Raw genomic sequence first — 54,784 nt, forward strand, 5'->3', positions numbered from 1 at the left:
CACCGTCAACCTGAAAGCTCAAGGTGCCCCACTGGCTCTCGTCGTGTTCCAGGATGATGGAGCCCACCTGGATTTCCGCACTGCTGTTGGCCTGAGCTTCGGAAATGGTAAGCTCTCCGTTCTGGGTCGTATAGCCCTCACAGCTGACCGTGTAGGTGTAGCTGCCGGCGGCCAGGGAGGCGGTTCGCCTCTCCCCCTGGTTGGAGGAATACACGACGGTGTCACCACTGCGGATGGTCAGCTCCGCCGCGGACGGTGCAATGGTAAACACAGTGGAAGCGGTAGAGATCTGCCAGGACAGAACCGGATACTCCCCGGCCTTGACCCGGAAGCCCTCGCCCAACGCGGCGGCAAAATCCGCACCCTTCATCTCCTCCGATATTTTAGCGGCAGCCGTCTGGTTGTTGCCGTTGGTACCGGTGGTGCAGCTGGAGTCCAGATAATAGCAGTTTTCCGCTGTGGAATTGTACATCCATCCGGCAATAGCACCAAAATTGGTGGCCTTTTCCTGCACAGTAATGGCGCCGGTGCTATAACAGTTGTTCAGGCTGCTGCCGCGACCGTAATCATCTCCTGCGTAGCCGACGATACCGCCCAGGTTTGCACCGGAACGGTTCCGTTGACTGGAAATCTCACCCTGGTTATAGCAGTTGGTAATGGCAGTGGCCTTGGTTTGACCGGCAATGCCGCCAGCGTACTGGTCAGTTCCGCTGAGCGCCACACTTCCGGTATTGCCGCAGCCGGTGATACTGCCGCCGGTACACTGTCCTGCGATGCCGCCCGCATACTTGCTGCCGGCGGTGATGGACGCCGTATTCAAACAGTTTTCAATCGTACCGGAGCTGAGGCCCGCGATGCCGCCCACCTGACTGGTACCGCTGACCGAACCGTCAGTGATGATATTGCGGACGGTCGCGCCGGAGGACAGCTCGGAAAAGAGCCCCAGCTTGCTGTCGCCGGAAATGGTGAGGGTTACCTTGTGCCCTCCACCGTCAAAGCTGCCGCTGAAAGGCTGCCCGTAGGGGGAAGACACTGTAATATCATCTGTCAAAACGTAGTTTCCATCCGGCTCCATGGCGGCAAACTCACCGACGCTGGACACCGGCTGTGCCGTTTCTGCGGCCAGTGCCGCCGACGGCAGAAGTCCGAGGGTCAGGCACAGCACCAGAAAAAACGAAAGAATCCTTTTTTTCACAAAGCTCCACTCCTTCAAACCATTTTTATAAAAACTGTTTTCAAAAAACAGGGCTTTTGGAACGGGGCCGTACCTGACAAAAAAGGAGCGGACAATTCTGTCCGCTCCTGTGTCGTCACTGCGTGAAAGCGACAGCACAAACGTGCTGCCGCATAAGGCATTTTTTGTCAGAGCAGCCCCGGAGATCCGGGGGTAAGCTCTTAGTAGGTCTTCTGACTGATGTGTCCAGGCGGAGCTATGCCCGCCAACGCAAATCCGCCGCCTTCCCAGCTAAGCCATTACAGCCGCCAGTGACCTGCTTTCGCAGAAAACGGATTTGCTCCACAATCACAGCTATAGAATCGCCCCTTTGCCGCCGTTTTCACGGACGGGTCACGGACGAAACATGTCCAGGATTCTCACCTGATTCCCTTGTTCAGAAACAAGGATGCGTGTCCAGCTCATAGGAGCCGGGTCGCGCATTTGCCACAAAAGCCGGATTTCATATTTAATTTTCCTTGTTGCTTTTGCATTATAGCACAAGCCGTATCAAAATGCTATTCTGTTTTTGCTATTTTTTAAATTTCTTCAGAAAGGAGCCCTTGGAGCCCTGTTTCTAAACAAATTAAAGAGCATTTGACAACCTGCACAAGGCGTGCTATGCTATATTTAAATCCATTCTTGGTTCCAGGCCCGGCGTTTGCCGCCGGTTTGAAAATTTCATATCACTGTATCTATTGCATGGTGTGGCTGTTTGCTGTAACGATCCTGCCGACAAGGATCAGGCAGCAGCTAAAACGAATGGGATATCCAAGTCCCGCGCGACCGGCACTGTGTACGTGAGGCCATTCCGAAGCGGCGTATGCCGTCTGGACGAAAGTCCGCCATTGCGGGGGAAGACCCTGTGAGAAGGTAGGAAATGGACGCAGAGAGCCAAGCTCTCATAACGTAAGTCAGGAGACTTGCACCATGGCAGGATGCAGGGGGAAACAGCGGGCGTGTCCTCCGTTGTGTACGTTGCTTTGCTCGCTGGCCTTCTTGTTAGGGCCAGCGTGTTTTTGTCAGAAGGAGGTGCCGCCCGGGCACCTCCTTTTTCTGTTTCACCGCCGGTCAGTATATCATGAGTGATGTATCAGTCAGTAAAATGAAAGGAGAAGCGGTATGGAATCATCGACGTCCGAAAAGCACTTTCAGTTCTTTTCCAACAGCAAATGCGAATACTTCCCCTGCCATTCCACCAATGACCCGGAAAACTTTAACTGCCTGTTCTGCTACTGCCCGCTGTATGCACTGGGAGATAAATGCGGCGGAAACTTCACCTATATTGCTGGGGGGATTAAGGATTGCAGCGGCTGCTTGATTCCCCATCGCAGGGAGGGCTATGACTATATCATCGGCAAGTATGGCGAGATCAAAAAACTGGCGCAAAAAACCAACTGACAGGAGGCAAGCGTTATGATAAGTCGAACCTGGTTTGAAAATCCGGATCATGTGGTATACGCCGTAAAGGATGAGGTAATCCCCCGGCTCTCCCGGGAGCTGGGAATCAGCGATCTGGCCCAGCGGATTGAGGATTTCAGCAAGGCTCCCACTCAGGAGGGGGAAAACATCAAGGGTCTCAAACGCACCACTCTGAAGCTGATGGTTCCTAACCTGGTTTTCGGGGAGCCCATCGAAATGGGAGAAAATGTATGGATCTATATGGGCGAGCTCTGTCCGGCCTATTGTCTGTACACGCCCTGGGAAAAATAGAAAAAGCACATGGCCTGTACCCGACGCAGGGACAGGCCATGTGCTTTTCTGCATGTCCGAATACCGTTAAGATACCTGCTCCCAACGCTTGAGGGAGGCCATCATATATGAGGCTACGTCCATATCATAAACTTCATGGAGAAACTCTCTTGTTAGAAGCATATTGGCAGGCCCCATCCCTGCCACAGAACCATTTTTCAAAAACAAAAGCTGCTCGGAGAGCATCAGGGAGAGGTTGATGTCGTGGAGTACGCCGATGACAGTCCGTCCTTTTTCCTGAGACCAGTTTTTAAGATAGCTCACCAGCTCTGTCTGGTGCTTCAGATCCAGGTGGTTGGTGGGCTCGTCCAGTAAAATGATCTCCGGTTCCTGGGCCAGCGTCCGGGCCAAAAATACCCGCTGAAGCTGGCCGCCCGACAGCTCGGAGATCTGACACTCCCGCAGCGGCTCCAACCCGGTGGCCCGCAGATACTGCTCCACACACTGCTTGTCCTCTCTGGACGGGGATGCAAAAAGTCCCCGGCGCAGCTTCTGATACCGGCCCATCATCACTGTTTCAAAGACCGAAAAAGAAAAATAGACGGTGCTCATTTGGCTCATCATGGCCATGTGAGACGCAATCTCCGGCCGGCGCATGGCGGCCACCGGCTTCCCATCCAGGGTCAGTTCCCCACGGCAGTCCAGAAGACCGGAGATGGTACGCAGCAATGTGCTTTTCCCGCAGCCATTAGGCCCCAGAATGCACAGATTTTGTCCCAGAGGCAGATCAAAGGTAATATCGTGCAGAATATCTCCGTTTCCATATCCGGCACAAATATTTTTCAGATGCAGCATACAAACTCCACCTCATTTCAGCTTTCTGCCGCGGAAGAACACCAGTGCGAAGAAGGGAGCGCCTACCAGTGCTGTCACCGCTCCTACAGGAATAATCGTGGGCGCCATCACCGTGCGGGAAACCAACTCCGCCAACATCAGAAATGTGCCGCCGAACAAGGCGGACAAGGGCAGCACCAGACGGTGGGAGGAACCGAAGATCCGCCGCACAACATGAGGCGCGATTAGATCCACAAAGCCAATAACACCCACCAGCGACACTGCCGTGCCGGTCAGCAGGGCGGCAATGCCGATCAAAAGGAGCTTGATCCGCTTGAGATCCACGCCGATGGACATGGCCTGCTCCTCTCCAAAGCTCATGATATCCATCTCCGGAGTAAAGCGCTGCAATACCAGCATGGAGAGGACCAGAACCGGGAACATCACTGCCACATGGGACCAGTTCCGGCCGGTGAAGCCGCCCATCTGCCAGAAGACCATCTGCTGCAGGTGCTCCCGGGACAGGGCGGTGATCAGCGTCAGAATGGCGTTGACAAAGAGAGAGAACACCATACCCACCAGGATGACCGTCTGATTCTCCATCTTGCCGTCCAACCGGGCGGCAAAGGCCAGGGCCAGAAACACCGTGGCCAGCCCCCCGGCAAAACCCGCTGCCGGCAGGGTGAACAGGCTTCCCAGAAGCGGGAACGTAACGCCGGTGACCATCACCAGAGCTGCGCAGAGGCTGGCGCCGGAGGAAACGCCCAGGGTATAGGAGGACGCAAGCGGATTTTTCAAAATGGACTGCATGACTGTACCGCTGGCGGACAGAGCCGCGCCGGTCAGAAAGGCCAGCACCGCCCTCGGAAAGCGCATCTCCCATACGATGGCGCTCAGATTTGGGTCAACGGTTCCGGAGCCGCCGGACAGCTTGGCCATCAAAATCTCTGCCACCTGTCCGGGAGAGAGATTCACAGAGCCGACGGCGATACTGCCCACCAGAATGAGCAGGGCCGCGGCAACGGCAAGGAGTATCTTGACGATCCGCTTCATGCCGCAGCTTCCCCGGCAAAGGGATCTTCGATCCCTGCGTATGCGTCGGGATAGATCATCTTGGCCATCTGCTTCATGCCGTCGATCACATGGAGATTGGGAAGAGATACCGCATTCGTGTTGACCAGATACACGTCCCCGTTGGCCACGGCGGTAACATGCTCCCAGCCGGTTCGCCCCAGGATTTCTGCTACGGGATCTTCCACGTAGTCCACCATGGTCAGAATAACGTCCGGATTCAGGGTGATCACCGATTCCTCTGTCACGGCGACGAACCCTTCCTGATCGGCAAAAATATTCTCCGCGCCGATGACCGTAAGCATCTCCTGCATGAAGGTGCCGCTGCCAGCGGTGTAGATGTCGGGCGCGCATGCGATTTCCACCACTACACGCTTACTGTCCTGGATGCCTGCTCCGATGTCAGACAGCTGATCCAGTTCCTCCTGGAACTGCGCAATCAGGCTCTCGCATGTTTCCTGAGCACCCACGCAGGCAGCAATAAACCGGGTGTCCTCCAGCATGGTTTCGATGCTGGAGGCGGAGGGGATATCCGCTACGCAGACGCCGATATCCCGCAGAGGTTTGAAGGGATCGGCGCCGGAGGAGGCGCTCATACCGGTGGTGAAGATCAGATCTGCACCAAGGACAGCCATTTGCTCCGTGTCCGGCTCCATCATGTCAAAGGTGGGCAGATTCTCCAGGCCAAAGTACATGGCGGAATAGGTATCCACGGCGATGAGCTTGTCCTTCATGCCGAGGTCCAGAAGCGTCTGGGTAGCAGAGGGGGCCATGGAGATGATGCTGTCCACCTGATCCGGCAGAGTAATGGGATTGCCGCTGCGATCGGTGTCCGGACGGTCGGTCGATGCGCTTTGTGTTTGCTGCGGTGTGGTGTTCGCATCCGTGTTTTCCGCCGGGGTACACCCGGCCAGGGCCGCCAGAAGCAGTACAGCCAGCGCGAACGGGAGCACATTTCGCATTTTCATTTCCAACAGTTCCTTTCGCCTTTTCCTACTTATTGTTATCTGTTATAATTTACTCAGAACATCTCGGAGAATCCCGGAGGATGATGTATGGAACGTATTTTTGAGCTGTGCAACGGCGACCGCCTGACCTGCACAGAACAGGCTGCTGTCTTTCGGTTTTCCGGCCCCCGCATGGTGCTGTCCACGGGGGCCAACGGCGGCGGCATGCGGGACGATCTGACCGCCGCTTTCAACTACTGTGATTGCGGCATGGCCGGTGTCTGTCAGCCTATGCAGGGAAATAATCTGCGGGAACACCAGCGCACGGTGGCCAGACGTCTGGGATTGGATCCGGATCACACCACCGGCCTGGATACGGCGGCAAATCTGGACAACATGGTGGTCATCACCAAACGCTGGGAGGATCTGCAAATTACGGCCGCAGTATCCGGCGGTGCCGACGTCAACGCGCTCTGCGCCGGTGATCCGGCATTTCTGACAGAGGCAGACGGCGCGCTCACCTCTGTGCCGCCCGGAACCATCAATATCTTTCTGATCACGGATCGGCCTCTTGCTCCCGGCGCCATGGCGGAGCTGATACTCACAGCCACCGAGGCCAAGACCGCTGTGCTTCGGGATCTGATGCAGGGGAGCAGCATATCACGAGAGCTTGCCACCGGAACCGGGACAGACGGCATGGTCATCATTTGCGGAACCGGACAGGAAGGAATGCTGCTGAACGCAGGCAAACATTTTAAATTTGGAGAACTGGCGGCGCAGGCCGTCCGGGAGGCCGTCACGGAGGCGCTGTTCAGACAAACCGGCTTTTGTGCGCAGGAGCAGCATACCGTACTCAGGAGGTTGCATCGCTTTGGGATCACTGCGGACACGCTGTCCGCTTATTGCCTGGCCCGGCGACCGGGGCAGGATGCCGCAATTGCCCGAACCATAAAAAAACTGGATCAGGACGCATTCCTGGTTGGGGCTGTGGTGCTCTATGTGCATTTGGAAGATCAGCGCCGTGCTGGAATGCTGACTGAACTGGAGGCCGGAGATTGGGGCGAGCATCTGCTGCGCCAGGTTCAACAGCACTATCGCTGTGATTTACCTCTGCTTCAGGAAGCTGCACTCATGGATAAACTGGAGCATTTCCTCTGTCAGCTGCTCATGTCCAACTTGCTGGAGCAAGAGCGCCTGTATCCCAATCAGCCTCCCATTTGATACAAAAATAAAAAGCGGCAGCAAATGCTACCGCTTTTCCAGACAGAACAGGTGTTGTTTCGCAAAGAAATAACACCCGTTATTTTGTAGGTCTTCTGACTCGCATATCCCGATGCGGACAACCGCATCCGCGCATCTGGTTCGCCTTCCCAGTCAGGCCATTACAGCCTGCCAGTGACCTGCTTTCGCAGAAAAAACAGACACTCTATGCTCACAGCTACAGAATCCGAGACTACATCCGGTTCCCGGAAACGTGTTTGGGAGTTTCACCCAATTCCCTTGTTCAGCGGAACATCCCGGCGTGTCTTCCAAAAAAGAACGCGCCGGTGCCACAAAAGTCGGAGCACTATATTCGTTTGGTTACCATTATAAAGAATATTTGCAGTAAGTCAATTGAAAATAGATGATTTAAACTCTCGGCGCATTAGGGCTGCGCTGTCCGCCGCTACCTTACATTGAATAGCTGAATTTTTTATCATGCTGTTAACAAAGATGTTCTGTACACATGACCTCCAGCACCATCTGTCTGGCCCGGCGGAGCTCCCAGGCAAAGCTATTCCGGTACCGATCCCGAAGACGTTTCAGTGCCTGATCCCTGGCTTTTTCCACGCCGGACTCCTTCATGCGGTTTCGCATGGCGATTTCCCGCAGATCTGACTTAGGGAAACCGTACACACCGAAACACCGTCCCAAAATCTCCTGATCCCTTTTGGAAAGCTGCATAAACTCTTCCCGCAGGCATGGTCATTGCGCAGATCACAGCATCCTCTGCAGAACCTGAAAGGCGGTTCGTGGTAAGCCGCTCGTAAATATCGCCGTCATCATCCGGGCCTTGTAGATCATAGACAGAGAAGAAATGTGTGGAGTAGGCAACTGCCCTGGCAGCCGCACGGAAAGAGATTCCAAGGGACATACAGATCTCGCTAAGTTCTTTCCCTTCCTGATGATAAAGACGCTGGGCCTTTCTCACCAATCCCATGCTGTCCCGGTCCAGGGCAAGTGTCCCCATACTGCACTCCAGATGCCGCCGCATGGCTCCGTCCAGAAACGGGGTGATGTAAGTGGTAAACCGGCCCTTCTCCGTGTCATAACTGCCGGTGCGTATACACTCTATCAATGCCAGCTTTCCCACGCTCTCCAGTCCCGAGAGCGTTTCTTTTGCGTAATCGCTCAAACCACCGTATTGAGTTTGACGCAGGCAGTGATACTGGCGGGCAATCAACCGGGCACGCTCCTTAACCAATCCTATATTCATCAGACACAGCGTGGTCAGAGCCGCCTCATCGCCGTTGGCCATCTGCTCCAACAATTTCTCGTTGGTCATGCGTCGTCACCGTCCTCCACCTTGCGGGGACGTCCCCGAGGCTTGGCCTGGCGGGCTATGCCGTAAAGTGGGTAAAGGCGCTCGGAGGAGATTGATTGCTTGAAGTCCTCATTGGAGATATCGGGGCTGCTCAGTGCGTCAAACAACTCGTCCCGCACAGCGTCCTTCAGGCGGCGCATCTCTTCCTCTGTAATGGCTCCCCGCTGATAGTCTTTTCGGATGCGGTTAAAAGCGGTAATCTTGGCCTTGATTTTCGGCACGTCCCGTGCCAGTTCCTTCTGGATCTCATAGCTGCCGTACTGCCTGCAGGTGAAGCGCTCATCCAACGGGCAGCGTCCCTCACAGTAGAGGACATGGACACCGCTGCGAACCAGGAAGTATTTCTTGCAGACAATACAGCGGCGGATGTTATGTCCGGCGTTCAGCGCTGTCATGAAGTCGGCCTTCAGCAGCATCTGCAAACTGTCCGTTGTGTGCTCCTGGGCGATGGCGAAGGTTCCGTCCGGGAATTCTCTGGGCAGATAGCTTACCACACAGTGATCGTACTTCTGATAGAAGGGTCGATCCGGGCCGGTAGGGTTCGCAATCAGCTTCTCCACCAGGCGCTCGTCATTGTAAAGCTGATACAGGGCGGCGGCGTACGCCTCCGGGGAGTTTCGTTTCAATTTGGAGAGAAGAAAGTTGATAAAGTTATGGATCGTAGGATTGAACACGATAACATCATCGATGTATCGCTGATAGCGGGCCATCTGCAGTTTGTAGTACCGCCACTTGTCCTCCCTACCACCATTCACAATGAGGAGAAATGGTGGTGTCCGTTGTTCCTCTTCCTCCTTCTGGTACAGATCAAGACATCGTTCCACAGTGCAGTCCTGCTCATCCATCTCCTCGTCAGTGAACAAAGAATAGCGCTCTGTGTACTGCTGGGTCTCGTTGAGAAACCGGTCATCCTCCTTCAGTAAAATCTGAAATACCCGATACCGCATCAACTGACTGCGCAGCTCGATAAACTGATTGTTCAGTTCCCACCATACGCCGCGCTCTAATGTGTCCTCGTACTGCCTGGCCAACTCCTTCATGCGGTTCAAAAGGCGCTGGATGGGCCGGTAGTCCTCGGGAGCAAAGTTCAATATGTCCGCGGTCAGTTCACCGGCCGCAAAAATTTCTCCGCCGTACTCTATGGTGCTGCCGTGGGTATAGAAGACAATATCTCCATACATGTGAACATGCCCCCTCTCAAAATTGTCCCACTTGAAAAATAAATTGTCTCACTTTTTTCCAAGTCTATCAAAATCTCCGACACAATACAAGCAGAAGGACATCAGCACCGCCGCTGATGTCCTTACTTTTTTATAAAGGAGAATTTGAAATGAAAGAATCTGTCTACAAAACCTACGATGACCTGCCGCTGTTTCTCAATGCGAATCTGGTAGCGCAGGTGCTGGGCGTGTCGCCATCCAGCGGATACGAACTCATGCACGAACCAGGCTTCCCGGTACTGCGTGTGGGCAGCCGCATGGTGGTGCCCAAGGAACAATTCATCCGATGGGTCACGGAGCACACGGAAGGAGGTGATCGCGGATGAACCGGTGTCGTTTCTCAATTCCCAATGACATCTGGAAGTGGAATCTCAAACCGCAGGGATTTGCTGTCCTTGTTTATCTCTGCTATCTCCATGTGCATTGCAAAAATTATATTGCTCCAAGTGCAGAGGAGATTGCATTCCGTTTGCACATGAGCAAAGACATGGCTGCGGAACAGATCTCTGCACTGAACTATCGTGGGCTTCTAAATCAAAACAGGATACCGGTACTCAAGAGCACCGGCAAGGACTTTTTCTCTCTTCCAAATGAACTGTTCTTCCTGAACATCGGTCATGGTGCTATTACTGTCTACGCTTACCTGCTCTACTGTGAAGATCGTCGGACACATCAGTGTCATCCCAGCTACCGCACGATCTCGGATGCGGTGCATCTTGCCGTGTCCACTGTGATGAAGCACATTACGAAGTTGGCGGACAGGCAGTTCATCACGGTGGAGAGCACCAGCTATATTGACAAATGTGGTATGAAGTGGAATGGGAATAACCTCTACACCATCCTGCCGATACAGATGGCGGTGGATTATTGTTATCAACAGCAGCTGCTTCGCCTGGAAGCGTAAAACGCCCGTGTACCCCGTTGTGAGGCGCTGTGTGCCCTGCTTCTGGGCAGAGTAGAGTCCCTACCCCACCTGGGGCTTTGGGAGCGGATTAGGCCGCTTTCGAGGGACGAAATAAGAAGCGGGATAAAGGCAAGGCGTCAACATCGACGCCTTTGCCCATCACTTCTACCCGCGGTGCGGGCAGTTTCAGGCGTTTCTGTAAGTGCTAAAAATGGGGTCAAAAGCAGAGAGAACAGGAAATTATGCGGTCGTTATCCCGCTGCGCTTACTCCCACAAGAAAAAATAGGGGTCAAGCCCCGGAAAGGAGGCCATGATGAGCAAAAAAGAGAAATTCCCCCTTTACCTGTCGCCGGAGAAAAAGGCGGCCCTGGAGCGGAGATATACGGAAGACGGTAGCCGGAGTATCACCGGATTCATCGAAAACGCCATCGACTTTTATCTGGACTATCTCAGCGCCAACAACTCCGGATTGTTCCTGCCATCCGCCGTCCAGTCTTATCTGGACGGCCGGCTGGATCGGATGGAAAACCGTATGGCGTCGCTGCTCTTCAAACAGGCGGTGGAGTTGGACATGGGACTGAGTATGCTGTTCAAATGTGTCAACGTGAGCGAGGAAGAACTGCGCCGTCAGCGGGCAGAGAGTGTGGCTAACGTGAAAAAGACCAGCGGCAAGGTGTCGCTGGTACAGAAGCTGCGGGAGCTGGAGGATGATCCATGGCAAGACTGATTGTTAAGAGCCCCTACATCAAATGCGGCGGTGACCAGGGTGCAGGCGGCTACATGAAGTACATCGCCACACGGGAGCGGGTGGAGATCATTCCGGATGACCGCCCGCCCACTCGCAAGCAGGAGCAGCTCATCACAAAGCTGGTGAAAGATTTTCCTGACACGAAAAATCTGCTGGAGTATGAGGACTACGCACAACACCCCACCAAGGCCAACGCCTCGTCCCTTATTACTCTGGCGCTGGAGAAGAACTGGTCTCAGGTACAATCCTCGGAGGGCTACGCCAGGTACATCGCCACCCGTCCACGTGCGGAGCGTCTGGGTGACCATGGGCTGTTCAGTGATGAGGACGGTGTGGATCTGGACAAGGCCATATTGGAGCTGGAGCACTACACCGGAAATGTGTGGACACACATCATCTCCCTCCACCGGGAGGACGCCGCACGTCTAGGCTATGATAACGCCCAGGCGTGGCGTGCGCTTCTGCGTACACACCGCAACGATATCGCCGCCGCCATGAATATCAAGCCCCAGGACTTCCGATGGTACGCTGCCTTCCACGATGAAGGGGAGCATCCGCATGTGCACATGATGGCGTGGTCGGTGAAACCTGGACAGGCCTACCTATCCAGGGATGGCATCCGGCAGATCAAATCCACGCTGACCAATCAGATCTTCAAACAGGAAATGCTCCACCTCTATGAGCAGAAGTCTGAAAGCAGAGATGAACTGGTGCGGGAGACCCGGAAGGCCATGCTGGAATTGTCCCGGCAGATGAGTGAGTCGGTCTGTGAGTATCCTGAAGCAGAGCGGATGATCTTAAATCTGGCCCAGAGCCTCGAAGATGTGAAGGGTAAGAAGTCCTATGGCTATCTTCCAAAGCAGATAAAGCAGCAGGTCGATAAGATCGTAAACCAGCTGGAGCACCTGCCTGTTGTGGACAGGTGCTACCAGAAGTGGTGGGAGCTGCAATGTAAAGTGAATGACTTCTACGCCGAGAGAGCGCGGCAGCGCCCGCCGCTCTCTGAACAGAAAGAGTTCCGCGCCATCAAAAATGCGGTGATTCAGGAGGCTGAGCACGTCCGGCTGAACCATATCTCTTTCGAGGACAGAGATATGGAGGACAGCGGTGACTGGGTGGATGAGCGGACGCCCACCTGGACATGCCGGGAGCTGCGGAGAATCATTGAAAATGAGGCGTTCCCGTTGGAAGAACGGGACGAGGCCGCCGAAAGGCTGGAGCTGCTGGCGGAGATGGGTGATCCCTATGCCCAAACCTTCCTGGGCCAGCTGTACCGGGACGGCGGGCTGCTGATCCCTGACGCGGAGAAGGCCAGACACTGGCTAGAGCAGGCGGCGAAGCGTGAATTACCCCAGGTTCAATATGTGATTGGCAAACTGCTTCTCTCTGACGATCCCAATGTACACGATCCGGGTGAGGGCATCCGGTGGCTTAACGCGGCGGCGCAAAACGGGAACGATTATGCTGCCTACGCGATGGGCAAGGAGTATCTGAGGGGTGAGCACGTACTTAAAAATGCGGATAGGGCGGCGGAGTATTTTCGGCAGGCTGCAGAGGCACAGAACCCCTGGGCACAGTATCTGTTGGGCAAGCTGTACCTGATGGGGGAAGGGGTGGAGCAAGACGAGAGCATTGCCTATGGCTGGTTCCGGGCTGCGGCAATGCAGGGGCACACCTATGCACAGTTTTTCAAGGAGCGCATGGGGCAGGGCCCGCCCGGACCGCCCAGCCTGATGCTCTCTGCCACGCAACTCCTCCACCACATGGGCAACATCTTCCGGGCCAATGTGCCGGAGGATTCCACAAGCACGGGGCTGCACATTGACCATAAGCGGCTACAGGCACTCCAGGAAAAGCGGATTGCCCTGGGCCACAAACCAGATGACCATGTGGAGACACAAAATATGGGTGGCATGACCATGGGATAAAAATACCGGGCAGTCAAAAACCGCCCGGTAAACGTGCAAATCATGAAAGGTTGAATCCTATATCCATACGTGGGATCTGAATTGCATCTTCAAAGAAATCAATTAGCTGATCCATAACCCCTTGCGCCGCATAAATCGTAGCAATCATAAATGTGTCTGGATCCACATCTGCTAACGTGAATTCATAGCCAAGATGCTGAATCCACTGCGCAAAGAAAAGCCGCTGAGTGCGGCCATTTCCCTCACGAAAAGGGTGCAGCATGTTGACGGTATGGTAAAAGTCCGCTACTTCTTCCGCTAACTGCCGATGGGACAATCCGTCTGGATGAAAGGTGCTCAATCGCTTAAAGTAAGCGTCTGCACAGGATTCAATCTCGTCTGGGGAAACAAATGCCGTCCCCTTTTTTGAAATATTGATAGAGCGCACTTGACCTGCCCAATCATAGAGATCACAAAATAGGAAATGGTGGATACGCTTGTAGTGGTCAAAGTCAAACTCGCCCTGGATCGGCTGTTGATCCAGCAGGCTTGCCTTGCCTAAAACGACAGCGGCTTCCGTTTCAGCCAATACAGACTCATCTTGTATCCCCAGTTTGTTGATGAGACAAGTTGTTCCGGGATAACAGCCGTCGGTTATCGCGTCAATACTGTAAGCCATACTAGTCCTTCTTCCTGTCAGGCATAACATGGGCCAGATATTGCTCCAGCGTAATTTCGCCGGAAAGCAGCTTGCGGCAAAGATCTTTGCAGATAGGCGATACCGAAAAGCCTTCCATTTGCAAAGACAGCTCGGCGGATCGAATGGATCGGTCAATGGAGTTGGACATTTGTAAAACCTCCATTACAGAAGTTGGTTGATGTATGCATTGTAACATAAGAGCTCATCTGTTGCAAACCGAACATAATGGGCGATTTTAGTACAGTGTATAACAAAGAAAGCTCCCTTGCAAATGATAACAATTTGATAACTGTGGTCAAACCCGCTGGCTATTCTTCTGAGATTAGGGTATTGTGTGTTGCTGATAAGGAGGCGGCACACATGGGCTACTACATGAACGAGCTATACCGGCGCTACTTCCGGGCACCGGACTTCGGGGAACTGAAAGAAGAAATCGAACAAACCCGGCAGGAGGTGCGGGACTGGCTGGACCAGACGCAGCGGCGGGAGCTGATGCGTCTGGTGGATACACAAGACCAACTGAAAGCGAACCTTGCCCAAGCCAGCTTCGAGGCCGGGTTCCGGCTGGCCATGGGGCTGCTCCGGGAGCTGGAGGTGGAGCGTATCCGGCGGGAACTGGAAGAGGAGGGTTGAACAAGATGACAACCCAACTTCCCATTCAGCGGTGCCAGTATTGCGGGAGCGAGGATATCGGCCTGGGCTGGCAGCACGGCGAGGCACTGATTACCTTTAAGAAGCACGGCCTGCTGGGTAATCGGCTTCAATATCTGATCTGCCGCCACTGCGGAGCCGTGCTCTACCAGTGCATAGCCGAGTCTCACAGATTCCCCGCCGCAAAATAAAAATATGATCTTGGAGGTGAAGTAAAATGGCAAAGAGACGGCCATCCGGGGACGGCATGGTGCGCAAGCGGGAAGACGGGCGTTGGGAGGGCCGCATTGTCATCGGACATAAGGAAAACGGCGACTCCATCTTCCGCTACATCTATGCTGACACCCAGAAGGAACTGACCGCCAAGCTCCGGCAGAATATCAACGCCTATCAGGGCGTGGATCTGACCGAAGAGAGCAAAATGACCTTGTCCCAGTGGCTGGACAAGTGGCTGGATACGTACATGACAGGAACGGTTCGGGAGAGCACCCTGAATGGGTACCGGAGCGATCTGAACAACCATGTCAAGCCTTACCTGGGAGAAAAGTCACTGCTCAAAATTACTCCGGCGGATTTGAGTGGTCTCTATCAAATACTCCTGGAGCGCGGACGAATGGTGAGGAAGAAAGTCTCAGGTTCTGGGCTGAGCTCGACAACTGTCCATGGGATTCATACCACCTTGCATCATGCCCTGAGAACGGCCACAGAGGAAGGACTGCTTCCAGCCAACCCTGCCGATGGAGTGACGCCGCCTAAGGTGGTCAACAGGGAAAAGGGGATTCTCAATAACGCTCAGTTGGACACATTCAAAGCAGTGATCCAAAAGGATTGGATCTGGCGGGACTTCTTCCTTACGGAACTGACCACCGGTCTGCGGCGAGGGGAACTGTGCGGCCTCAAGTGGTCAGACTTTGATGAAGCTGCCGGAACATTAAAAGTATGCCGTACCATCCATGCCAGGAAGGGCGGTGGAGTGGAGGCGGGGAGTACAAAGACCTATGCAGGAATCCGGACAATTCTGCTTCCGTCCAGCACGGCCCGGCTTCTGCGGGAGCGAAAAAAGTCCGCCCTGACGGAGTGGATTTTTCCGAATCCTCTCTGCCCGGAGCAGCCGGTCGGTCCGGGCAGCGCCTACCGGCGGCTGAAAGGCCTATTGGAGGAGGCTGGACTGCCTGACCTTCGGTTTCACGATCTGCGCCATACCTTTGCCACCCATGCCCTGGCCAGCGGAGTGGATGCCAAGACCCTGTCCGGTATCCTGGGGCATACAAAGGCCAGCTTCACCCTGGACACCTATACCCATGTGACCGGAGATATGCACCGTAATGCCGCCGAGATCGTAGGGGGCTTCATGACAGAACTGTTGGGAGAGGAGATGGAACCATGGCAAAACAACGGAAACGGGGCGACGGCAGTCTCCACCTGAGAAAGGATGGCCGCTGGGAGGGGCGGTATGTGGTGGGCCATGATGAAAAGGGCCGTCCAAAGACGAAAAATGTGCTGGCCAAGACCAAGGGGGAGTGTGCGGCCAAGCTGAAGGCACTGAAAGAGAGCCTCAAAGGTGCTGTGGCGAAACGCCCCAAGGGGGACATGACCTTCGGGGCCTGGCTGGATCGCTGGTATCAGACAGATTGCAAACCAGCCATCAAGCCCAAGACCCGGGTGGACTATGAAAACCGGATCTATCAACACATCATCCCGGAGTTGGGATACATACCCCTTTCCCAACTGACCCAAAGTGATCTCCAGCAGTTTTATCACCGTCTGAAACAGGGAGGACGGCTCCTGAGGGTGGAGCAGTACGGTCCGGGGCTGTCCGACCGCATGGTAAAAAGCTGTCATGTGACCTGCCGCATGGCGCTGGACAAGGCGGTGGCGGATGGGTTGATTCTAAAAAATCCAGCCGCAAACTGCAAAGCGCCAGCCACCCATCCCAGAGAGATGGCCGTGCTGACGGGGGAGGAGATCCAACGCCTGCTCATTCAGGCAAAAGAGGACGGGTGCTATGAGCTTCTTCTGCTGGAGTTGTCCACCGGACTGCGCCGGGGCGAGATCCTGGCCCTGCAGTGGGATGACCTGGACTTCCGAACAGGGGCGCTGCGGATAGAGCGGCAGATACAGCGGATCAAGGGAGAGTTGGTAGTCTCACAGCCCAAAACCAAGACCTCCAGCCGGAGCGTGATTCTGCCGGGGCCTATCCTGAAAGTTCTGGAGCGGTACCGTAAAAGCTGCTCCTCCCGCTGGATGTTCCCCTCGCCAAAGAAAACGGATTCTCCCCTGGACCCGGCAGCGGTGCGGAAAAAACTGACCTCTGTGCTGAAACGGGCGGGGTGTAAGCATCTGCGGTTTCACGACCTGCGTCACACCTTTGCCACCAACGCCCTGGAGCATGGCATGGACATCAAGACCTTGTCTGCCATCATCGGCCATGTGTCCAGCGCCACCACCCTGAATGTCTATGCCCATGTGACCGATGAGATGAGGCAGAAGGCCGCCGACCGGATCGACCGGGGAATCGCCGGTGTGGAGCCGCCCTCAAAACCTACATGGAAAAAGGAATCGACACCCACGCCCTTCCGGGCGGTAAAAGGAAAGTACCGCAAGCCTGGAACCGGGTGTATGACCCAAATCAACGACCACCTCTGGGAGGGGCGGTACTCCCCAAAGGTCAACGGCAAGCGCATTGCCCGAAATGTCTATGCCTCCACGGAGGAGGAGTGTGAACGGAGACTGGCGAAGCTGATTGCGGAGATGAAAAGAGAGCTGGAACCACTTCGGGCCAAGAAGAAAGCAGGCTGAGAACAGAAAACCGCCCTCCGGAAAAGCACTTCCGGAGGGCGGCGATTTTTCCTGTCTGTGGCTGTTATGTGGTCAAAAACAATTTGGCAAAATAGCGCGAGGAAGAAAACAGATAAAAAAGTAACAAAAAACCGCTGTTTTCAAGAAAAAACAGCGGTTTTCCTGGTGGACGATACAGGACTTGAACCTGTGACCTCCCGCACGTCAAGCGGATGCTCTACCAGCTGAGCTAATCGTCCAGACAGCGTAGATCATTATACCCGGAAAAAACGCAGATGTCAATACTTTTTTATTTTCTCTTTTCAAAGAATTGTGAGGCTGGTATACTCAAAAGCAGAACAGTATATTTAGGGGGACAAAATGGGGTATTTTAAGGTAGGAGCGGAAGAACTTCACCCAGCACTGACCGGTAGTGGGGCGGAGCTGGAGGTATATTGCCGCAGCCGCACCGGACTGCTGGCCGACGACGGTGAGCGGTGGGGCGTGCTCATCCTCCCCGGTGGTGGATATGAGCGTATCGCTCCGGCGGAAAGCGAGCCGGTAGCTTTGGCTTTTGCAGCGGCGGGGGTACAGGCCTTTGTACTCTCCTACAGTCTGCTGCCGCAGGGCTGGCCCCAGCAGTTTTTGGAGGTGGCGGCAGCGCTGGCATGGATCCGGGCCCACGCTGAGGAATTTGGTATCCGGCCTGACCGGGTGGCGGTGTGCGGCTTTTCCGCCGGCGGACATCTGGCGGCCTGTCTGTCCTGTCTGTGGGACCACCCTATATTAAAGGAAAAGCTGGAGCTGACTTCGGAACAGGTGCGACCCAACGCCGCTGTTTTGGGCTACCCGGTGATCAACGAGCTGCGCTATATTTCCCCTCTGGGCGGGGAAGAGGAGCTGCGGCTGGACCGACGGGTGAGGGAAGACCACCCGCCCGCTTTCCTGTGGGTCACTGGGGAGGACGCCACGGTGCCGGTGGAGAATACCCTGGATTACGCTTTGGCGCTGAGAAAAGCAGGGGTGCCGGTGGAGCTGCATCTGTTTGCCCGCGGGCCCCACGCCATGGGGCTGGCCGACCGGGAGAGTGCCCGGGACGAGGCCCACTACAATGCCCACGCTGCGACCTGGCACGGCCTGTGCGTGGACTGGCTGAAAGGAGTATGAGAGATGGCCCAGCGTGTAGTCCTGATTACCGGCGGCAGCCGGGGCATCGGCGCGGCAGCGGCCCGGCGGTTTGCCGCAGGGGGAGACCGGGTGATCATCAATTACTGCCGGTCACAGGAGCGGGCGGAGGCTCTGGCGGCGGAGACAGGCGGCTGGGCGGTGCAGGCCGACGTGTCCGACCCGGAGCAGGTTCGGAAAATGGTTGACAATGTGTTGGATAAATTTTGTCAACTTGACATTCTGATATGTAACGCCGGCATTGCTCAGCAAAAATTATTTGGCGATTTGACCGACGAGGACTGGCGGCGGATGTTTGCCGTGAATGTGGATGGGATGTTTTACACGATCCGGGCGGCGCTGCCCCATTTTATCCACCGGAAGGAGGGGCGGATTTTGACCGTGTCCTCCATGTGGGGACAGGTGGGAGGCTCCTGTGAGGTGGCCTATTCCGCCGCGAAAGCCGCTGTTATTGGCATGACAAAGGCTCTGGCCAAGGAACTTGGGCCCTCCGGCATCACGGTAAACTGTGTTTCTCCTGGGGTCATCAACACGGAGATGAACGCCAACCTGGGTCCGGAAGATCTGGCGGTTTTGGCGGAAGAGACACCGATGGGGACCATCGGGGAACCGGAGGATGTGGCGGAAGCCCTGTGGTACCTGGCTTCTCCCGGCGCAAAGTTTGTGACAGGCCAGGTTTTGGCCCCAAACGGCGGGCTAATCGTGTAGAAACGGGAAACAGCATTCACAATTTGTTCATATTTCCAACAATGGCCGCCCCTCTGGGGCGGCCATTGTGCAGTTTTTAGGTTGACAATTTCCGACGTTGCGCATATAATTGTCAACAACTTCTAAGAAGGAGGAGTTCACAATGAAAAAGCTTCGCATCCTGTCTCTTGCGCTGGCGGGTGCTCTGTGCGTTTCCATGCTGGCCGGCTGCGGCAACGGCGATCAGGGCTCTGCCAACACTCCTGGCGCTGGCGAGACCACTCCTGCCGGCACCGAGACCAACTCTACCGGCAACACCGACGGCGCCATCAAGATCGGCGGCATCGGCCCCCTGACCGGCTCCGCCGCTGTGTACGGCATGGCTACCAAGCAGGGCGCTGAGATCGCCATTGAGGAGATCAACGCTCTGGGCGGCCTGCAGTTTGTTCTGGATTCCCAGGACGACGAGGGCGACACCGAGAAGGCCGTCAACGCCTACAACAAGCTGATCGGCGACGGCGCTCAGATCATCTACGGCTGCACCACCACCAACCCCTGCGTGGCCGTGGCTGCTGAGACCAATGCCGCCCGCTACTTCCAGATCACCCCTTCCGCCTCTTCCACCGATGTGACCAACGGTAAGGACAATGTGTTCCAGGTGTGCTTCACCGACCCCAACCAGGGTATTACCGCTGCCAACTACATCAAGGATAACAACCTGGGTACCAAGGTGGCCGTGATCTACAACAACGGCGACGCTTACTCCACCGGCATCTACAATGCCTTCCAGGCTACCGCCGAGGAGATCGGCCTGGAGGTCGTCACTGTTCAGACCTTCCCCGATGACAGCAACACCGACTTCAACGTGCAGCTGGGCGAGGCTCAGAAGGCCGGCGCTGACCTGGTGTTCATGCCCATCTACTACACCCCCGCTTCCCTGATCCTGTCTCAGGCCAAGGCTATGGGCTATGAGCCCACCTTCTTCGGCTGCGACGGCATGGACGGCATCCTGGATATGGAGGGCTTTGACGTGAGCCTGGCCGAGGGCCTGATGCTCATGACTCCCTTCAACGCCTGGGGCGAGGACGAGCGCACCAAGACCTTCGTCAGCGAGTACGAGGCTGCTTACGGCGGCATCCCCAACCAGTTCGCTGCTGACGGCTATGACTGCATGTATGCCATCTACGAGGCCTGCACCGCCGCTGGCGTCACCGCCGACATGAGCGCTCAGGAGATCTGCGAGGCTCTGATTGCCCAGTTCACCTCCGCCGACTTCAGCGTGGATGGCCTGACCGGTACCGGCATGACCTGGTCCACCAACGGTGAGGTCTCCAAGGCTCCCGTGGTCGTCAAGGTCGAGGGCGGCGTGTACGTCACTCAGTAAGTGTATCAGCATCCGCTGACATAGGAATGAAAGCGGGTTGCCGGCGCGCCCGGCAGCCCGCTTTTCCCCATGTTATCCGTTTGTATGGCGGACACATCCGCAGCCCGTCCGGGCCGCTGATGTTTCTGCCATACAGAGTGTTTGAGAGTATATAGAGAGAGGTGAATGGTTTGAGCTTCCTCAATAATCTGATCACTGGCATCAGTCTGGGCAGCGTCTACGCCATCATCGCCCTGGGCTACACCATGGTGTACGGCATCGCCAAGATGCTGAACTTTGCCCACGGCGACATTATTATGGTAGGTGCCTATGTGATTTTCTTTGCCACCGGCAGCTTTGGCCTGAATCCCATCATTGGTATTCTGCTGGCCGTGGTGGTGTGTACCATCCTGGGCGTGGTCATTGAAGGTCTGGCCTACAAGCCCCTGCGGCAGGCGTCCTCCCTGGCGGTACTGATCACCGCCATCGGCGTCAGCTACTTTTTGCAGAACGCCGCTCTGCTGCTGTGGAGCGCCAACCCCAAGGTGTTTACCTCCGTCATTCCTGAGGGCTCCCTGTCCATCGGCGGTGTGAACATCACCTACGTGTCCCTGGTCACGGTGCTGGCCTGTATCGTCATCATGCTGGCCCTCACCTGGTTCACCAGCAAGACCAAGATGGGCAAGGCCATGCGGGCCTGCTCGGAGGATAAGGCGGCGGCTCAGCTCATGGGCATCAATGTCAACCGCACCATCTCCATGACCTTCGCCATCGGCTCCGCTCTGGCTGCTATCGCCAGCGCCCTGCTCTTCTCCAGCTACAAGAACCTGATCCCCACCAGCGGCTCCCTGCCCGGCATCAAGGCCTTTACCGCCGCCGTGTTCGGCGGCATCGGCTCCATCCCCGGCGCTATGCTGGGCGGCATCCTGCTGGGCATCATCGAGACCTTTGCCAAGGTGATCAACACCAACATCTCCGACGCGGTGGTGTTCGCCGTGCTCATCATCGTGCTGCTGGTCAAGCCCGCCGGTCTGCTGGGCAAGACCATCCGCGAGAAAGTGTGAGGTGGCGGATATGAAAAAGCTTTCTCCCGGCCGCAAGCGGCTGGTCAATAACTGTATTACTTACGGCATCGTTATCGCCGCCTTCATCATCCTCCAGATCTGCAACGCCGGCGGCCTGCTGTCTCCCTCCATCCAGGGCCAGCTGGTGCCCATCTGCGCCTATGTGGTCATGGCCATCGCTCTGAACCTGGTGGTAGGCATCTCCGGTGAGCTGAGTCTGGGCCACGCGGGCTTTATGAGCGTGGGCGCCTTCTCCGGCGTGGTGGCCGCGGCTTCCCTGCAGGAGGCCATTCCCAATGCCGCCCTGCGCCTGACTGTGGCCATGATCATCGGCGCGGTGCTGGCCGGTGTGGCTGGTGTCATCGTGGGCGTACCCGTGCTGCGTCTGCGGGGCGACTACCTGGCCATCGTCACCCTGGCTTTCGGCGAGATCATCCGCAACATCTTCAACGTGCTCTATGTGGGCGTGGACGAGAACGGTCTCCACTTCTCCCTCCAGAACGAGATGGCCCTGGGCCTGGCCGAGGGCGGCAAGTCCATCCTGAAGGGCCCCATGGGCTTTACCAGCAACGTGAAGCTGGCCACCTTCACCGCCGGCTTCATCCTGATCCTCATTACCCTTACCATCGCCCTGAACCTGATCAACAGCCGCTCCGGCCGGGCCATCATGGCCCTGCGGGACAACCGCATCGCCGCTGAGAGCGTGGGCATCGGCGCCACCAAGTACAAGCTGATGGCCTTCGTCACCTCCGCCGTGCTGGCGGGCGCCGCCGGCGTGCTGTACGCCATGAACTACTCCTCCATGGCACCCAAGAAGTTCGACTTCAACACCTCCATCCTGATCCTGGTGTTCGTGGTGCTGGGCGGCATCGGCAACATCCGCGGCTCCATCATCGCCGCAGCCTTCCTGACCTACCTGCCCGAGCTGCTGCGTAACTTCAACCTGGATGAGTACCGGATGCTGGTGTACGCCATCGTCCTGATCCTGGTGATGCTGGTCACCAACAACCCCATGCTGAAAAGCGTATTTACCTTCGCCGGCCGGAAGGCCAGGAAGGAAGAAGCCGAGAAGGGAGGCGCGGTACAGTGAACGAGCGGCTCAAGAACAAGCAGCCCACCAAAATGGTGCCTGTGCCCAGCCATTCCATCGTCCCCGAGCGAGACGTGGATAAGCCCCCCATCCTGGAGTGCCAGCACCTGGGCATCGACTTCGGCGGCCTGACCGCCGTCAACGAGTTCAACCTCACCGTGGGCCGCACCGAGATCGCCGGCCTCATCGGCCCCAACGGCGCGGGCAAGACCACGGTGTTCAACCTGCTGACCAAGGTGTACCAGCCCACCCGGGGCACCATCCTGCTGGACGGCAAGGATACCCACGGCATGAATACCGTGCAGGTGAATAAGGCGGGCATCGCCCGTACCTTCCAGAACATCCGTCTGTTTGACAAGCTGACCGTGGAGGACAACGTGAAGATCGGCCTCCACAATCAGATCCGCTATCCCATGTGGAGCGGCGTGCTCCGCCTGCCCGGCTACTGGAAGAAGGAAAAGCTGGCCCACGACAGCGCTATGGAGCTGCTGAGCATCTTCGACATGCAGGACCTGGCCAATCACCAGGCTGGCTCTCTGCCCTACGGAGCCCAGCGCCGGCTGGAGATCATCCGCGCCCTGGCCACCAACCCCTCTCTGCTGCTGCTGGACGAGCCGGCGGCGGGCATGAACCCCTCCGAGACCGCAGACCTGATGGAAAATATCCTGAAGATCCGGGACACCTTCCAGATTGCCATCATGCTCATCGAGCACGATATGAACCTGGTCATGGGCATCTGCGAGGGCATCTGCGTGCTCAACTTCGGTCAGATCATCGCCAAGGGTACCCCCGCTGAGATCCAGGCCAACCCCAAGGTGGTGGAGGCCTACCTGGGCAGCCAGAAGAAGGAGGGCTGACGCCATGCTGAAGGTCAATAACATCAACGTCTACTACGGCGCCATCCACGCCATCAAGGACGTGTCCTTTGAGGTCAACGACGGTGAGATCGTCACCCTCATCGGCGCCAACGGCGCCGGCAAGTCCACCACCCTGCAGACCATTTCCGGCCTGCTCCGCTCCCGCACCGGCTCCATCGAGTTTATGGGCAAGGATATCGGCAGCGTGCCTCCCGACAAGCTGGTGGCCCACGGCCTGGCCCAGGTGCCGGAAGGCCGGCGGGTGTTCCTCCAGATGACGGTGGAGGAGAACCTGGAGATGGGCGCCTTTACCCAGCCCAACTCCACCATTGCCCCCAATATGGAGAAGGTGTACGCCCAGTTCCCCCGTCTGAAGGAGCGCCGGAAGCAGGTGGCGGGCACCCTATCCGGCGGCGAGCAGCAGATGCTGGCCATGGGACGTGCCCTCATGTCCAACCCCAAGCTGCTGATGCTGGATGAGCCCTCCATGGGCCTGGCTCCCATCCTGGTGGAGCAGATCTTCGATATCATCAAGCAGCTGCACCAGGCGGGCACCACCATCCTGCTGGTGGAGCAGAACGCTCAGATGGCCCTCAGCGTGGCCGACCGCGGCTACGTGCTGGAGACCGGACGGGTCACCCTCTCCGGCCCCGGCAAGGAGCTGTTGGCCGACGAGGCCGTGAAGAAAGCTTACCTGGGTGGCTGAGCAAAAGTTATATGGATACACGCAAAAGGAGCACCGCGATTTCGCGGTGCTCCTTTTGCATAGATAAGAGAGAAGTGAAAGAAAGCGAATCAAAGAACGGGGCGCTGGTCGTACACATCGTTGTAATGCTTCAGCTTGGTGCTCCAGCCGCCCAGAACACGCAGGACAGGCAGGGCGGCCAATCCCTGCACCACATGGTACTGCGTGGGCATATCCTCCCATGAGGGGATCTGCCAGGAGAGAGAGCCGGTACACCAGTGGCGCTCCGGCGGAGGGAGGGGCGGCAGACCCTCGGGCGGCACGAAGCCGCTGGGGGAGAGGGTCACGTAAGCCGTGTCCGCGGCGGAAAAGCCGTCACCGGTGTGGGGAATGTATTTATAGTGGAGCAGCCCCTGATCCTCTGGATCGGAGACAAAGGGAAGAAGGGCATCTTCCCCGGCAGGAGGCTGCTGCCTGCGGAAGCGCAGCTCCAGGAAGGGGAAGCCCCAGGAGGAGAGCTGAGCGCTGGACCACTCACGGAAGGTGTGGAGATCTTCGATCTCTGCGTATAGCTTGGAGTAGCCCAGCTGCTCCCGGCCGCAGAGGATGGGATCGGCGTGGTTTTCCCAGATAGCCAGCTGGTAGCGCCCCGTTATGGTCTCCTTCTGCCCGCGATAGGTGACGGGGGTGTTGAAGGTGACCACATTATAGCCCCGTCCTGCCAGCCAGGGCAGATCGCGGTGCATTTTGTGGGTGACGATGACGTGAGGGCTCCTGAGAGAGAAGCCTTCCGGAAGATAGTTCTCCAGAAGCTGAGGAGAGGTCTCATAGACCAGGGAATGCTGGATGCTGGTCTGAGGCCCATCGGCAAAAAAGCGCTCGCCCAGGGGACCGCTCCTGGGCCCGCAGCAGGGTCCGAAATGGACCGGCATCTGGTAGGTGCGCCCGGGCTGAAAGCGGAACATTTATTCCACCTCCATCTCCAGCAGGGCGGAGCTCAGGGCCTTTCCGTGCTTGTCCATAGCCAGGCTCCGGAGCACGCCGCCGCCCAGCGCCTGCTCCATGACGAAATTCAGGGCGCAGATGCCGTCCACCTCATAGCGGGTTACAGTTCCTTTGCAGATGTCGGAGAAATATTCCTTGACCCGCTGGGCGGTCACCTTTTCCTTCAGCATGGGATAGTCCGCTTCATTCCAGGGGATCAGGGAGATGTTGGAGATATCCCCCTTGTCTCCGGTGCGGGAGTGGCAGATCTCTTTCAGCTTCATATCAAATCACCTCGTATGTGACCTGGGGCTTTACCTTGTCCCGGGGCAGGAAGAAGGAGAACACAGAAATGATCTCCGAAATATGCATGGTGGCGCCGCCGCCGCCGGCAGGCCCGTTGGTGTAGATGGAGTCCCCTTCGTTGGAGACTTTGACAGCGTTTGCGCGGTCGTCCGTCCGAACCGCCACATGGAGCCGGACCTCTCCCGGCGGCGCGCTGCAGAGCAGAGCGCCGATCTTATCCCGGTACAGGGAGTTGTAGCCGATGTAATCCACCCGGGTCTCGCTGTATTGGACGCCCAGACGATCCAGCCGCTTCAGGAACACATCTCCGGCCAGCCGGGCCCGCTCCAGGGCGTTGCTGCCGCCGTAGCTGATCTCGCAGTCGGTGATGAAGCTGTCCCGGTAGCAAACGTTGACCTTCAGCGTCTGGGGTACGCCGTGGCTGGTGGCGCCCCAGGCGGATACCCGGTCCTTACCATCGGAGGTAAAGCGCACCTGGGAGAAGTCCGCGATGGCGTCGGGGGTAAAGTAAGCTGTGGGGTCATGGATCTCATAGAGCATCTGCTCCTTGCAGGTATCCACGCACACCAGACCGCCGGTGCCCTCCACCTTGGTCAGTACAAAGTGGCCGGTCTCGTCAAACTCCACCAGGGGGAAGCCCAGATTGTCCAGATCAGGGACATCCTTATAGCCCGGATCGGCGTAATATCCGCCGGTGACCTGCCCGCCGCATTCCAGAAGATGACCGGCCAGAATGCACTGGCCCAGCTCCCGCTGGTTCTCGGCCGTCCAGCCGTATTCAAAGCAGAGGGGCGCCAGGGTCAGCGTGGGGTCGGATACCCGGCCGGTGATTACCACGTCGGCGCCGTTGCGCAGCGCCTCGATGATCCCCTCCGCGCCCATATAGGCGTTGGCGGAGACGATGCGCTCCTTCCAGTCTCCCACACGGCCGGGGAACTCCAGAATAGGCTGGCTGTCATACTCGTCCAGCGTCTCATAGACGCTGTCCCCGGTGACAGCTGCAAATTTCAGGCCGGTGATGCCCTGCGCTTTGGCAATCTCCATCGCCTTGGCCACAGCGGCCTGAGGATTGACCGCGCCCATATTGGTGATAATCTTCACCCCGTGCTCTTTTGCGGGCTTCAGAACCTGGGACAGCCGGTATTCCAGCAGGCGACTGTAACCCTTGGTGGGGTCCTGCAGCATTTCCTGCCGGGCCAGGCCGATGGTGCGCTCGGCCAGACACTCGAAGATGATGTAGTCCAGCTTGCCCTGGCGGATCAGCGTGACCGCAGGGTCCACACGGTCGCCTGCAAAGCCGGCGCCGCCGCCGATGCGAATTTTCTTCATGTCAAACAGATCCTTTCTTGGTGATACGCGGCCTCTGTCAGATGATCAGCCCGAACAGGGTCAGGAAGATCAGCAGTACGATAGAGAGGGGCCAGACAAACTTGATGGTAAACTTCTGATGCTCGCCCAGATCCAGGTCGCACATGCCGCTGAGCAGCAGAGTGGCCGGAGTAAGGGGGGTGATGGCCCAGCCCAGAGTGAGCTGACCCACCAGTGCGGCGTAGCAGATTCCCTCGCCGGAAAGTCCCATAGCGGAAGCGCTCTGGGTAAGTACGGGCAGGATGCCGTAATAGAAGGTGTCCGCGTCGAAGACCAGAGACAGCGGAACGGCGAAGATGCCCACCAGGAAGGGGACGAAGCGAGCCAGAGCGTCGGGAATCAGACTGACCAGGGTGTTAGCCATGGCGGTGGCCATGCCGGACTCGGTCAGTACACCCATGAGGACGCCGGCGCCGTAGAGGGCGCTGACCACGAATACCACATTGGCGCCGTGGAGACGGATGATCTTTTGCTGGTCGGACAGCTTGCGGTAGTTGATGATCCAGGCTACCGCGGTTCCGGTGAGGAAGGCGGCGCCGGGGGTGAGGATGCCGGAGATCATGAGGGCAACGACCAGCACGATGAGGATGAGGTTGGGTACCACCAGCTTGGGCCGCAGCAGGGAGCGCTCCTCCTCGCTGAGCTCGGCCTCCTGGTGCTGGGTTACCACAGAGCTGTAGTCAAAGCCCTCCGCCTTCAGCCGCTTGACCTCGGACAGGCCCAGCAGCACCACGGGGATAATGCCCACGGCGATGGTGAGCAGGATGGGTACCAGCATGGGCTGGAAGAACTGGGTCAGGTCGGCCTCCATGACCACGGAAGCCCGCAGCGTGGGGCCGCCCCAGGGGGAGATGTTCATCAGGCCGGAGCCCATAGCCAGGATGCAGGCCAGATTCCGCAGCCGCATGTGCATCTGCTTGTAAATGGGGACCATGGCGCCGCACACCAGCAGCACCGTAGTGGTTGCCGAGCCGTCCAGGTGGCCCACGATGGAGAGTGCATAGGTGCCGATGCACACATACAAGGGATTGCCGCGGCAGCAGCGGATGATAAAACGTACGATGGGGTCAAAGGCGCCGGCGGTCATCATGGTGCCGAAGAACAAAATGGCGAATACGAACATCACGCCATTGACAGCCACGGTGGAGATGCCGGCCGACAAAAAGTCGGGAATGCTGGAGAATTCGCCCACCAGGACCGCACCGATCAGGGGAATGACGGAAAGGGCCACCATAGTGGACAGTTTTTTGCTCATGATGGATACAATGATCCCGATTACGACGAGAAAGCCAACGATACTCAACCAAAGTTCCATACTTGATTCCTCCCTGCTTTCTTTTTCTGTTACATACCTGTGCAAACAGCGTTTGCTGTGGCCTGTGCCTCCTTTCTCCGGTTCGGAACTGCACAGAAGAAGAGCAAATGCTGTGCCAAATTGAAAAGAGAGGGAGGTGGGCGGGAAAAGCCTTGAGAAATGGGACGTTTTGTGATAGGATGCTTGGGAAAGAGTGAAGCAAAAATGATACAATGTATCAATTTTGCTTCAAAATTTGTAGCCTATTTGATATAAGGGGGCGGGATGGGTGACCATTCAGGAGCTGATTGAACGATACCCCAAGGAATTTGCCGCCTATGCCGAGCGGGTGCTGGACAGCTATTTCGGAAATATTTTTGTGACCTACCGCAATCATAAGATCCTATACGTCAATGAGAAGATGGCGGCTTCCATCCACATGACGAAGGAGGAGCTGACGGGCATGACGCTGGAGGAGCTGCGGGAGCAGAAGCTGTGGCTGCGCTCCGTTTCTCAGGAGCTCTACCAGAAAAAGCAGCCCTTTAACGCCTACAACGTCAGCCGCTGGGGGGACGAGCTGTTTACCCACATCGAGCCCATTTTTGATGAACAAGGCGAGGTGGTCATGAGTGCGCAGTTTTCCATTCCCAAGCGCATGCTGACTGCCTTTTCTCAGTACGTGGATACAGAGCGGACCAGCTTTCAGAACTATAAAGACATTGCCGAGTATCTGGATGCCCGGCAGGGAGCGGCAGAGGGTCTTGTGTTTGATTCTCCTGCCGCCAAAGCGGCGTTTGGAGATGCGCTGTATCTGGCCAGAATGGACAGCACGGTGCTGATCTGCGGTGAGACAGGCACAGGAAAGGATGTGCTGGCCAACTATATTTATCATAACAGCAAGCGCACCAACCAGCCTTTTGTCCCTGTAAACTGCTCAGCCATTCCAGCGGAGCTGGTGGAGTCGGAGTTTTTTGGCTATGAGCGGGGGGCCTTTACCGGCGCCAGGAATTCCGGCAAGCCGGGCCTGTTTGAAATGGCGGATCAGGGCACGCTGTTTCTGGACGAGGTGGGTGAGCTGTCCCTGTCCATGCAGGCCAAGCTGCTGCGGGTGCTGGAGACCGGCGAGGTGATGCGGGTGGGCGGCACGAAAATGATCCGCACGGACGTGCGGGTGATCGCTGCCACCAACCGGGATCTGAAGCGGATGGTGGCGGAGCACAAATTCAGAGAAGATCTCTACTATCGCCTGAATGTAATGCCGCTGTTCCTGCCGCCGCTGCGGGAGCGCAGGGAGGATATCCTGCCTCTGGCCCGACTGTTTTTGTCCAGGAACAACCGGAAATATGATCTGGAGCGGGTGCTTACTCCGGAGATGGAGCGCGGGCTCCTGGAATATCCCTGGCCCGGCAATATCCGTGAGCTGCGCAATGTGATAGAGCGGTACGCCATCTCAGGGCGGATGGATATTGCCCCTCCCGCGATGGAGGCGGTGGCCGAAAGCTCGGAGACGGCAGAGGAGCCCCGGGAGGGACTGCCCCTGCACCAGGCGTGCGCCGAGTTTGAGCAGGCCTATATCCGCCAGGCCATGGAGGACTGCGGCGGCTCCGTGTCCAAAGCCGCGGAGCGTTTGGGGATCCACCGCACCCTGCTGTACAAGAAGCTGAAGAAAATGGAAGGGACAGAGAAGCCGGTCTGAAGCAGATTCTGGTTCCAATTTTATAGCAGGCATGATATAATATAAACGTTGGGATTGTTTTTCTGGATACATAAGAAGGAGCGAGCGCCAATTATGCCGAATTACTACGCCCATCTGAAATTTGGAGACAGAGTGCTGGCAGATCTGCCGCCGAAGCTGGCCCGCGCCATTGAGGAGGAGCGGGAGGCTTTTGATCTGGGCTGTCTGGGCCCGGACCCCCTGTTTTTCTACCAGCCCATCCGCCCCAACGCCGTCCGGCGGGAGGGGGTGCGGATGCACCGCAAGTCTGCCCTTCCGGCGGTAGAGCGGCTGCGCCAGGCTATTGAAGAGGATGTGCCCATGTCGGTGGGCTACGGGGCCGGTTTCCTGTGCCACCTGGCCCTGGACAATGCCTGCCACGGCTATGTGAACCAGCGGGCCGTGGATGGCCCCATCTCCCATATGGCCATGGAGGGTGAGTACGACCGGATGCTCATTGAGAACGACGGGCTGGACGGTTTTGAGCGGGCATATCTGCCCCGGATCCCCGGGCGTAACTCCCAGGTGTGGGACGCCGCATCCCGGGCCTATTACCATGCCTCTCCCCGTCAGATGCACTGGGCCTGCCGCTCCATGCACCTGTATCTGAACATTTTTGCCCGCTCCAATGGCCGGGCTGCCGGCAAGGTCATCGGTGCGGTGAGCCATGCGCTGCCCATCCGCTCCGCCAAGGGCGTGGCATTGAAGCGCAAACCCCACCCCTCAGCCAAGGAGAGCAACGCCCATCTGGACCGGCTGATGGAGGGCGCCGTCTCTGAGACGGCGGAGCAGATCACTGCCTTTTTCCGTGCCATTGAGGCGGAGCGTCCCGTGCCCCGCTGGTTTGACCGGGACTTTAAGGGCGAGCCTGTCACCATGCCGATGCAGACCTATTTCCGGGCGCCTACGGGCTACTATCTCATTACTTAATATTCAGCGATAAAGCCCCGCTCCGCGCTTAGCGCAGAGCGGGGCTTTTCTTTATGAGGGTAATCCCGTTTGCTCCGTTTGAAATTCGGTCATGGTATTCCAGTAACGCTTGGGCATGTGGGTCATACGGCACTTGGGATTGTACCGTCCTTCAATGGAGATGGTGTTGTAAAACCGCCGCCACAGCCGCCGATAGTCCAGCTCCTCCTGCCCGGGCAGATCCAGATGGAACTCCGCCAAGGGGACAATAGCCCACTGACCCGGCTGGTAAAACAGGGCCTCCTTGTGGGTGCGATCGTAGAGGACAAAGGATTCCCGGCTGTATCGGGTGCAGAAATGAGACCGCAGCAGGGGAAGTACCCGATTCTTGGGCTCGATCTCCCCGATGAGCAGCCCCTCCTGCTCGGAAAAACGGGTAAATCCCTTGAACTGGTGGGCCTCTCCGGTGAGGTGCTGGACGGCTTTGGAGAGGATGTTCACCCGGTCGTCAGTGAGGTCCCGCACTACCCCCGGGCCGCGTTCATAGCCAAGCCGCAAAAACTCCCACAGAACCAGCTCCTTTTCCGGCAGGCAGGTGAGGAAGCCGTGGACCACCAGATGCCGCCCCTGTACGCCGATCTTTTTGTCCAGGGACTGATAGACTCGTCTGGCGTGGGCCTGGTCGGTGGTCACCTGCCGCTCCGGCCACAGGGAGAACCGCCCGTCCTCCGGCCCCAGGAAGCAGGCGGGAGCCTCTTTGTGGAGGTAGGCCTCAAACACACAGCACAAAAATCCGGCAAAGCTGCCGTCATAGTGGTAACTGACCTGAGTCCAGCCCATGTGATCCTCCTTATCCCGTCTGTTCGAACAGGGACAGCTGCTCCGGCGCCCCCTGGGCCAGCATAGGCCGCTCCTGGGCCACCAGATGGCGGAGCACCCCGTCAGGATTGACCCGTAGGCCCTCCAGCATCTTTCCCGAGCAGGTGAGGAAGTACTGGGCCCGCTTCAGCACCACCCCCAGCTTCTTCAGCCCCTCAAAGGTGAGGGGCCCGCACCGCCGGGCGGTGAGGATGCGTTTGGCTGACACCACACCAATACCGGGCACCCGCAGCAGAGCCTCATAGTCCGCCCGGTTGACCTCCACCGGGAAAAACTCCATATGTCCCAAGGCCCAGGAGCACTTGGGGTCCACCAGAGGATTGAAGTTGGGATGGGCCTCGTCCAGCAGCTCCTCCGCCCGGAAGTGGTAGAACCGCAGCAGCCAGTCGGCCTGGTACAGCCGGTGCTCCCGCAGGAGGGGCGGCTTGAAGTCCTGCCGGGCGGGAAGAAGGGAACTGTCCGACACCGGCATATAGGCCGAGTAAAACACCCGCTTCAGCTTGTACTTGTCGTACAGCGCTTGGGTGAGGGTGAGGATGTGTTTGTCGCTCTCCGGGGTGGCTCCGATGATCATCTGGGTGGACTGACCCGCCGGAGCAAACCGGGGAGCGTGTTTGTACTTGACCAGCTCCCCCTTGGACACCTGGATGCCATCCCGGATCTGAGCCATGGGCGCCAGAATGGCTCCCTTCTGTTTGTCGGGACACAGCCTGTGGAGGCTGTCCTCGCTGGGCAGCTCGATGTTGACGCTCAAACGGTCGGCCAGCAGCCCCAGCTGCCGGGTGAGCCCCGGGTCAGCCCCTGGGATGGCCTTAGCGTGGATGTAGCCGTGAAAGCCGTACTCCTGCCGCAACAGCCGCAGAGCCTGGATCATGGCCTCGGTGGTACGGTCCGGGCTGCCCCATACGGCGGAGGAGAGAAAGAGCCCCTCAATGTAGTTGCGCCGGTAAAAGCCGATGGTGAGCTCCGCCAGCTCCCGGGGAGTGAAGGCGGTGCGGGGCAGGTCGTTGGACCGGCGGTTGACGCAGTACTGGCAGTCGTAGATGCACCGGTTGGTCATCAGTACCTTTAATAAGGAGATGCACCGGCCGTCGGCGGAAAAGGAGTGGCAGCACCCGGCGGCCATGGTGCTGCCCAGCCCGCCCCGGCCGCCGCCCCGGTCCACCCCGCTGGAGGTGCAGGCGGCGTCGTATTTGGCGGCGTCAGCCAGAGTCGTCAGCTTGTCCAGCAGCTCCACGGTGCTCTCCTCCTTTTTCGAACTGGTGTACGAACATTATATATCGAACAAACGTACCAGTCAAGAGGAGATAGCTGGAAACAAAAAAGCCCCGGAACGGGATAGACCCATTCCGGGGACTTTGCTCAAAGCTCTTCCGGAGGCGGCACCCGGCGGTGCTCCACCGGACCCCAGGCGGGGAGGGGCAGCCCCTGCATGGCGCCGAACACCCGACTTTTCAGGCCGGGATACTGCTTGTCCAGGGTTTTGATCAGTTCCTTGACCTCCTGCCGCTTGGTGTAGCCGTCGGCGGGGCAGGGGTTGAATACCACCGGCAGGTTGTTGCGCTCGGCGGCGTTGCGGATGAGGCCTTCCCCGCAGTAGAGCAGGGGGCGGATCTGGCTGATGCACATCCGGTCCAGCCAGGTCACCGGCTGGAAGCAGGACAGCCGCCCCTCGTAGAACAGGGAGAGGAAGAAGGTCTCCACCGCGTCGTCAAAGTGGTGGCCCAGGGCGATCTTGGAGATGCCGTGCTCCTTCAGGGCGTTATGCAGTGCCCCCCGGCGCATCTTGGCGCACATGGAGCAGGGGTTCTTCTCCTTCCGCAGGTCGAAGATGATGTGGTGGATCTCGGAGGGGAGGAGAGTGAAGGGCACGTCGATCTGCTTGCAGTACTCCGCCACCGGGGCAAAGTCCATCCCCACGCCTCCATCCACGTGGCCCATATCTAAGGTATAGGCCTCCACGGTGAAGGGCTTGGGGTAAAACTCCCGCAGCCGGGCCAGAGCGGTGAGGAGCACCAGGGAGTCCTTGCCGCCGGAAACTCCAACCGCCACCCGGTCTCCGGCCTGGATCATGTCGTAGTCCTCCACACAGCGGCGGACATAGCTCAGGATCTTGTTCATAAGCACCTCGAAAAAATCAAAAAATGAAATTGAGAAAACAAGAGATCAAGAGAGTATAAGCGAGAAAACAAGAGAAAAGCAAATCGTAATTTAAAAAAATCAGAAAACGTGTTGACACTTTGGAACTACGGTATTATAATACAAAACGCTCCAATCGTAAAGATTGGGGCCTGTATTCTGTTTAGACATATTTTTTTAGATATCAAAATTGGAGGTTTCACCATGTCCACTTTTATGGCCAACAAGGGGAACATCGTCCGCAAGTGGTATATCCTCGATGCGGCTGGTAAGCCCCTGGGCAAGACTGCCGCCACCGCCGCCACCCTGCTGCGGGGCAAGCACAAGCCCGAGTACACTCCCCATGCCGACTGCGGCGACTACGTCGTGATCGTCAACGCTGAGAAGGCCGTTCTGACCGGCAAGAAGCTGGAGCAGAAGTATTACCGCACCCACTCCGGCTGGGTGGGCGGCCTGAAGGAGACTCCCTACCGCCTGCTGATGCAGCAGAAGCCCGAGCTGGCCATGCGTGTGGCCGTCCGCGGCATGATGCCCCGCAACATCATCACCAAGGATTCTCTGTCCCGCCTGCACATCTACCGCGGCGCTGAGCATCCTCACACCGCCCAGAAGCCCGAAGCCTGGGCCGCGAACTAAGCAGGAGGTACAAGAGAATGTATAAGAGCAAGAAGCCTTATCTGTATGGCACTGGCCGCCGCAAGTCCTCCGTGGCCCGTGTGCATCTGTTCCCCAATGGTACCGGCGCTATCACCATCAACGGCCGGGACATTGACGATTACTTTGGCCTGGAGACCCTGAAGCTGATCGTGCGTCAGCCTCTGGCCACCACCGAGACCCTGGGCAAGGTTGACATCGAGGCTACCGTCGTGGGCGGCGGCGTGACCGGCCAGGCCGGCGCCATCCGTCACGGCATTGCCCGTGCCCTGCTGCAGGTCAACCCCGAGTACCGTGCCGCCCTGAAGGCTGCCGGCTTCCTGACCCGCGATCCTCGCATGAAGGAGCGCAAGAAGTACGGTCTGAAGGCCGCCCGCCGCGCTCCCCAGTTCTCCAAGCGCTAAACTTTATCAAAAGTGGTCAAAAACCCCGGAACTACGCAGTTTCCGGGGTTTTTCCTTTTTAAAAGGTTTGACGCAATTTGACACAACGAAGCCTCTTTTAACCCGTTTTCTATGGGTTAAATGGTGGACAACCACCCCAAAAAGAGGGCTTATGGGTTAAAAAATAGGACAACTGAGATGCGATTTTGGGCTGCCAAGGGGATGTTTATTTATACATCTCCAAGAGACCTTTTTCGTGAAAACGGTTTGTCTGAATTTGACCTAATTTGAACAAAAGAGAATAAATCTAATCGCCAAGCGCTCAGTATTTTTTACTGGGCGCTTTTTGCGTTTCCGAGGAATTTCATTCCGGGATAAGAAAAGCCCGTCACTTTCAATTTTTGAAGTGGCGGCTTTTTCTATTTCCAGAAGCCATAGAACAATTCAGAAATGAGGTGAAGTCATTGAACACGCAAATCATCGCCATCGCCAACCAGAAAGGCGGCGTTGGCAAGACAACCACCTGCGCGAACCTGGGGATCGGGCTGGCCCAGGCCGGAAAGAAAGTGCTGCTGATCGACGGAGACCCGCAAGGCAGCCTGACCATCAGCTTGGGCCACCCCCAGCCGGACAAGCTGCCCTTTACACTGTCCGACGCTATGGGCCGTATTCTGATGGACGAGCCGCTGCGCCCTGGCGAGGGTATCTTGCACCACCCGGAGGGGGTTGACCTGATGCCCGCCGACATCCAGCTCTCCGGTATGGAGGTCTCCCTGGTGAATGCCATGAGCCGTGAGACCATCCTGCGGCAGTATCTGGACACGCTCAAGGGACAGTATTCCCATATCCTGATTGACTGTCAGCCATCCCTGGGTATGCTCACGGTCAACGCCCTGGCCGCCGCCAACAGGGTCATAATCCCCGTTCAGGCGGAGTATCTGCCCGCCAAGGGCCTGGAACAGCTGCTCCAGACCGTAAATAAGGTGAAGCGGCAAATCAACCCCAAGCTCCAGATCGACGGCATATTGCTGACGATGGTGGACAACCGCACCAACTTTGCCAAGGAGATCGCTGCCCTGCTGCGGGAGACCTATGGCAGCAAAATCAAGGTGTTCGGCACCGAGATTCCCCATTCTGTCCGGGCAAAGGAGATCAGCGCCGAGGGCAAAAGCATTTTTGCCCATGACCCTAATGGCAAGGTGGCCGAGGGCTACAAGAATCTGACCAAGGAGGTGATAAAACTTGAAAAGCAGCGCGAAAAAAGTAGAACTGGCTCCATACGATGACTTGTTTTCCACCGAAGAAAGCCGCCAGGATGCCAAGCTGGAAAAAGTACGGGAAATCCCGCTGTCTGAGCTGCATCCTTTCAAGAACCATCCCTTCAAAGTCAAGGATGACGAGGCCATGATGGAGACCGCCGACAGTGTTCGGCAGTATGGTGTTCTGGTTCCGGCGATTGCCCGCCCGGACCCGGAAGGCGGCTATGAGCTGGTTGCCGGTCACAGGCGGCACCGGGCCAGTGAGCTGGCCGAGAAAGAAACCATGCCTGTCATTGTCCGAGACCTGGACGATGATGCCGCCACCATCATCATGGTGGACAGCAACTTGCAACGGGAAAGCCTGCTCCCCAGTGAAAGAGCATTTGCATACCGCATGAAGCTGGAGGCCATCAAACATCAAGGGGAACGCTCTGACTTAACTTCTCGCCAAGTTGGCGAGAAGTCGCAGACTTCTATTCAGCTTGTTGCAAGCCAAGCCGGTGAAAGCCAGAGGCAGGTGCAACGCTATATCCGCCTGACGGAGCTTATCCCCGAACTGCTGGATATGGTAGATGAAAAGAAAATCGCCCTCAACCCGGCTTATGAGCTGTCTTTCCTCAAAAAAGAGGAACAGCGGGACTTGCTGGACGCGATGGACAGCGAACAGGCTACCCCCTCTCTCTCCCAGGCGCAGCGGCTCAAGAAATACAGCCAGGAGGGACATCTGACCCTCGATATGATGCGTGTCATCATGGGTGAGGAAAAGAAAAGTGATCTCGACAAAGTGACTTTCACCTCCGACACCCTGCGGAAGTATTTCCCCAAAAGCTATACGCCCCAGCGGATGCAGGAAACTATCATCAAGCTGCTGGAGGCATGGCAGAAAAAGCGCCAGAGAGACCAGGAACGATGAAAGGAGCCGCCTATGAGGGATATTTCAGCCCGTGAGCTGAAAGGACACAACATTCTCGCCGTGGAGCGTTTCCAGGACAGCACCCGATGGATGATCGAGTTTTCCGTCCTGCGTCCCTGCTCCTACGGTAGTCCCGGTGATGAAATGCGGCTGTTTCTCACGGAGGACGGGTATCAGGCCGCCCTCGTAAGCCAGAAGCGCCGGGAAATCAAAATCAAGCGGTATGCCCGTGTGATCGAGGGCCATGTCCTCGACTTCAAGCCGGACAAGCGCCGCCGCCACCCGTAAACCCATCATCACTACGAAAGGAAAGGAATGAATATGTGTACTGTCCAGAGCATCAAGGATGCCATCCGGGAAAACTGCCAGTCCCAATATGACATGGAATCCACCGACATTGACCGGGTTTTGCAGACCCTCCCGTTTTCTCAGGAACCGGGACCATTTTCTAAGCCGAAATCGCAAAGGCCGCTGTATTGGTTCCACGCAAGAAAATATGAAAAAGTGTAACTGCCACAATTCTTTTTACAGGATTGTGGCTTTTTTCATGCCCTGAGAACAGAAAGGAGTGAAGTCAATGGCGGTCTTTCGGATTGAAAGAACCCGCGACTATACGGTAATGAGCAATCATCACCTGCGGAACCATGAATTGTCCCTGAAGGCCAAGGGGCTGCTTTCCATGATGCTGTCCCTGCCGGATGACTGGAACTATACCACCCGTGGCCTTGCGAAAATCTGCAAGGAGGGCGTGGACGCCATCGGTAATGCGCTGCGGGAGCTGGAAACCGCCGGTTACATCGTGCGCCACCAGCTGAGGGACCGGCAGGGCCGGATCAGCGATACCGAGTATGTCATTTATGAGCAGCCCCAGCCCCGGCAGCCGGAAACGCCTGGGCCGGATACGGCTGAACCGGATACGGCTTCACCAGATACGGAAAACCCGTATATGGATAAACCGGATACGGAAAAGCCCGCAGAATTAAATATAGAGAAATCAAATACCCAAAAATCAATTACTCAGGGAGCAAGTACCGATTCCATTCCCTTCCGGGAGCCAGCGGCAGCACAGCTGCCGGAACGGAAAGGAAGGGATGCGATGTCGCTCACAGAGATGGAAAGTTATCGGGATTTGATTCTGGAGAACATCGAGTATGACCACCTGTGCCGGGAGTTTACCACCTACCGGGAGGACCTGGACGAGATCGTGGAGCTGATGGTGGAGACCGTCTGCGCCAAGCGGAAAACCACCCGGATCGCTGGCAGCGACTTCCCCCATGAGGTGGTCCGCTCCCGTTTTTTGAAGCTGGATTGCTCCCACATCGAGTTTGTCATGGAATGCCTGCGGAACAATACCACCGAAATCCGCAACATGAAGCAGTATCTGCTTGCGGTGCTGTTTAATGCGCCGACCACGATCAGCAACCACTACACCGCACAAGTCAACCACGATATGTACGCAGGCGGCTGGTAAACAGCCGCTTTTCTGCTGCCCGGACACACCGGGAGAAAGGATTTTGCCATGAAACGACCCCTTGCTTACATTACGGCTCCCTGGAGCAACAGCCAGTATGAGAACGCTGAGAACGCTGCGGCCTACTGCCGTCAGGTGTACGACGCCGGGTATTCGCCCATCTGCCCGGTGCTGTTCCTGCCTACCTTCCTCAAGGACGAGATTCCCCAGGAACACAAGGACGGGCTGGATATGGCGCGGGACTACCTGCGCCGGTCCCATGTGCTGGTGGTCTGCGGCCACGGTATCGACGAGACCGTGAAGAATGACATTGCCACCGCCGAGCGCCTGCGGATCACCGCCACCACCCTGGACGGTATCCTGACCGTGAAGGGCCAGGGACGCGGGAAAGGAGGCGCACGCCATGCCTGAGCGTAAGACCGTGGGCCAGCTGATGGAGGAAATGCGCCTCAAAGCCGGGGCGCAGAACTACCACGGCCATGAGTACATGGATTTGGAGCGGTTTGCCGAGGACACCCGGCACATGATTATCTTCGATGTGTTGACCCACGATTCGCCGGTGGGCTGGAAAGGCGAACGGACCCGCCTGTTTCTGACGGAGGCCGGATACCAGAAAAGCCTGGAGAACCAGGAAAAGGGCCATATCAAGATTCTCAGCCATGCCAAAGTGCGCCAGGGCCATCTGTACTATGACCGCTCCGACCAGCTGCGCTGAAAGGAGCCTGCCATGCTGAAATACCTGCTGCGGCGGCTGGTGGTCCCGCCTTAGTATCAAGCGCCACCCCTGCAAAATCCGTGGAAAGGAGGCGATGACCTATGCAGGAGGAAGTGGAAAACAGGACTTTGACGCTGGTAGTCAGCGGAACAAAGTTTACCGGGCGGCTGTTTAAGGCTGCCATCACCAAGTACCTTGCCCACCGCAAGGAAAAGAAGCTGCAAAAGCAGAAAAGCCGGGATACCCCCGTGATTCCCCACGGCAAGCAGACGGTGAAGCAGCTGATCGGCCAGAACCAGGGCGTTTCCAACATCGAGATTACCGACCCCTCCATCAAGGAGTTTGAAAAGATCGCCCGGAAATACGGCGTGGACTATGCGGTGAAGAAGGACCGGAGCAGCTCCCCGCCCAAGTACCTGATCTTTTTCAAAGGCCGCGATGCGGATGCCCTGACCGCTGCCTTTACCGAGTACACCGGCAAGAAGGTCAGAAAGGCGCAGAAAACAGAGCGTCCGTCCGTGCTGGCAAAGCTGAGCCAGTTCAAAGAGCTGGTAAAACACGCCGTCGTGGACCGGAACAAGCGGAAGGAGCTGGAACGATGAAAAAGCAACTTGACATCAAAAAGCTCCTTTTGCTGAATATGCCGTATATCCTGATGGGGCTGTTCGCAACCAACTTCGGTGAAGGATGGCGGATGGCCGTGGGTGCGGACGCTTCGGCAAAAATGCTCTCGTTCTTCTCCACACTGCCGGTGGCGCTGGTCAGCTGGTGGCCCAGCTTTCACCCGCTGGACCTGCTGGTGGGCCTGTGCTGCGGCGCTGGCTTGCGATTGGCCGTGTATCTCAAAAGCAAGAACGCCAAGAAGTACCGGCACGGTATGGAGTATGGCAGCGCCCGCTGGAGTGCATAATTTTAAGTGTAAAGGAAGCCTATATGGACGCACAGGAGGTTATGCACATGACTGATTATAGTAAAATTACAGCCCTTTACTCCCGCCTTTCCGTGGGCGACGAGGACAGGGACGGCGGTGAGAGTAACTCGATACAGAACCAAAAAATCTTTTTGGAGAACTACGCCAGAGGGCAGCACTTAACCAATATCCGGCACTACATTGACGATGACGAAAGCGGCAGATTTTTTGACCGTTCTGCCTACTCCCGCATGATGGACGATGTAGAGAACGGGAAAATCGGTGTCTGCATTATGAAAGACCTGACACGCTGGGGGCGTGACTATCTCCAAGTCGGCAATGCGATGGAGATATTCAGACGGAACAATGTGCGCTTTATCGCAGTCAACAACGGGATAGACAGCGAAAAGCCCGATACATTGGAGTTTGCGCCCTTTATCAACATCATGTCGGAGTGGTACGCAAAGGACATCAGCAAGAAAGTAAAGACCGGCATTAAGACGAAGGGCATGAGTGGAAAGCCGATTGCCACCGAAGCCCCCTATGGCTATGTCAAATCCCCGGACAACAAGGATTTTTGGATTATCGACGAGGAAGCCGCCGGAGTTGTTCGTTTGATTTTTCGCCTGTTTCTGGACGGAAAAAACCGAAACCAAATTGCCGTATATCTCACGCAGGCGCAAATCCCAACGCCCACATTCTACATGAAAGAGCGCGGGCGGGGAACCTGTAAAAACAGGGCGCTCAATGAGGCCAACCGCTATAAGTGGAACAAAGCCACCCTGACCCATATCCTCACACGGCAGGAGTATTGCGGTGATGTTGTCAACTTCAAGACCACAAAGCACTTCCGCGACAAGCGGAACCACTATGTAGACCGGAGCCAATGGCAGATAACCGAAAATGTGCATGAGCCGATTATTGACCGCACCGACTTTGAAACCGTACAGCGGATTTTGGAAAATGCGCCCGTCAAACGCCCCAACGGGGACGGGGAAATCCACCCTTTGTCGGGCTTGCTTTTCTGTAAGGATTGCGGTGCGAAAATGCACATTCGCATAGATTATCGGAATGGCGGCAAGCGTCATGTTGCCTATTGCAGCGAGTACCACAAGGGAAAAGCCAAAAACCCCAAATGCAATTCCCCGCACATCATTGACGCGGATTTGCTCATGCAGACCATCGCGGAAGTGCTGAAGAAAATCGAGGACTATTCTATCAGCAACTGGGCGGAATTTGAAGCCTTAGTGAAAAAGAACCTTGCCATGCAGCAGACCGACAAGACCAAGAAACAGCAGAAGCGTATCCCGCAAATCACGACGCGCCTTGAACAGATTGACAAGGTGCTGAACAAGCTCTATGAGGACAACGCCCTCGGCACGATCCCGCAAGACCGCTATGAGCAAATGTCGCAGAAGTATTCAGAAGAATACTATGCGCTGAAAGCGGAGCTTGCCGAGCTGCAAGAGCAGCTATCCGCTTTTGAGAACGCGGGCGGACGGGCGCAGAAGTTTTTGAAGCTGACGGAACGCTACGCTGCCTTTACCGACCTGACCCCCGCCATTCTCAACGAGTTTATCAGCCGGATTGAAGTGCATGAGCGCGACAAGAAAAGGGCAAAACAAGCCATTCAGCACATCGGGATATATTTCAACTATATCGGCAAATTTGAGAACGAAGTGACACAGCTTACAGAGCCAACGGAGCAGGAAATCCGGCAAATGCGGGAGAAAATCGAGGAAGCCCAAAAGGAAAAGAGCCGCGCCTACCACCGGCAGTATTCAAGGGAGTACCGGGCGCGTAACCTTGAAAAGCGACGGGAGTATGACCGCATGAAAGCACGGGAATACCGGGCAAAGAAAAAGGCACAGGAAGCCGCCGCAGCACCCGCACAGTAAAACCGAATACTGACAACCAAGAGGGATTTTCCGGGCTACGGGAAATCCCTCTTTTGCACCCAGAGAAAGGAGCCGCCTATGGCAGAACAGAACGGGACACCTCAATCCCCCGACAGTGTTATCACGACACAGAGGAACGGACAGACCATCGTTGCGGAGTTGTTTTTCAACCACAGCGGCACAGAAACATTCCGCGACAAGCTGCTCAAAGTGATACTTGCCGACAGCTTGCAGGACGGTCAAGAGCCGGAAAAAACGAAAATCACGCGATAGGAACCGCCCGGACGAAGAATGGTTCGCCGGGGCGGTTTCTATTTGAAAATCCCCATTTTCCCCAAGTCAAGAGCCGGGAAAATTCCCTCAAAAATGCCCCTCTCTCCAAACGAGGGCGCAGAAAGGAGAGTTTATGCGAACAGGGCTTCCCAAGCAAAAAAAGATCACAGACATCTGGTTTGATGAGAAAGACCCGTTGATCCATATCCGTACCCACAACACCGACTTGAAGAAGCGGCTTGCCGCCTATGCCGAGCAGCACCCCGATGTGTGCCGCCAGACCGACGCAGACCCGGAAACGGGCTGCATGGAGTTTGACATTGAGAAAGGCCGCTTCTCTTTCCGTCTGACCGCCCCATACAGCGAGGAACGGCGGGAAGCGGCGCGGCGGTATGCCAGAGAGAGCAACGTCGCCGACAGGCTGAAATAGAGTTGAAATGTTCATAGTTTTGTGCTATACTTTTTCTAAAAGCAGAGTAATACTGCGGAATTGATTGGAGGACAACACAATGGTTACATTTATGAGATTAAGATAAAACCGCGAGTTATGTTGCGGTTATCCGTATTGCATAACTCGCTTATTGAAGCAGAGATGTAATTACGGAGGAAAAACAAATGAATAATAATTTATCACGCTTTGCAGACAGCAAGGTTTATTTTCAATGCCCAATTTGCACAAAATCAATGGATATACAAGGCAATAGCCTAATTTGTAGACATGGACATTGCTTTGATATTTCAAGATATGGGTATGTAAATTTGTTGTTAAAATCATCGCCCAAAACCAACTACAGCAAGCGGTCTTTTGACAACCGGCACCAAATTTTGGAGTATGGCATGTATGATGTTGTGTTGGAGAAAATCATACAGTTTATTTCTGATACGCCATCTATAAGAAACATTTTAGATGTTGGTTGCGGCGAGGGTTTCTATGCAAGGCAGATACAGCAAAGAACAGAACGAAACATCTTTGCCTTTGACTTGTCAAGGGAGGCAATACAGATTGCATCAAAAAAAGACAAGCGCAAAGCAGTGAAGTGGTTTGTTACTGACTTATCAAAAATCCCTTTGAAAGACGGAAGTATGGATTGTATTTTAGACATATTTTCGCCTGCACACTACAAAGAATTTCAGCGATTGCTATCTCCTAACGGATATGTTGTGAAAGTAATTCCTACGAAAAATCATTTGAGGGAAATCAGGACTAAAGTGCAAGCACACTTGAAAAATCCAGATTATTCAAATGAGTCTGTCGTTGAATATTTTGAGAAATATCTTAAAACCATTTCAAGAGAAACGGTTTCAGCCACCGTACAGTTGTCATCAGAACAAAGAATGTCGTTTATTGAAATGACGCCGCTTCTCTTTTGCGTTGAAAAAGATTGCGTTGATTGGCGTACTCTCACACATTTGACAATCGAAGCTGATGTTTTAATAGGAATGTATTAAAGGGCGTATTGATATTTAATATTCCCATTTATTGAGCAGAACGGAGTAAACCAAACACCCTAATCAAAAGGACAGCCGAGGAAATCGACTGTCCTTTTTCTATGCCGACAGGTAGAAAGGAGTGACCACCCATGACGAAACCGAGAGAAAAAAAACGCGAGGAATTGCAAGCCGAGATTGAGGACGGGAAGAAGAAAATCCGGCAGCTTGAAAATCGGGAAAAGGTGTTGCGGCAAAAGTTATCCCAAGAGGAACGCAGGACGCGCAGCCATCGGCTGATCGTCCGGGGTGCGGTCTTTGAGAGCATTGTGCCAGAAGCAAAGACCATGACCGACGAAGAAGCCGCCGCCTTTCTCCGGCTTGCCCTGACGAGCGAGGAAGCGCGGGGCTATCTGAAAAAACGCACCGAGGGCGGGAAAAGCGAATAATCCCTTTGGTACAAAGGGCGCACTTATACACCCTTACGGGTGCGTGCGCTCTGCCGAGGGCTTGTCGGCACAGAGAGAAAGCCGCTTGCTTCCCTCTCTGACCGACATTGGCGGCTTTGCCGCAACAAGGGGCTGCACCCCTTGCGCCGCTTACGCGGCTATCCCTGCACACCCACAAAAACAGTATACCAGCCTTTGGCGTCTGTACCATTTTTGCGGGTTTTCATTTTATCCGGGAGGTGATACCCATAGCCATCTATCATTGTAATATCAGCATTGTCAGCCGGGGCAAGGGCAAATCAGCCGTTGCCGCAGCCGCCTACCGAAGCGGCGAAAAGCTGACAAATGAGTGGGACGGAATGACACACGACTACACCCGCAAAGGCGGTGTTGTCCATACGGAAATTATGCTGCCACCCCACGCCCCGCCCTCTTTCTCTGACCGTTCAACCTTGTGGAACAGCGTGGAGCTTTACGAGAAAGCCGGGAACGCCCAGCTTGCCAGAGAGATTGACGCGGCGCTCCCCATAGAGTTATCCAGAGAGGAACAAATCCGGCTTGTCCGGGAATACTGTTCCTCTCAATTTGTTTCCAGAGGAATGTGCGTTGATTATGCCATTCACGACACCGGCAAGGGCAATCCCCATTGTCACATCATGCTTACCATGCGCCCCCTTGACGAGCGCGGCGCATGGGCGGCAAAGTCCCAAAAGGAATATGACCTTGATGAAAACGGCGAGCGTATCCGCTTGCCAAGCGGCAGATACAAGACGCACAAAGTTGACCTGACCGGCTGGAACGACAAGGGCAACGCCCTCTTGTGGCGTAAGGCATGGGCGGATATTTCAAACGCCTACCTTGAACGAGCCGGAAGCCCGGAGCGTATCGACCACCGCAGCAACGCCGAGCGCGGCATTGGCGAGATACCCACCGTCCACATGGGCGTGGCGGCTTGCCAGATGGAGAAGAAAGGTATTGCCACCGAGAAAGGCGAACTGAACCGGAATATCCAAAAGGCAAACCGCCTTATACGGGAAATCCGAGCGCAGATTGGAAAGCTCAAAGAATGGATTGCCGACCTGTTCAAAGCGTGGGAAACCGCCCCGGAACAGCCGCAACAATCCCCCGGCCTTGCAAATCTGCTGATGAAGTATTTGAGCGTTCAGAGAGAAAAGAGCCGGAAGTATTCGCAGCGTTGGCAACAACAGCACACAGCCGATGAACTGAAAACCATAGCGGCAGCGGTCAACTATCTGACCGAGCATGGTATCTCTACCCTTGATGAGCTGGACGCAGCCCTTTCCTCTGTCAGCGAACAGGCCGACACTATCCGGGCAGGAATGAAAACCGCCGAGGAACGCATGAAGAAGCTGCAAAAGCTGATTGAATACGGGAAGAACTACACCGAGTACAAGCCCGTTCACGATGAGCTGAAAAAGCTGCAAAACGGCTGGACAAACAAGCGCGACAAGTACGAGGAAGCCCACCGCGCCGAGTTGACCCTATGGAACGCAGCAAGCCGCTATCTCCATGCAAATCTGCCGAAAGGAACAAAGACCTTGCCTATTGCGGAATGGGAACAGGAATATGCCGACCTCAAAACACAGAGGGACAGCGATTATGCCAAACTGAAAGATACCCGCGCCGATGTTTCCGAACTTCAAAAAATCCGCAAATGCGTGGATATTGCACTCCGCGCCGACCAGCCGGAGCAGACACAGACCCGCACAAAGCGGCACGACATAGACCGATGAAAGGAGTGAGTTTTTTGTACTACACCCAAGAACAGATAGACCGGGCGAACCAAGCCGACCTTGTTTTGTTCCTGCAATCGCAGGGGGAACCGCTGGAACGCGCCGGACAGGAATACCGATGGAAACGGCACGACAGCTTGACCGTCCGGGGCAACAAGTGGTATCGCCACAGCCAGAGCAAGGGCGGCGGCCCCATTGATTTTGTCATGGAGTTTTTTGGCAAGAGTTTTACCGAAGCCGTTGAACTTCTCACAGGAGAAAAGGGAGCCGCACCGCCGCCGGATAGACCAAGCTCCGCGCCCCTCTCCGACTTCCGGCTACCGCCCCGCAGCCCCGACAACCGAACAGCGAGGAACTACCTCACAGCCGCCCGCCGCATTGATGAAGATGTGACGGGCTTTTTCTTTGCCAGCGGCGATATTTACGAGGACGCAGCCCACCACAACGCCGTATTTGTGGGGCGGGACGAGGACGGAATACCGCGCTACGCCCACAGCAAGGGAACGGCGGGAAACTTCCGCCTTGATGTGAAAGGCAGCGACAAAGCCTTTAACTTCTGCTACCGGGGCGAGGGCGAAAGAGTGTTTGTCTTTGAGCAAACTGCGGGAGCGAAACCAGAAGTACCGCCAGAAGGTTCGGGAAGCCAGAGAAGCTGACCCGGAATATCTCCGGCAGTTGGGTGAAAAAGAGCGTATCCGTCAGGAAAAGCTGCTGGAAGCCGAGCGTAAGCGTATAGAACGAGCTACCCGGAAAAAGAAACTGTCACGAGCAGAACTGAAAGAAAAAGCCAAAACTGACCCGGAAGCCGCCGAGCAATGGGCGGCAATGAAAGCCAAAGAAGCCGAAGCCAGACAGCGCAAAAAGGAGCGTGAAGAAGCCCGGATAGCGTCAGACCCGGAGTATGCGGCTATGATGGCAGAGCGTAAGGCTGAATATACCCGCACACGGACAGCCAAACGCAAGGCTGAACACGATGCACTGGTTGAGCTTGCCAGGACTGACCCGGAAGCTGCCCGGCAGCTGGCTGAAAAGCGGAAATACCAAAGCGAAGCAACCACAAAATCCCGTCAAAAAATGAAGGCGGCGGCAGAAGCCGGTGATCCTGATGGCATCAGGCGTTATGAAGCCTACCTTGCCAAACGCAGGGAGGATTATCATAAAAAGAACCAAAGTAAGGAGGAAATTTCAGCATGAAAGAGTTAAAACCGAGAATCCACGAAAACGGCATGAACTATGTGCTGGTGGGCGATTACTATGTGCCGGATTTGAAGCTGCCGGAGGAACACCGCCCCATTGGTCACTGGGGACGGCTGCACCAATCCTATCTGAAACAGTTTCGCCCGATGGTTTACAGTGACCTGCTTTTGTCCGGCAAGCTCCACACGGTCCTTGCCGATCTGAACGAACAGGCAGCTGACAGGCTAAACCTGATTATCCGTCAGATGGCAGAATCCGAGGGCGTGACCGAAGCTATGAAAGCTGAAAATCAGATGTTGTGGGTGCAGTCCATGAACTCCATCCGCAGCCGGGCTGAGGAAATCATCAAGGCAGAGTTAATCTACTGCTGAAGGGAGGTGGTGTCATGATTTTGGAAGAAATGTACAGCGGGAGGTTTTATCCATGTGAAACGGTTGTCCCTACATCGGAAGTATACCGCAAGGCGGTCAAAGCCTGTGAGAAACTGATGGAGCAGCTGTCCCAGCGGCTCAGCAAAGAGGACTATGAGCTGGTGAAAGAACTCCGGGCGCAGACAGCAATCGCCCAATGTGAAGAAAGCGAAAGCCACTTCAAATACGGCTTTTCCGCTGGGCTGATTGTTCAGCATGAAGCCTATGAACAGGTCAATGGGGAGAAATAGCCATGTTTCTGATAAAGCTGTTGGCATTGCCGCTAATAATAGCTGTGACCCTGATTCAATGGGTGGCAATCTTTCTGACTTCCTTTTCTGCTATCCTTTTTGACCTGCTGGCAGGAATAATCTTCATGATTACACTTGCCGGGCTGATGTTTGGAGTGTGTACCGGCATGGAAGCATTGAAAATGCTGGCAGTCAGCTTTGCAATCTTCATCATCCCCCAGATAGCGGAATGGCTGATTGAAAGAATTGTAGACATAAACTACGGACTGCGTGATTTTATCAAGTCCTGACCCGACAATTTCATATCGTTCACAAAGCGACAGGTATTCCTATGGGAACTATCTGCCGCTTTTATTTTTATCAACTTCAAGGAGGACTATTTTATGAAAATGAGCATTGGTGAAAAGAAAATCCTGTTTGTCTTTGGCTGCCCCAACCGTGAAGCAACGATGGATCGTCTGTATCAGGTGGCAGACCTGATTCCCGACCCTGCCGGAAAGAAAGTCGTGGAAGCTCTGGCTGACAAGCTGGACAGCGAGGGCGTAGAAAAGTGGTATCGCTGCTTCTTCTACAATATGAAGCTGGAGATGGAAGCCTATTACCGGCACAAGGCTATTTTGAATCGCATCGTGGGCGGCAGCATGGAGGTTGACAATGACGAGATTGACGAAGATTGAGAAAGAAACCATCATCCTGTTCAACGAGGGAGAAAGCACTGCCAGCATCTACACCTACAATGTCGGGCTGAAAAAACGGCTGGCAGCGTTCAGCAAAAAGTATCCTGATCTGTGCTGTTTGGAAAAGCCGGAGCATCTGGGCGGCGTGTCCTATCTGATCGACAAGTCCCGGCTGTCCATCCGCTTGCAGCCGCCATACAGCGAGGAGCGCAGGCAGAAAGCCAGTCAGTACGCCCGGCAAAATGGTTTCAACGGCAAGACAAAGTAATGCATCGATAAGGGGCGATTTGCGGTCAGAATGTCGGGTCTGCATCCGATGTTCTGACCGCAATATATGTGGGGGTAATGCCAGTAAAGCGATTTGAACTTCTTGTTCCAAAACGCTTGTTCGATTTGCGTATATTGAAAATGTGTCCATATAAGTCCATCGTTGTCCGCTGTTTTCCCTCATTTTATTGACATTCGGGGGTTCGTATATTAGAATATATAATAGCGAAAAACAGAGTGGAGGAATTAACCTATGGATACGGAACTGTTAACTGTTTCTCAAACAGCTCAATATCTACAGCTTTCTGAAAAAACTATACGACGAATGATTGGAAATGGTAGTTTGCCAGCTTCAAAACTTGGCAATCGTACTTGGCGGATTCGTGCGTGTGATGTTGATGAATATGTGTCTAACTCTTGTCAAAACAAACCCGCATACAGCATAACAAATCTTCCAGAACTGGAACTGGAAACCCCGGAGCATCCTCGCCTGATCTCCCTGTTTTCAGGTTGTGGTGGAATGGATTTAGGGTTCAAAAAAGCAGGATTTGACATTGTGTTTGCAAATGACTTTGATGCAGATGCTCAAGCAATATACTCGCTCAACTTAGGCGAAATAGATAAGCGTGATATATTATCGGTTGGTGAAGATGAAATTCCAGATGGAGATATTTTAACCGCTGGTTTTCCGTGCCAGCCTTTTTCTAATGCAGGTAATCGGAAAGGTGTCCACGACTCTCGTGGTATGCTATACAAAGAGTGTCTGCGTATAATTCAAAAAAAGATGCCGAAAGTAATTGTCTTTGAAAATGTTAAAGGTTTGCTTTCGACAAAGTATATTGATGGACGCAATTTAGCAGAAGTCATTGTTGAAGATTTGTCTACCATGAATGGCGTGGGATATAATGTCGTGCATCAGCTTGTAAATGCATCGGATTATGGTGTCCCTCAAAACCGTCAACGAGTTTTGTTTGTGGGTGTCCGCAAAGACTTGGGCATTACCTTTGAATTTCCCAAAAAGCAAACTAAAGAAAATCTGACGCTGCGTCACATTTTAGATGTGCCGCCGGAAGTAGCCAACAATGTGGATTGGGCACTTTCGCCGCAAGCACTGGACATGATTAGATTTATTCCCGAAGGTGGCTCGTGGAAAGATGTTCCATATGAACATTTAGCTCCTCGTTTCCAAAGAATCCGAGATAACATGAAAAAGTACCATTCGCCCAACTTTTACCGTCGTTTTTCAAGAGATGAGATTTGTGGAACTATGACAGCATCTGCTCAGCCAGAGAACTGTGGCATTATACATCCTACTGAAAACAGAAGGTTTACTGTACGAGAAGTTGCCCGCATTCAGACTTTCCCCGATGATTTTAACTTCTTAACAGATACAGCACGAAACATTACAGCAATGTATAAAGTCATAGGAAATGCTGTGCCGGTTATGTTGGCATACAATATCGCTTCGGCAATAATGGAGCAAGTATTTAAGAAAAACACAAGTGAAAAGTAAGGGGATAAGAGAATGGATACAGATAAAGCATATCTATTGGGGTTAATCATAGGTGGAGGTGTATTTGGAAACGCAGAAGATGTTTTCAGCATTCGCCTGCCATATAAAAAATGGGGTTCATATCTTGAAAATCCACAGCGTGCTGGAGAAATTGCAGGAGATATTCTACGCAAAGTAGGGCAAATGTTTCGGGCTGTCTATGACCTTTCTGTTCAATATGAAACCACTCCCGGAGGGACTTGGACAATTCTTTGCGAAGGCGATACAACAGCGGTAAAAAATGACCTTATGCATTATGGCATTGTGTGTGAAGGCGAGCTTCGTGGAAGTGCCGATATAAGCCAGGTTGTATTAGAATTAGTTGATGATAATCTTAAACGCCGCTTTATTGCTGGATTAGCTGATACAATCGGAAGTATGGCAAAATCACAGCGCCGTTTTACCGATGAGCATCAAATTATTTCTTTTGAAATCAAGGGCTACAACTTTAAGTTCGTATGTGATTTGTGTCGACTGTTGTACAGCATAAATTGTATTCCCGATCAGGTAAACTGGAATCATCCAAATATCCATTGCACAAACGATTCATACTACGCTCAATGGAACAAAGGCTTTAAGCTGCGAATTTTATTGGATCAATATGCTCAGTTTGGTGCATTTGCGTTTAGAACTAAAGCAGAAACATCAAATGAAAATCGTAGATTACAAAGGGAAACTCATGCTGCGGAAAGATGTGAAACGAGGGATATGCATTTCACTCCGTCCACAGTGCATCCAGCTGAAAATGATACTCGTTTGCCAGAACTGATTAGAGGTGGGCATTACATTCATTTCAGACATTTTTGTACGGTAATGGGCTGTGAACACGCTCCATACTGTAAAATCAGGGAACAGTTTGAGCATATTGGGGAACTGATTAACCCATTCCCGATTTTGCATAAGGATAGCTACATTCAGATTGAGGAGATTATTCAAGCAGATCCCCTACTGTCGGGACGGGAATACACTTCTCTTAATGTAAATATTGGAACCCTGATAGACCAGTACAAGGAAGATAAAACAGCTTTGTTATACGGCACTACTGCGAATACTGGTTATCCAATAGCCGAAATTCTCCAAGCGGTTGCCTATGTCATTGCAAACGATGACGAACTCTCTGGCAAGCGTCCAAAAGGATATTTTCAAATTGTTGAACGCCATTCACATGATGACGCAGATTTATCGGTTGAAATAAGAAAGCCTGATCTTCTCACACCATTGGTTATTGTGGGAAACGGTCGTGGTGCTTTAATTGGTGCTCGGAATCCTAATGTTTACAAACGCTTGGTAACAAATTCGCCGGACAATGAATATAAATTGCTCGTTCGTCAAATTACTGAGGAGGACTTACGAGATGCCCGGTAAACGCAGCCGAAATGAAGTTTCGTATTATCCAGAAATCCAAACTTTTATAGAAGCTCAGCTTAAAAGTAATTTCAGAGCGAAACGCCACAAAGAACTCAGTGTTTTTTGGGGTATCGGCGAACTGAAAACCAATTTGCAAAGAATTATTTCCGAACATCCAGATAAATGTACCTGCGTTAAAAATTTTGCGAATCGAGTGCCCCCGCTAAACCTTGATATTTTTGCTTTGATCACTGATGGAACGCAATTTGAGATTTTAATTCTTGAAGTCAAGCTGATGAACAGTGCAGGGCTTAAAGAATGGTCACAACTTGTTGGATACTGCTTGGTTTCAGGCGCAAAATATGGTTTGCTGGTTAATATTGATAATGGGGCAAGTCCACGCTTAGCGCATATTCTTTCTACTGAAACCCATATTTCTGATATTCAGACCATAGTTGACGGAGAGAGTCATGAACATTGTCTTGGATTTATGCAGTGGGATAGTCTAACGCAGAATTTTGAATATAGTAATCTGGGGCTAATCAAGTCATTGTCCGAGTTAAGCAATCATTTAGCGGATGAATTTTCATCTTAAAAACACAAAAATAGTGACCAAGCCAAAGGCGATCAACCGTAAAAAGTTGGTCGCTTTTGTTTTGCCCATTATTCAGAAAGGAGCCTGATCCCATGAATGAAAAACTGGAAAAGCTGAACCGTCAGAAAACCGCAGCCGAGAAAAAGCTGATTGCCGCCCAGCACAGAGAAAAGCAGCTGGAGCATGAGCGGAAACGCCTGACACGGAGCGAGAGAACCCACCGACTTTGCACTCGTGCTGGGATGCTGGAGAAGTTTCTGCGTGAGCCTACCCTGCTGACCGATGACGATGTGATGGAGTTGCTGACCTTCCTCTTTCACGGTGAAGCCGCCCAAAAAAAGCTGGACACGCTGATTGATGAGCGGAGGAAAACGCTGACAACGGACGGCAGCGAGAACCCCTTGTTTTAACAAGGGCGCAATTATACACCGCCTAAAGGTGGTGCATTGCGTTCTGCCGAAAGCCCCTTGCAGGGAACTGATGATTTCCGCACAGGATAAATCCTCTGCTCCAATCATCCAGTGGAAGCTGCACTTCCCCTGCGCTGGCTAAAGCCAGCTACCCCTTTGCACCCTGCTGTCCAAAAATCCCTGCCGGGCAGGAAATTCTGAACAACAGGAATAGACCCCGATGACCTGACCGCTTGCAGCTTTGCAGACGGTCTTTTGTTTTGCCAAAGGAGATGATGAAGTGGCAAACCCTCATTTTGAAATCAAAATCACGAAGCGGAGCAAACGGCAGTCAGCTGTTGCCGGAGCTGCCTACCAGAGCGGCGAGAATCTGTTTTCCGAGTATGACCAGAAGCACAAAGACTACCGAAAAAAGGAAGGTGTGGTCTACACGGAAATCATGCTGCCGCCCCATGCCCCGCCAGAATACGCCGACCGGGAACAGCTCTGGAACGCAGTAGAAGCCGTTGAAAACCAGTGGAACTCTCAGCTTGCCAGACGGTTTGTGCTGGCACTGCCCAGAGAAGTACCGGAGGAATTGTATCCGCAGATGGTGCAGGACTACTGCAATCAGTTTTTTGTTTGCAAAGGCATGATTGTTGATTTTGCCATCCATGACCCCAAGCCACCGGGACACAATCCCCATTGTCATGTGATGCTGACCATGCGGGCAATGGACGAGCGTGGAAAATGGCTTCCCAAAGCCAGAAAGGTTTATGACCTTGACGAGAATGGCGAGCGTATCCGACTTCCATCCGGGAACTGGAAAAGCCATAAGGAGGACACTGTTGACTGGAACGAGCAGTATCATGGGCAGGAGTGGCGCACCGGCTGGGAAACGGTGCAGAACCGTTATCTGGAAATGGTGAACAGCCCAGTCCGTGTCGATCTCCGTTCTTATGAAAAACAGGGGCTGGACATCATCCCCACCGTCCACATGGGAGCTGCTGTCACCCAGATGGAACGCCGTGGCATCCAGACCAATATCGGCAATCTGAACCGGGACATCAAAGCCGCTAATCGCATGATGACCGTGATCCGCAACACCATTCAGAATCTGCGTGAATGGATCAGCGATATTCTGGAAGCCCGGAAAGAGCTGCTGGCAGAGAACAAGCCGGAAACTGCATCCCCTGACCTTATCAATCTTCTGCGGGATTATCTCAATCTGCGAAAAGCAGAACGCCGGGACTGGTCAAGATACGGTCAGCAAAAAGGTGCAACGAAAGATTTACAGTCCTTTGTCAACGCCACCAATTATCTGAAAGACCATCAGATTTTTACACTGGAGCAGCTGGACAGTGTGCTGGAGAAAGTGAAGCAGAAATCCGGCAGCATCAGCACCGGCATGAGGAAAGCCGAGAGCCGCATGAAAGTGATTACCGGCATCCAGAACGCCGTTGCAGATTGTCAGCAGCATAAAGCTGTCCATGACAAGTATGTGCGAATCGGCTGGAAAACGGTGCAGTCCGTTTATGCGGAAAGCCACCGGGACGAACTGGACACATACAACAAGGCGTACCGTTTTTTGAAAAAGCATGGTGTTGACCTGAATGTTGATCTGGAAGCCCTGCAAGCGGAGTATGAACAGCTGCAAACTTCTCACGCAGAATATACCGGGCAGCTGGCGGCAGTGCAGGAGGAATTGAAGCCGCTGAAAGAAATCCGTTACTGGGTCAGCAAGGTACTTGACCCGGAACAGGCAGAGGTCAAAAAGAAGCCGGAGCCGAAGCACTCTGTCACCGAACAGATTCAGGATTATCGGGAAGAATCCAGAAAAAAGGACGAGCAGCACCGGCAGGAGAAAAAACAGAATATGGAACTGTAAGGCGTCTGATTTTCAAAAGAAATCGGGTGCCTTTTGTTTTGTCAGGAGGTGCAATTTTGAATGTATTTGAAGCGGTCAAACAGAATGTAACCACCAGACAGGCAGCGGAGCTGTACGGCATCCCTGTCAGCAGAAACGGCATGGCGGTCTGCCCTTTTCACAATGACAAAAATCCCAGCATGAAACTGGACAGGCGTTTTCACTGCTTTGGCTGTCAGGCTGATGGGGATGCAGTGGATTTTGTTTCCCGGCTGTTTGAGCTGCCCAGCAAGGATGCCGCCATGAAGCTGGCTGATGATTTGGGGATTGTCTATGACAACAGGCAGAAGC

General features: G+C 54.8%; 62 protein-coding genes, 1 tRNA gene, 3 pseudogenes and 2 riboswitches (2 of these 68 only partly in view). Of the genes and pseudogenes, 49 read left to right on the forward strand and 17 right to left on the reverse strand.

What is annotated here, in order from left to right:
* A protein-coding gene (locus tag ACTNB1_RS09420) for an S-layer homology domain-containing protein (protein WP_441169078.1) crosses the window boundary here: on the reverse strand, positions 1–1,195 show its start. 6,149 nt of this gene lie to the left of the window's left edge; only the first 1,195 of its 7,344 coding nucleotides appear in the window; its start codon is at positions 1,193–1,195; its stop codon lies off the left edge, out of view.
* Positions 1,196–1,383: 188 nt separating this feature from the next.
* Positions 1,384–1,644, reverse strand: a riboswitch (cobalamin riboswitch).
* Positions 1,645–2,335: 691 nt separating this feature from the next.
* Here ACTNB1_RS09420 and ACTNB1_RS09425 point away from each other — a divergent pair.
* Together ACTNB1_RS09425 and ACTNB1_RS09430 are read left to right on the forward strand one after the other, a co-directional pair.
* A complete protein-coding gene (locus ACTNB1_RS09425) occupies positions 2,336–2,614 on the forward strand; it encodes a cysteine-rich small domain-containing protein (protein ID WP_130870201.1) in 279 nt (92 codons plus the stop codon).
* 15 nt (positions 2,615–2,629) lie between these two features.
* Complete coding sequence (locus ACTNB1_RS09430; RefSeq protein WP_130870202.1) at positions 2,630–2,926, forward strand: hypothetical protein; 297 nt, start codon at positions 2,630–2,632, stop codon at positions 2,924–2,926.
* 66 nt (positions 2,927–2,992) lie between these two features.
* On the opposite strand, the gene ACTNB1_RS09435 is transcribed toward ACTNB1_RS09430, so the two are convergent.
* The 3 genes from ACTNB1_RS09435 to ACTNB1_RS09445 are packed head-to-tail and all read right to left on the reverse strand — an operon-like array spanning position 2,993 to position 5,778.
* A complete protein-coding gene (locus ACTNB1_RS09435; protein WP_130870203.1) occupies positions 2,993–3,760 on the reverse strand; it encodes an ABC transporter ATP-binding protein in 768 nt (255 codons plus the stop codon).
* 12 nt (positions 3,761–3,772) lie between these two features.
* Complete coding sequence (locus ACTNB1_RS09440; protein WP_349139619.1) at positions 3,773–4,792, reverse strand: FecCD family ABC transporter permease; 1,020 nt, start codon at positions 4,790–4,792, stop codon at positions 3,773–3,775.
* On the reverse strand, positions 4,789–5,778 hold the full coding sequence (locus tag ACTNB1_RS09445) for an ABC transporter substrate-binding protein (protein WP_441169080.1): 990 nt from the start codon (positions 5,776–5,778) through the stop codon (positions 4,789–4,791). Before ACTNB1_RS09445 ends, ACTNB1_RS09440 begins: the two co-directional genes overlap by 4 nt.
* Positions 5,779–5,865: 87 nt before the next feature.
* Here ACTNB1_RS09445 and ACTNB1_RS09450 point away from each other — a divergent pair, with 87 nt between their 5' ends.
* On the forward strand, positions 5,866–6,978 hold the full coding sequence (locus tag ACTNB1_RS09450) for an adenosylcobinamide amidohydrolase (protein WP_130870206.1): 1,113 nt from the start codon (positions 5,866–5,868) through the stop codon (positions 6,976–6,978).
* A 68-nt stretch (positions 6,979–7,046) separates the two neighbouring features.
* Positions 7,047–7,307: riboswitch (cobalamin riboswitch) on the reverse strand.
* A 154-nt stretch (positions 7,308–7,461) separates the two neighbouring features.
* Here ACTNB1_RS09450 and ACTNB1_RS09455 read toward each other — a convergent pair.
* Genes ACTNB1_RS09455 through ACTNB1_RS09465 form a run of 3 tightly spaced genes read right to left on the reverse strand, consistent with a single transcriptional unit; the run spans position 7,462 to position 9,522 of the window.
* Positions 7,462–7,614 carry a hypothetical protein gene (locus ACTNB1_RS09455; RefSeq protein ID WP_441169082.1) on the reverse strand — a complete coding sequence of 51 codons (153 nt, stop codon included), beginning with the start codon at positions 7,612–7,614 and terminating at the stop codon, positions 7,462–7,464.
* 22 nt (positions 7,615–7,636) lie between these two features.
* On the reverse strand, positions 7,637–8,302 hold the full coding sequence (locus ACTNB1_RS09460) for a hypothetical protein (RefSeq protein WP_441169084.1): 666 nt from the start codon (positions 8,300–8,302) through the stop codon (positions 7,637–7,639).
* Positions 8,299–9,522, reverse strand: coding sequence for a DUF6076 domain-containing protein (locus tag ACTNB1_RS09465; RefSeq protein ID WP_441169085.1), 1,224 nt, complete (start codon positions 9,520–9,522; stop codon positions 8,299–8,301). Before ACTNB1_RS09465 ends, ACTNB1_RS09460 begins: the two co-directional genes overlap by 4 nt.
* Before the next feature lie 149 nt (positions 9,523–9,671).
* Between ACTNB1_RS09465 and ACTNB1_RS09470 the strand changes: the two genes are divergently transcribed.
* The 4 genes from ACTNB1_RS09470 to mobP3 all read left to right on the forward strand — a co-directional run bounded on the left by ACTNB1_RS09470 (position 9,672) and on the right by mobP3 (position 13,142).
* Entirely contained in the window at positions 9,672–9,887 is a 216-nt protein-coding gene (locus ACTNB1_RS09470; RefSeq protein ID WP_130870209.1) for a helix-turn-helix transcriptional regulator, read from the forward strand.
* On the forward strand, positions 9,884–10,465 hold the full coding sequence (locus tag ACTNB1_RS09475; protein WP_294698284.1) for a helix-turn-helix domain-containing protein: 582 nt from the start codon (positions 9,884–9,886) through the stop codon (positions 10,463–10,465). The genes ACTNB1_RS09470 and ACTNB1_RS09475 overlap by 4 nt, the downstream gene beginning before the upstream one ends.
* Positions 10,466–10,779: 314 nt before the next feature.
* Positions 10,780–11,193: a hypothetical protein gene (locus ACTNB1_RS09480; protein WP_441169087.1), complete on the forward strand. Its 414-nt coding sequence runs from the start codon at positions 10,780–10,782 to the stop codon at positions 11,191–11,193.
* Positions 11,181–13,142 (forward strand): MobP3 family relaxase, encoded by a 1,962-nt coding sequence (gene mobP3, locus ACTNB1_RS09485; protein WP_441169088.1) that lies wholly within the window; start codon positions 11,181–11,183, stop codon positions 13,140–13,142. The genes ACTNB1_RS09480 and mobP3 overlap by 13 nt, the downstream gene beginning before the upstream one ends.
* Positions 13,143–13,182: 40 nt before the next feature.
* On the opposite strand, the gene ACTNB1_RS09490 is transcribed toward mobP3, so the two are convergent.
* Both ACTNB1_RS09490 and ACTNB1_RS09495 read right to left on the reverse strand, forming a co-directional pair.
* Positions 13,183–13,800 carry a Fic/DOC family protein gene (locus tag ACTNB1_RS09490; protein WP_441169089.1) on the reverse strand — a complete coding sequence of 206 codons (618 nt, stop codon included), beginning with the start codon at positions 13,798–13,800 and terminating at the stop codon, positions 13,183–13,185.
* Position 13,801: 1 nt separating this feature from the next.
* On the reverse strand, positions 13,802–13,969 hold the full coding sequence (locus tag ACTNB1_RS09495) for an antitoxin VbhA family protein (RefSeq protein ID WP_441169090.1): 168 nt from the start codon (positions 13,967–13,969) through the stop codon (positions 13,802–13,804).
* Between the two features lie 212 nt (positions 13,970–14,181).
* Between ACTNB1_RS09495 and ACTNB1_RS09500 the strand changes: the two genes are divergently transcribed.
* From ACTNB1_RS09500 to ACTNB1_RS09515, 4 genes are read left to right on the forward strand one after another with little or no spacing between them, the layout of a single operon-like run.
* Positions 14,182–14,454: a DUF6809 family protein gene (locus tag ACTNB1_RS09500; protein ID WP_441169091.1), complete on the forward strand. Its 273-nt coding sequence runs from the start codon at positions 14,182–14,184 to the stop codon at positions 14,452–14,454.
* A gap of 5 nt (positions 14,455–14,459) precedes the next feature.
* Positions 14,460–14,663 carry a hypothetical protein gene (locus ACTNB1_RS09505; RefSeq protein WP_441169092.1) on the forward strand — a complete coding sequence of 68 codons (204 nt, stop codon included), beginning with the start codon at positions 14,460–14,462 and terminating at the stop codon, positions 14,661–14,663.
* Between the two features lie 26 nt (positions 14,664–14,689).
* Positions 14,690–15,898 (forward strand): tyrosine-type recombinase/integrase, encoded by a 1,209-nt coding sequence (locus ACTNB1_RS09510; protein WP_441169093.1) that lies wholly within the window; start codon positions 14,690–14,692, stop codon positions 15,896–15,898.
* Positions 15,856–17,271 carry a tyrosine-type recombinase/integrase gene (locus ACTNB1_RS09515; protein WP_441169094.1) on the forward strand — a complete coding sequence of 472 codons (1,416 nt, stop codon included), beginning with the start codon at positions 15,856–15,858 and terminating at the stop codon, positions 17,269–17,271. Before ACTNB1_RS09510 ends, ACTNB1_RS09515 begins: the two co-directional genes overlap by 43 nt.
* 163 nt (positions 17,272–17,434) lie before the next feature.
* Here the strand turns inward: ACTNB1_RS09515 and ACTNB1_RS09520 are convergent.
* Positions 17,435–17,510 (reverse strand) — tRNA-Val (locus ACTNB1_RS09520).
* 121 nt (positions 17,511–17,631) lie between these two features.
* Between ACTNB1_RS09520 and ACTNB1_RS09525 the strand changes: the two genes are divergently transcribed.
* The 7 genes from ACTNB1_RS09525 to ACTNB1_RS09555 all read left to right on the forward strand — a co-directional run bounded on the left by ACTNB1_RS09525 (position 17,632) and on the right by ACTNB1_RS09555 (position 24,202).
* The gene (locus tag ACTNB1_RS09525) at positions 17,632–18,417 is read left to right on the forward strand and encodes an alpha/beta hydrolase (RefSeq protein ID WP_441169095.1); all 786 of its coding nucleotides are present in this window, start codon (positions 17,632–17,634) and stop codon (positions 18,415–18,417) included.
* Positions 18,418–18,420: 3 nt separating this feature from the next.
* Positions 18,421–19,143 carry an elongation factor P 5-aminopentanone reductase gene (ymfI, locus tag ACTNB1_RS09530; RefSeq protein ID WP_441169096.1) on the forward strand — a complete coding sequence of 241 codons (723 nt, stop codon included), beginning with the start codon at positions 18,421–18,423 and terminating at the stop codon, positions 19,141–19,143.
* A 142-nt stretch (positions 19,144–19,285) separates the two neighbouring features.
* Complete coding sequence (locus tag ACTNB1_RS09535; RefSeq protein ID WP_441169097.1) at positions 19,286–20,506, forward strand: ABC transporter substrate-binding protein; 1,221 nt, start codon at positions 19,286–19,288, stop codon at positions 20,504–20,506.
* A gap of 170 nt (positions 20,507–20,676) precedes the next feature.
* The gene (locus tag ACTNB1_RS09540) at positions 20,677–21,549 is read left to right on the forward strand and encodes a branched-chain amino acid ABC transporter permease (RefSeq protein ID WP_441169098.1); all 873 of its coding nucleotides are present in this window, start codon (positions 20,677–20,679) and stop codon (positions 21,547–21,549) included.
* Between the two features lie 10 nt (positions 21,550–21,559).
* A complete protein-coding gene (locus tag ACTNB1_RS09545; protein WP_441169099.1) occupies positions 21,560–22,639 on the forward strand; it encodes a branched-chain amino acid ABC transporter permease in 1,080 nt (359 codons plus the stop codon).
* 32 nt (positions 22,640–22,671) lie between these two features.
* Complete coding sequence (locus ACTNB1_RS09550; protein ID WP_441169120.1) at positions 22,672–23,496, forward strand: ABC transporter ATP-binding protein; 825 nt, start codon at positions 22,672–22,674, stop codon at positions 23,494–23,496.
* Positions 23,497–23,500: 4 nt separating this feature from the next.
* The gene (locus tag ACTNB1_RS09555; RefSeq protein ID WP_441169100.1) at positions 23,501–24,202 is read left to right on the forward strand and encodes an ABC transporter ATP-binding protein; all 702 of its coding nucleotides are present in this window, start codon (positions 23,501–23,503) and stop codon (positions 24,200–24,202) included.
* 89 nt (positions 24,203–24,291) lie between these two features.
* Here the strand turns inward: ACTNB1_RS09555 and ACTNB1_RS09560 are convergent, their stop codons facing one another.
* Genes ACTNB1_RS09560 through ACTNB1_RS09575 form a run of 4 tightly spaced genes read right to left on the reverse strand, consistent with a single transcriptional unit; the run spans position 24,292 to position 28,154 of the window.
* Positions 24,292–25,146 carry an acetoacetate decarboxylase family protein gene (locus ACTNB1_RS09560; RefSeq protein WP_441169101.1) on the reverse strand — a complete coding sequence of 285 codons (855 nt, stop codon included), beginning with the start codon at positions 25,144–25,146 and terminating at the stop codon, positions 24,292–24,294.
* Positions 25,147–25,449: an AtuA-related protein gene (locus ACTNB1_RS09565; RefSeq protein ID WP_441169102.1), complete on the reverse strand. Its 303-nt coding sequence runs from the start codon at positions 25,447–25,449 to the stop codon at positions 25,147–25,149.
* Position 25,450: 1 nt separating this feature from the next.
* The gene (locus ACTNB1_RS09570) at positions 25,451–26,800 is read right to left on the reverse strand and encodes an acyclic terpene utilization AtuA family protein (RefSeq protein WP_441169104.1); all 1,350 of its coding nucleotides are present in this window, start codon (positions 26,798–26,800) and stop codon (positions 25,451–25,453) included.
* A 37-nt stretch (positions 26,801–26,837) separates the two neighbouring features.
* Positions 26,838–28,154 carry a CitMHS family transporter gene (locus ACTNB1_RS09575; RefSeq protein WP_441169105.1) on the reverse strand — a complete coding sequence of 439 codons (1,317 nt, stop codon included), beginning with the start codon at positions 28,152–28,154 and terminating at the stop codon, positions 26,838–26,840.
* A gap of 268 nt (positions 28,155–28,422) precedes the next feature.
* On the opposite strand from ACTNB1_RS09575, the gene ACTNB1_RS09580 reads away from it, so the two are divergent.
* Together ACTNB1_RS09580 and ACTNB1_RS09585 are read left to right on the forward strand one after the other, a co-directional pair.
* The gene (locus ACTNB1_RS09580) at positions 28,423–29,829 is read left to right on the forward strand and encodes a sigma-54 interaction domain-containing protein (RefSeq protein ID WP_441169106.1); all 1,407 of its coding nucleotides are present in this window, start codon (positions 28,423–28,425) and stop codon (positions 29,827–29,829) included.
* 93 nt (positions 29,830–29,922) lie between these two features.
* On the forward strand, positions 29,923–30,777 hold the full coding sequence (locus ACTNB1_RS09585) for a zinc dependent phospholipase C family protein (protein WP_441169107.1): 855 nt from the start codon (positions 29,923–29,925) through the stop codon (positions 30,775–30,777).
* Positions 30,778–30,828: 51 nt separating this feature from the next.
* Here ACTNB1_RS09585 and ACTNB1_RS09590 read toward each other — a convergent pair whose 3' ends face one another.
* The 3 genes from ACTNB1_RS09590 to ACTNB1_RS09600 form a co-directional block, all read right to left on the reverse strand.
* Positions 30,829–31,596 carry a TIGR03915 family putative DNA repair protein gene (locus ACTNB1_RS09590; RefSeq protein WP_441169108.1) on the reverse strand — a complete coding sequence of 256 codons (768 nt, stop codon included), beginning with the start codon at positions 31,594–31,596 and terminating at the stop codon, positions 30,829–30,831.
* 10 nt (positions 31,597–31,606) lie between these two features.
* Entirely contained in the window at positions 31,607–32,872 is a 1,266-nt protein-coding gene (locus ACTNB1_RS09595; RefSeq protein WP_441169109.1) for a putative DNA modification/repair radical SAM protein, read from the reverse strand.
* Positions 32,873–32,997: 125 nt separating this feature from the next.
* Positions 32,998–33,756, reverse strand: a complete 759-nt coding sequence (locus ACTNB1_RS09600; protein ID WP_441169111.1) for a tRNA lysidine(34) synthetase — start codon at positions 33,754–33,756, stop codon at positions 32,998–33,000.
* Between the two features lie 222 nt (positions 33,757–33,978).
* Here ACTNB1_RS09600 and rplM point away from each other — a divergent pair, with 222 nt between their 5' ends.
* From rplM to ACTNB1_RS09745, 29 genes and pseudogenes are all read left to right on the forward strand, one after another.
* A complete protein-coding gene (gene rplM / locus ACTNB1_RS09605) occupies positions 33,979–34,410 on the forward strand; it encodes a 50S ribosomal protein L13 (RefSeq protein ID WP_191398093.1) in 432 nt (143 codons plus the stop codon).
* 17 nt (positions 34,411–34,427) lie between these two features.
* Positions 34,428–34,832 (forward strand): 30S ribosomal protein S9, encoded by a 405-nt coding sequence (rpsI, locus tag ACTNB1_RS09610; protein ID WP_441169113.1) that lies wholly within the window; start codon positions 34,428–34,430, stop codon positions 34,830–34,832.
* 443 nt (positions 34,833–35,275) lie between these two features.
* Positions 35,276–36,097 (forward strand): ParA family protein, encoded by an 822-nt coding sequence (locus ACTNB1_RS09615; protein WP_096920177.1) that lies wholly within the window; start codon positions 35,276–35,278, stop codon positions 36,095–36,097.
* Positions 36,054–36,983: a ParB/RepB/Spo0J family partition protein gene (locus ACTNB1_RS09620; RefSeq protein WP_316687452.1), complete on the forward strand. Its 930-nt coding sequence runs from the start codon at positions 36,054–36,056 to the stop codon at positions 36,981–36,983. The genes ACTNB1_RS09615 and ACTNB1_RS09620 overlap by 44 nt, the downstream gene beginning before the upstream one ends.
* Positions 36,984–36,995: 12 nt before the next feature.
* A complete protein-coding gene (locus ACTNB1_RS09625; RefSeq protein WP_002596213.1) occupies positions 36,996–37,271 on the forward strand; it encodes a DUF5720 family protein in 276 nt (91 codons plus the stop codon).
* Positions 37,272–37,560: 289 nt separating this feature from the next.
* Positions 37,561–38,454, forward strand: coding sequence for a DUF6017 domain-containing protein (locus ACTNB1_RS09630; protein ID WP_441136281.1), 894 nt, complete (start codon positions 37,561–37,563; stop codon positions 38,452–38,454).
* 48 nt (positions 38,455–38,502) lie between these two features.
* Positions 38,503–38,865: a DUF7768 domain-containing protein gene (locus ACTNB1_RS09635; RefSeq protein ID WP_015537377.1), complete on the forward strand. Its 363-nt coding sequence runs from the start codon at positions 38,503–38,505 to the stop codon at positions 38,863–38,865.
* A complete protein-coding gene (locus ACTNB1_RS09640) occupies positions 38,858–39,169 on the forward strand; it encodes a DUF5720 family protein (RefSeq protein ID WP_002576353.1) in 312 nt (103 codons plus the stop codon). Before ACTNB1_RS09635 ends, ACTNB1_RS09640 begins: the two co-directional genes overlap by 8 nt.
* A 101-nt stretch (positions 39,170–39,270) precedes the next feature.
* Positions 39,271–39,771 (forward strand): PcfB family protein, encoded by a 501-nt coding sequence (locus ACTNB1_RS09645; RefSeq protein WP_002576352.1) that lies wholly within the window; start codon positions 39,271–39,273, stop codon positions 39,769–39,771.
* Positions 39,768–40,070: pseudogene (locus tag ACTNB1_RS09650) on the forward strand (VirD4-like conjugal transfer protein, CD1115 family); the annotation flags it as partial. The gene ACTNB1_RS09645 and the pseudogene ACTNB1_RS09650, both read left to right, overlap by 4 nt.
* Before the next feature lie 32 nt (positions 40,071–40,102).
* The gene (locus ACTNB1_RS09655; RefSeq protein WP_022030171.1) at positions 40,103–41,977 is read left to right on the forward strand and encodes a recombinase family protein; all 1,875 of its coding nucleotides are present in this window, start codon (positions 40,103–40,105) and stop codon (positions 41,975–41,977) included.
* 78 nt (positions 41,978–42,055) lie between these two features.
* Positions 42,056–42,250 (forward strand): transposon-encoded TnpW family protein, encoded by a 195-nt coding sequence (locus ACTNB1_RS09660; protein WP_138314015.1) that lies wholly within the window; start codon positions 42,056–42,058, stop codon positions 42,248–42,250.
* A 133-nt stretch (positions 42,251–42,383) separates the two neighbouring features.
* Complete coding sequence (locus ACTNB1_RS09665; protein WP_022030173.1) at positions 42,384–42,680, forward strand: hypothetical protein; 297 nt, start codon at positions 42,384–42,386, stop codon at positions 42,678–42,680.
* Between the two features lie 185 nt (positions 42,681–42,865).
* A complete protein-coding gene (locus ACTNB1_RS09670; RefSeq protein WP_002584969.1) occupies positions 42,866–43,699 on the forward strand; it encodes a methyltransferase domain-containing protein in 834 nt (277 codons plus the stop codon).
* A gap of 131 nt (positions 43,700–43,830) precedes the next feature.
* Positions 43,831–44,127, forward strand: coding sequence for a DUF3847 domain-containing protein (locus ACTNB1_RS09675; RefSeq protein WP_022030174.1), 297 nt, complete (start codon positions 43,831–43,833; stop codon positions 44,125–44,127).
* Between the two features lie 239 nt (positions 44,128–44,366).
* On the forward strand, positions 44,367–45,881 hold the full coding sequence (gene mobQ / locus ACTNB1_RS09680; protein ID WP_131743550.1) for a MobQ family relaxase: 1,515 nt from the start codon (positions 44,367–44,369) through the stop codon (positions 45,879–45,881).
* Between the two features lie 14 nt (positions 45,882–45,895).
* Positions 45,896–46,477 (forward strand): annotated as a pseudogene (locus tag ACTNB1_RS09685) (DUF3991 domain-containing protein); the annotation flags it as partial.
* Complete coding sequence (locus ACTNB1_RS09690; protein WP_441169115.1) at positions 46,473–47,075, forward strand: hypothetical protein; 603 nt, start codon at positions 46,473–46,475, stop codon at positions 47,073–47,075. The pseudogene ACTNB1_RS09685 and the gene ACTNB1_RS09690, both read left to right, overlap by 5 nt.
* On the forward strand, positions 47,072–47,449 hold the full coding sequence (locus ACTNB1_RS09695; RefSeq protein WP_024400482.1) for a TnpV protein: 378 nt from the start codon (positions 47,072–47,074) through the stop codon (positions 47,447–47,449). The genes ACTNB1_RS09690 and ACTNB1_RS09695 overlap by 4 nt, the downstream gene beginning before the upstream one ends.
* 14 nt (positions 47,450–47,463) lie before the next feature.
* On the forward strand, positions 47,464–47,739 hold the full coding sequence (locus tag ACTNB1_RS09700) for a DUF6809 family protein (protein WP_009259727.1): 276 nt from the start codon (positions 47,464–47,466) through the stop codon (positions 47,737–47,739).
* Between the two features lie 2 nt (positions 47,740–47,741).
* Positions 47,742–48,029 (forward strand): hypothetical protein, encoded by a 288-nt coding sequence (locus ACTNB1_RS09705; RefSeq protein ID WP_024400483.1) that lies wholly within the window; start codon positions 47,742–47,744, stop codon positions 48,027–48,029.
* 93 nt (positions 48,030–48,122) lie between these two features.
* On the forward strand, positions 48,123–48,416 hold the full coding sequence (locus tag ACTNB1_RS09710; protein WP_024400484.1) for a hypothetical protein: 294 nt from the start codon (positions 48,123–48,125) through the stop codon (positions 48,414–48,416).
* The gene (locus ACTNB1_RS09715) at positions 48,394–48,684 is read left to right on the forward strand and encodes a hypothetical protein (protein WP_024400485.1); all 291 of its coding nucleotides are present in this window, start codon (positions 48,394–48,396) and stop codon (positions 48,682–48,684) included. The genes ACTNB1_RS09710 and ACTNB1_RS09715 overlap by 23 nt, the downstream gene beginning before the upstream one ends.
* Positions 48,685–48,936: 252 nt before the next feature.
* Positions 48,937–50,196 (forward strand): DNA cytosine methyltransferase, encoded by a 1,260-nt coding sequence (locus tag ACTNB1_RS09720; RefSeq protein WP_024400486.1) that lies wholly within the window; start codon positions 48,937–48,939, stop codon positions 50,194–50,196.
* A 12-nt stretch (positions 50,197–50,208) separates the two neighbouring features.
* Positions 50,209–51,600, forward strand: a complete 1,392-nt coding sequence (locus ACTNB1_RS09725; RefSeq protein ID WP_024400487.1) for a hypothetical protein — start codon at positions 50,209–50,211, stop codon at positions 51,598–51,600.
* Positions 51,590–52,177 carry a hypothetical protein gene (locus ACTNB1_RS09730; protein WP_024400488.1) on the forward strand — a complete coding sequence of 196 codons (588 nt, stop codon included), beginning with the start codon at positions 51,590–51,592 and terminating at the stop codon, positions 52,175–52,177. The genes ACTNB1_RS09725 and ACTNB1_RS09730 overlap by 11 nt, the downstream gene beginning before the upstream one ends.
* Positions 52,178–52,269: 92 nt before the next feature.
* Positions 52,270–52,587 carry a DUF3847 domain-containing protein gene (locus ACTNB1_RS09735; RefSeq protein ID WP_024400489.1) on the forward strand — a complete coding sequence of 106 codons (318 nt, stop codon included), beginning with the start codon at positions 52,270–52,272 and terminating at the stop codon, positions 52,585–52,587.
* 280 nt (positions 52,588–52,867) lie between these two features.
* Complete coding sequence (gene mobQ / locus ACTNB1_RS09740) at positions 52,868–54,454, forward strand: MobQ family relaxase (RefSeq protein WP_024400490.1); 1,587 nt, start codon at positions 52,868–52,870, stop codon at positions 54,452–54,454.
* A 56-nt stretch (positions 54,455–54,510) separates the two neighbouring features.
* Positions 54,511–54,784, forward strand: a pseudogene (locus ACTNB1_RS09745) (CHC2 zinc finger domain-containing protein) (it continues 364 nt past the right edge of the window).

It is taken from the genome of Flavonifractor sp. HCP28S3_F3 (assembly GCF_052065355.1).
Lineage (GTDB): Bacteria > Bacillota > Clostridia > Oscillospirales > Oscillospiraceae > Flavonifractor.

Bases quoted from the DNA above. Each gene is read 5' to 3' on its own strand.
- ACTNB1_RS09425 (WP_130870201.1), top strand. From the start codon at position 2,336: ATGGAATCATCGACGTCCGAAAAGCACTTTCAGTTCTTTTCCAACAGC.
- ACTNB1_RS09430 (WP_130870202.1), top strand. From the start codon at position 2,630: ATGATAAGTCGAACCTGGTTTGAAAATCCGGATCATGTGGTATACGCC.
- ACTNB1_RS09435 (WP_130870203.1), bottom strand. From the start codon at position 3,760: ATGCTGCATCTGAAAAATATTTGTGCCGGATATGGAAACGGAGATATT.
- ACTNB1_RS09440 (WP_349139619.1), bottom strand. From the start codon at position 4,792: ATGAAGCGGATCGTCAAGATACTCCTTGCCGTTGCCGCGGCCCTGCTC.
- ACTNB1_RS09445 (WP_441169080.1), bottom strand. From the start codon at position 5,778: ATGAAAATGCGAAATGTGCTCCCGTTCGCGCTGGCTGTACTGCTTCTG.
- ACTNB1_RS09450 (WP_130870206.1), top strand. From the start codon at position 5,866: ATGGAACGTATTTTTGAGCTGTGCAACGGCGACCGCCTGACCTGCACA.
- ACTNB1_RS09455 (WP_441169082.1), bottom strand. From the start codon at position 7,614: ATGCGAAACCGCATGAAGGAGTCCGGCGTGGAAAAAGCCAGGGATCAG.
- ACTNB1_RS09460 (WP_441169084.1), bottom strand. From the start codon at position 8,302: ATGACCAACGAGAAATTGTTGGAGCAGATGGCCAACGGCGATGAGGCG.
- ACTNB1_RS09465 (WP_441169085.1), bottom strand. From the start codon at position 9,522: ATGTATGGAGATATTGTCTTCTATACCCACGGCAGCACCATAGAGTAC.
- ACTNB1_RS09470 (WP_130870209.1), top strand. From the start codon at position 9,672: ATGAAAGAATCTGTCTACAAAACCTACGATGACCTGCCGCTGTTTCTC.
- ACTNB1_RS09475 (WP_294698284.1), top strand. From the start codon at position 9,884: ATGAACCGGTGTCGTTTCTCAATTCCCAATGACATCTGGAAGTGGAAT.
- ACTNB1_RS09480 (WP_441169087.1), top strand. From the start codon at position 10,780: ATGAGCAAAAAAGAGAAATTCCCCCTTTACCTGTCGCCGGAGAAAAAG.
- mobP3 (WP_441169088.1), top strand. From the start codon at position 11,181: ATGGCAAGACTGATTGTTAAGAGCCCCTACATCAAATGCGGCGGTGAC.
- ACTNB1_RS09490 (WP_441169089.1), bottom strand. From the start codon at position 13,800: ATGGCTTACAGTATTGACGCGATAACCGACGGCTGTTATCCCGGAACA.
- ACTNB1_RS09495 (WP_441169090.1), bottom strand. From the start codon at position 13,969: ATGTCCAACTCCATTGACCGATCCATTCGATCCGCCGAGCTGTCTTTG.
- ACTNB1_RS09500 (WP_441169091.1), top strand. From the start codon at position 14,182: ATGGGCTACTACATGAACGAGCTATACCGGCGCTACTTCCGGGCACCG.
- ACTNB1_RS09505 (WP_441169092.1), top strand. From the start codon at position 14,460: ATGACAACCCAACTTCCCATTCAGCGGTGCCAGTATTGCGGGAGCGAG.
- ACTNB1_RS09510 (WP_441169093.1), top strand. From the start codon at position 14,690: ATGGCAAAGAGACGGCCATCCGGGGACGGCATGGTGCGCAAGCGGGAA.
- ACTNB1_RS09515 (WP_441169094.1), top strand. From the start codon at position 15,856: ATGGCAAAACAACGGAAACGGGGCGACGGCAGTCTCCACCTGAGAAAG.
- ACTNB1_RS09525 (WP_441169095.1), top strand. From the start codon at position 17,632: ATGGGGTATTTTAAGGTAGGAGCGGAAGAACTTCACCCAGCACTGACC.
- ymfI (WP_441169096.1), top strand. From the start codon at position 18,421: ATGGCCCAGCGTGTAGTCCTGATTACCGGCGGCAGCCGGGGCATCGGC.
- ACTNB1_RS09535 (WP_441169097.1), top strand. From the start codon at position 19,286: ATGAAAAAGCTTCGCATCCTGTCTCTTGCGCTGGCGGGTGCTCTGTGC.
- ACTNB1_RS09545 (WP_441169099.1), top strand. From the start codon at position 21,560: ATGAAAAAGCTTTCTCCCGGCCGCAAGCGGCTGGTCAATAACTGTATT.
- ACTNB1_RS09550 (WP_441169120.1), top strand. From the start codon at position 22,672: ATGGTGCCTGTGCCCAGCCATTCCATCGTCCCCGAGCGAGACGTGGAT.
- ACTNB1_RS09555 (WP_441169100.1), top strand. From the start codon at position 23,501: ATGCTGAAGGTCAATAACATCAACGTCTACTACGGCGCCATCCACGCC.
- ACTNB1_RS09560 (WP_441169101.1), bottom strand. From the start codon at position 25,146: ATGTTCCGCTTTCAGCCCGGGCGCACCTACCAGATGCCGGTCCATTTC.
- ACTNB1_RS09565 (WP_441169102.1), bottom strand. From the start codon at position 25,449: ATGAAGCTGAAAGAGATCTGCCACTCCCGCACCGGAGACAAGGGGGAT.
- ACTNB1_RS09570 (WP_441169104.1), bottom strand. From the start codon at position 26,800: ATGAAGAAAATTCGCATCGGCGGCGGCGCCGGCTTTGCAGGCGACCGT.
- ACTNB1_RS09575 (WP_441169105.1), bottom strand. From the start codon at position 28,154: ATGGAACTTTGGTTGAGTATCGTTGGCTTTCTCGTCGTAATCGGGATC.
- ACTNB1_RS09585 (WP_441169107.1), top strand. From the start codon at position 29,923: ATGCCGAATTACTACGCCCATCTGAAATTTGGAGACAGAGTGCTGGCA.
- ACTNB1_RS09590 (WP_441169108.1), bottom strand. From the start codon at position 31,596: ATGGGCTGGACTCAGGTCAGTTACCACTATGACGGCAGCTTTGCCGGA.
- ACTNB1_RS09600 (WP_441169111.1), bottom strand. From the start codon at position 33,756: ATGAACAAGATCCTGAGCTATGTCCGCCGCTGTGTGGAGGACTACGAC.
- rplM (WP_191398093.1), top strand. From the start codon at position 33,979: ATGTCCACTTTTATGGCCAACAAGGGGAACATCGTCCGCAAGTGGTAT.
- rpsI (WP_441169113.1), top strand. From the start codon at position 34,428: ATGTATAAGAGCAAGAAGCCTTATCTGTATGGCACTGGCCGCCGCAAG.
- ACTNB1_RS09625 (WP_002596213.1), top strand. From the start codon at position 36,996: ATGAGGGATATTTCAGCCCGTGAGCTGAAAGGACACAACATTCTCGCC.
- ACTNB1_RS09630 (WP_441136281.1), top strand. From the start codon at position 37,561: ATGGCGGTCTTTCGGATTGAAAGAACCCGCGACTATACGGTAATGAGC.
- ACTNB1_RS09635 (WP_015537377.1), top strand. From the start codon at position 38,503: ATGAAACGACCCCTTGCTTACATTACGGCTCCCTGGAGCAACAGCCAG.
- ACTNB1_RS09640 (WP_002576353.1), top strand. From the start codon at position 38,858: ATGCCTGAGCGTAAGACCGTGGGCCAGCTGATGGAGGAAATGCGCCTC.
- ACTNB1_RS09645 (WP_002576352.1), top strand. From the start codon at position 39,271: ATGCAGGAGGAAGTGGAAAACAGGACTTTGACGCTGGTAGTCAGCGGA.
- ACTNB1_RS09655 (WP_022030171.1), top strand. From the start codon at position 40,103: ATGGACGCACAGGAGGTTATGCACATGACTGATTATAGTAAAATTACA.
- ACTNB1_RS09660 (WP_138314015.1), top strand. From the start codon at position 42,056: ATGGCAGAACAGAACGGGACACCTCAATCCCCCGACAGTGTTATCACG.
- ACTNB1_RS09665 (WP_022030173.1), top strand. From the start codon at position 42,384: ATGCGAACAGGGCTTCCCAAGCAAAAAAAGATCACAGACATCTGGTTT.
- ACTNB1_RS09670 (WP_002584969.1), top strand. From the start codon at position 42,866: ATGAATAATAATTTATCACGCTTTGCAGACAGCAAGGTTTATTTTCAA.
- ACTNB1_RS09675 (WP_022030174.1), top strand. From the start codon at position 43,831: ATGACGAAACCGAGAGAAAAAAAACGCGAGGAATTGCAAGCCGAGATT.
- ACTNB1_RS09695 (WP_024400482.1), top strand. From the start codon at position 47,072: ATGAAAGAGTTAAAACCGAGAATCCACGAAAACGGCATGAACTATGTG.
- ACTNB1_RS09700 (WP_009259727.1), top strand. From the start codon at position 47,464: ATGATTTTGGAAGAAATGTACAGCGGGAGGTTTTATCCATGTGAAACG.
- ACTNB1_RS09705 (WP_024400483.1), top strand. From the start codon at position 47,742: ATGTTTCTGATAAAGCTGTTGGCATTGCCGCTAATAATAGCTGTGACC.
- ACTNB1_RS09710 (WP_024400484.1), top strand. From the start codon at position 48,123: ATGAAAATGAGCATTGGTGAAAAGAAAATCCTGTTTGTCTTTGGCTGC.
- ACTNB1_RS09715 (WP_024400485.1), top strand. From the start codon at position 48,394: ATGACGAGATTGACGAAGATTGAGAAAGAAACCATCATCCTGTTCAAC.
- ACTNB1_RS09720 (WP_024400486.1), top strand. From the start codon at position 48,937: ATGGATACGGAACTGTTAACTGTTTCTCAAACAGCTCAATATCTACAG.
- ACTNB1_RS09725 (WP_024400487.1), top strand. From the start codon at position 50,209: ATGGATACAGATAAAGCATATCTATTGGGGTTAATCATAGGTGGAGGT.
- ACTNB1_RS09730 (WP_024400488.1), top strand. From the start codon at position 51,590: ATGCCCGGTAAACGCAGCCGAAATGAAGTTTCGTATTATCCAGAAATC.
- ACTNB1_RS09735 (WP_024400489.1), top strand. From the start codon at position 52,270: ATGAATGAAAAACTGGAAAAGCTGAACCGTCAGAAAACCGCAGCCGAG.